The sequence below is a fragment of the Pseudoalteromonas sp. SG45-3 genome (assembly GCF_014164075.1).
GTDB lineage: Bacteria > Pseudomonadota > Gammaproteobacteria > Enterobacterales > Alteromonadaceae > Pseudoalteromonas > Pseudoalteromonas distincta.
Genome location: NZ_JACJEN010000013.1, coordinates 1 through 57671 on the forward strand (window position 1 = coordinate 1; position 57671 = coordinate 57671).

52 protein-coding genes (1 of these 52 running past the window's edge) are annotated in these 57671 nt (G+C 40.2%); 46 read left to right on the forward strand and 6 right to left on the reverse strand.

The window, feature by feature from the left end:
• Positions 1–24: 24 nt before the first annotated feature.
• Entirely contained in the window at positions 25–6042 is a 6018-nt protein-coding gene (locus H5126_RS14175; RefSeq protein WP_310736036.1) for an Ig-like domain-containing protein, read from the forward strand.
• A 147-nt stretch (positions 6043–6189) separates the two neighbouring features.
• Here the strand turns inward: H5126_RS14175 and flgN are convergent, their stop codons facing one another.
• The 3 genes from flgN to flgA all read right to left on the reverse strand — a co-directional run bounded on the left by flgN (position 6190) and on the right by flgA (position 7718).
• Entirely contained in the window at positions 6190–6621 is a 432-nt protein-coding gene (gene flgN / locus H5126_RS14180) for a flagellar protein FlgN (protein ID WP_182672290.1), read from the reverse strand.
• Positions 6614–6934, reverse strand: a complete 321-nt coding sequence (gene flgM, locus H5126_RS14185) for a flagellar biosynthesis anti-sigma factor FlgM (RefSeq protein ID WP_182721224.1) — start codon at positions 6932–6934, stop codon at positions 6614–6616. The genes flgN and flgM overlap by 8 nt, the downstream gene beginning before the upstream one ends.
• Positions 6935–7010: 76 nt before the next feature.
• Positions 7011–7718 (reverse strand): flagellar basal body P-ring formation chaperone FlgA, encoded by a 708-nt coding sequence (flgA, locus tag H5126_RS14190; protein ID WP_007581857.1) that lies wholly within the window; start codon positions 7716–7718, stop codon positions 7011–7013.
• A gap of 140 nt (positions 7719–7858) precedes the next feature.
• Between flgA and H5126_RS14195 the strand changes: the two genes are divergently transcribed.
• The 18 genes from H5126_RS14195 (at position 7859) to fliD (ending at position 27647) form a co-directional block, all read left to right on the forward strand.
• Positions 7859–8791, forward strand: coding sequence for a chemotaxis protein CheV (locus H5126_RS14195; RefSeq protein WP_002959434.1), 933 nt, complete (start codon positions 7859–7861; stop codon positions 8789–8791).
• 20 nt (positions 8792–8811) lie between these two features.
• Complete coding sequence (locus H5126_RS14200) at positions 8812–9642, forward strand: protein-glutamate O-methyltransferase CheR (protein WP_182721223.1); 831 nt, start codon at positions 8812–8814, stop codon at positions 9640–9642.
• Positions 9643–9787: 145 nt separating this feature from the next.
• Complete coding sequence (gene flgB, locus H5126_RS14205; RefSeq protein ID WP_182721222.1) at positions 9788–10195, forward strand: flagellar basal body rod protein FlgB; 408 nt, start codon at positions 9788–9790, stop codon at positions 10193–10195.
• A 5-nt stretch (positions 10196–10200) separates the two neighbouring features.
• Positions 10201–10632 (forward strand): flagellar basal body rod protein FlgC, encoded by a 432-nt coding sequence (flgC, locus tag H5126_RS14210; protein ID WP_002959429.1) that lies wholly within the window; start codon positions 10201–10203, stop codon positions 10630–10632.
• 13 nt (positions 10633–10645) lie between these two features.
• A complete protein-coding gene (locus H5126_RS14215; RefSeq protein WP_002959427.1) occupies positions 10646–11326 on the forward strand; it encodes a flagellar hook assembly protein FlgD in 681 nt (226 codons plus the stop codon).
• A gap of 60 nt (positions 11327–11386) precedes the next feature.
• Positions 11387–12757 carry a flagellar hook protein FlgE gene (flgE, locus tag H5126_RS14220; protein WP_182721221.1) on the forward strand — a complete coding sequence of 457 codons (1371 nt, stop codon included), beginning with the start codon at positions 11387–11389 and terminating at the stop codon, positions 12755–12757.
• 157 nt (positions 12758–12914) lie between these two features.
• Entirely contained in the window at positions 12915–13658 is a 744-nt protein-coding gene (locus H5126_RS14225) for a flagellar basal body rod protein FlgF (RefSeq protein WP_024589964.1), read from the forward strand.
• Between the two features lie 21 nt (positions 13659–13679).
• Positions 13680–14468 carry a flagellar basal-body rod protein FlgG gene (gene flgG, locus H5126_RS14230; RefSeq protein ID WP_002959420.1) on the forward strand — a complete coding sequence of 263 codons (789 nt, stop codon included), beginning with the start codon at positions 13680–13682 and terminating at the stop codon, positions 14466–14468.
• Positions 14469–14484: 16 nt separating this feature from the next.
• A complete protein-coding gene (gene flgH / locus H5126_RS14235; protein WP_002959418.1) occupies positions 14485–15168 on the forward strand; it encodes a flagellar basal body L-ring protein FlgH in 684 nt (227 codons plus the stop codon).
• 11 nt (positions 15169–15179) lie between these two features.
• Positions 15180–16274 (forward strand): flagellar basal body P-ring protein FlgI, encoded by a 1095-nt coding sequence (locus tag H5126_RS14240; protein WP_182721220.1) that lies wholly within the window; start codon positions 15180–15182, stop codon positions 16272–16274.
• Between the two features lie 166 nt (positions 16275–16440).
• On the forward strand, positions 16441–17457 hold the full coding sequence (gene flgJ / locus H5126_RS14245) for a flagellar assembly peptidoglycan hydrolase FlgJ (RefSeq protein WP_182758543.1): 1017 nt from the start codon (positions 16441–16443) through the stop codon (positions 17455–17457).
• 1 nt (position 17458) lies between these two features.
• Positions 17459–19462 (forward strand): flagellar hook-associated protein FlgK, encoded by a 2004-nt coding sequence (flgK, locus tag H5126_RS14250; RefSeq protein ID WP_182721219.1) that lies wholly within the window; start codon positions 17459–17461, stop codon positions 19460–19462.
• A 2-nt stretch (positions 19463–19464) separates the two neighbouring features.
• On the forward strand, positions 19465–20718 hold the full coding sequence (gene flgL, locus H5126_RS14255) for a flagellar hook-associated protein FlgL (RefSeq protein WP_182721218.1): 1254 nt from the start codon (positions 19465–19467) through the stop codon (positions 20716–20718).
• A 276-nt stretch (positions 20719–20994) separates the two neighbouring features.
• Positions 20995–22482 carry a flagellin gene (locus H5126_RS14260; RefSeq protein ID WP_182712647.1) on the forward strand — a complete coding sequence of 496 codons (1488 nt, stop codon included), beginning with the start codon at positions 20995–20997 and terminating at the stop codon, positions 22480–22482.
• 67 nt (positions 22483–22549) lie between these two features.
• Positions 22550–23986 carry a tetratricopeptide repeat protein gene (locus H5126_RS14265; protein WP_182758546.1) on the forward strand — a complete coding sequence of 479 codons (1437 nt, stop codon included), beginning with the start codon at positions 22550–22552 and terminating at the stop codon, positions 23984–23986.
• A 133-nt stretch (positions 23987–24119) separates the two neighbouring features.
• The gene (locus tag H5126_RS21665) at positions 24120–25604 is read left to right on the forward strand and encodes a flagellin (RefSeq protein WP_182712670.1); all 1485 of its coding nucleotides are present in this window, start codon (positions 24120–24122) and stop codon (positions 25602–25604) included.
• Positions 25605–25759: 155 nt separating this feature from the next.
• Positions 25760–26185 carry a flagellar protein FlaG gene (locus H5126_RS14275; protein WP_182712649.1) on the forward strand — a complete coding sequence of 142 codons (426 nt, stop codon included), beginning with the start codon at positions 25760–25762 and terminating at the stop codon, positions 26183–26185.
• A gap of 61 nt (positions 26186–26246) precedes the next feature.
• Positions 26247–27647, forward strand: a complete 1401-nt coding sequence (gene fliD, locus H5126_RS14280; protein WP_182721216.1) for a flagellar filament capping protein FliD — start codon at positions 26247–26249, stop codon at positions 27645–27647.
• Between the two features lie 96 nt (positions 27648–27743).
• Here fliD and H5126_RS14285 read toward each other — a convergent pair whose 3' ends face one another.
• Positions 27744–28058, reverse strand: coding sequence for a hypothetical protein (locus H5126_RS14285; RefSeq protein ID WP_182693698.1), 315 nt, complete (start codon positions 28056–28058; stop codon positions 27744–27746).
• A gap of 8 nt (positions 28059–28066) precedes the next feature.
• A complete protein-coding gene (fliS, locus tag H5126_RS14290; protein WP_182712652.1) occupies positions 28067–28468 on the reverse strand; it encodes a flagellar export chaperone FliS in 402 nt (133 codons plus the stop codon).
• A 432-nt stretch (positions 28469–28900) separates the two neighbouring features.
• Here fliS and H5126_RS14295 point away from each other — a divergent pair, with 432 nt between their 5' ends.
• On the forward strand, positions 28901–30337 hold the full coding sequence (locus H5126_RS14295; protein ID WP_182675115.1) for a sigma-54-dependent Fis family transcriptional regulator: 1437 nt from the start codon (positions 28901–28903) through the stop codon (positions 30335–30337).
• Positions 30338–30639: 302 nt separating this feature from the next.
• Here the strand turns inward: H5126_RS14295 and H5126_RS14300 are convergent, their stop codons facing one another.
• Positions 30640–31233, reverse strand: coding sequence for a DNA-3-methyladenine glycosylase I (locus H5126_RS14300; protein ID WP_182721181.1), 594 nt, complete (start codon positions 31231–31233; stop codon positions 30640–30642).
• Between the two features lie 132 nt (positions 31234–31365).
• On the opposite strand from H5126_RS14300, the gene H5126_RS14305 reads away from it, so the two are divergent.
• The 26 genes from H5126_RS14305 to H5126_RS14430 form a co-directional block, all read left to right on the forward strand.
• Positions 31366–32478 (forward strand): PAS domain-containing sensor histidine kinase, encoded by a 1113-nt coding sequence (locus H5126_RS14305; RefSeq protein ID WP_008168789.1) that lies wholly within the window; start codon positions 31366–31368, stop codon positions 32476–32478.
• Positions 32475–33941 (forward strand): sigma-54 dependent transcriptional regulator, encoded by a 1467-nt coding sequence (locus H5126_RS14310; protein WP_182695477.1) that lies wholly within the window; start codon positions 32475–32477, stop codon positions 33939–33941. The genes H5126_RS14305 and H5126_RS14310 overlap by 4 nt, the downstream gene beginning before the upstream one ends.
• 156 nt (positions 33942–34097) lie before the next feature.
• A complete protein-coding gene (gene fliE / locus H5126_RS14315; RefSeq protein ID WP_039484631.1) occupies positions 34098–34430 on the forward strand; it encodes a flagellar hook-basal body complex protein FliE in 333 nt (110 codons plus the stop codon).
• Positions 34431–34450: 20 nt separating this feature from the next.
• Positions 34451–36169, forward strand: a complete 1719-nt coding sequence (gene fliF, locus H5126_RS14320; protein ID WP_182721180.1) for a flagellar basal-body MS-ring/collar protein FliF — start codon at positions 34451–34453, stop codon at positions 36167–36169.
• A complete protein-coding gene (fliG, locus tag H5126_RS14325) occupies positions 36162–37202 on the forward strand; it encodes a flagellar motor switch protein FliG (RefSeq protein ID WP_007581881.1) in 1041 nt (346 codons plus the stop codon). Before fliF ends, fliG begins: the two co-directional genes overlap by 8 nt.
• A gap of 3 nt (positions 37203–37205) precedes the next feature.
• Entirely contained in the window at positions 37206–38012 is an 807-nt protein-coding gene (fliH, locus tag H5126_RS14330) for a flagellar assembly protein FliH (protein WP_182721179.1), read from the forward strand.
• Positions 38013–38030: 18 nt separating this feature from the next.
• Positions 38031–39365, forward strand: a complete 1335-nt coding sequence (gene fliI, locus H5126_RS14335) for a flagellar protein export ATPase FliI (RefSeq protein WP_002959338.1) — start codon at positions 38031–38033, stop codon at positions 39363–39365.
• Entirely contained in the window at positions 39365–39811 is a 447-nt protein-coding gene (gene fliJ, locus H5126_RS14340; RefSeq protein ID WP_002959337.1) for a flagellar export protein FliJ, read from the forward strand. Before fliI ends, fliJ begins: the two co-directional genes overlap by 1 nt.
• A gap of 89 nt (positions 39812–39900) precedes the next feature.
• Positions 39901–41922, forward strand: coding sequence for a flagellar hook-length control protein FliK (locus tag H5126_RS14345; protein WP_182721178.1), 2022 nt, complete (start codon positions 39901–39903; stop codon positions 41920–41922).
• A 57-nt stretch (positions 41923–41979) separates the two neighbouring features.
• Positions 41980–42510 (forward strand): flagellar basal body-associated protein FliL, encoded by a 531-nt coding sequence (gene fliL, locus H5126_RS14350; protein WP_002959335.1) that lies wholly within the window; start codon positions 41980–41982, stop codon positions 42508–42510.
• Between the two features lie 9 nt (positions 42511–42519).
• Positions 42520–43611, forward strand: a complete 1092-nt coding sequence (gene fliM, locus H5126_RS14355; protein WP_002959334.1) for a flagellar motor switch protein FliM — start codon at positions 42520–42522, stop codon at positions 43609–43611.
• A 20-nt stretch (positions 43612–43631) separates the two neighbouring features.
• Complete coding sequence (gene fliN / locus H5126_RS14360) at positions 43632–44030, forward strand: flagellar motor switch protein FliN (protein ID WP_002959332.1); 399 nt, start codon at positions 43632–43634, stop codon at positions 44028–44030.
• Entirely contained in the window at positions 44027–44410 is a 384-nt protein-coding gene (fliO, locus tag H5126_RS14365; RefSeq protein ID WP_002959331.1) for a flagellar biosynthetic protein FliO, read from the forward strand. The genes fliN and fliO overlap by 4 nt, the downstream gene beginning before the upstream one ends.
• 4 nt (positions 44411–44414) lie before the next feature.
• Positions 44415–45155 (forward strand): flagellar type III secretion system pore protein FliP, encoded by a 741-nt coding sequence (gene fliP / locus H5126_RS14370; RefSeq protein ID WP_002959327.1) that lies wholly within the window; start codon positions 44415–44417, stop codon positions 45153–45155.
• A gap of 40 nt (positions 45156–45195) precedes the next feature.
• Positions 45196–45465 (forward strand): flagellar biosynthesis protein FliQ, encoded by a 270-nt coding sequence (gene fliQ, locus H5126_RS14375; protein WP_002959325.1) that lies wholly within the window; start codon positions 45196–45198, stop codon positions 45463–45465.
• A 2-nt stretch (positions 45466–45467) separates the two neighbouring features.
• On the forward strand, positions 45468–46247 hold the full coding sequence (gene fliR / locus H5126_RS14380) for a flagellar biosynthetic protein FliR (RefSeq protein ID WP_024596364.1): 780 nt from the start codon (positions 45468–45470) through the stop codon (positions 46245–46247).
• Positions 46248–46256: 9 nt separating this feature from the next.
• Positions 46257–47387 carry a flagellar biosynthesis protein FlhB gene (flhB, locus tag H5126_RS14385; protein ID WP_024596365.1) on the forward strand — a complete coding sequence of 377 codons (1131 nt, stop codon included), beginning with the start codon at positions 46257–46259 and terminating at the stop codon, positions 47385–47387.
• Between the two features lie 72 nt (positions 47388–47459).
• Positions 47460–49571 (forward strand): flagellar biosynthesis protein FlhA, encoded by a 2112-nt coding sequence (gene flhA, locus H5126_RS14390; protein WP_039484610.1) that lies wholly within the window; start codon positions 47460–47462, stop codon positions 49569–49571.
• Positions 49572–49592: 21 nt separating this feature from the next.
• Positions 49593–51074, forward strand: coding sequence for a flagellar biosynthesis protein FlhF (gene flhF, locus H5126_RS14395; RefSeq protein WP_182692825.1), 1482 nt, complete (start codon positions 49593–49595; stop codon positions 51072–51074).
• Positions 51067–51927, forward strand: a complete 861-nt coding sequence (locus H5126_RS14400) for a MinD/ParA family protein (protein WP_002959312.1) — start codon at positions 51067–51069, stop codon at positions 51925–51927. Before flhF ends, H5126_RS14400 begins: the two co-directional genes overlap by 8 nt.
• A 26-nt stretch (positions 51928–51953) precedes the next feature.
• Positions 51954–52664 (forward strand): RNA polymerase sigma factor FliA, encoded by a 711-nt coding sequence (locus tag H5126_RS14405; protein WP_002959310.1) that lies wholly within the window; start codon positions 51954–51956, stop codon positions 52662–52664.
• Between the two features lie 40 nt (positions 52665–52704).
• Positions 52705–53088 (forward strand): chemotaxis response regulator CheY, encoded by a 384-nt coding sequence (gene cheY / locus H5126_RS14410; protein WP_008132609.1) that lies wholly within the window; start codon positions 52705–52707, stop codon positions 53086–53088.
• A 17-nt stretch (positions 53089–53105) separates the two neighbouring features.
• Positions 53106–53879 carry a protein phosphatase CheZ gene (locus tag H5126_RS14415; protein WP_182721177.1) on the forward strand — a complete coding sequence of 258 codons (774 nt, stop codon included), beginning with the start codon at positions 53106–53108 and terminating at the stop codon, positions 53877–53879.
• A gap of 15 nt (positions 53880–53894) precedes the next feature.
• Complete coding sequence (locus H5126_RS14420; RefSeq protein ID WP_182721176.1) at positions 53895–56114, forward strand: chemotaxis protein CheA; 2220 nt, start codon at positions 53895–53897, stop codon at positions 56112–56114.
• A gap of 58 nt (positions 56115–56172) precedes the next feature.
• A complete protein-coding gene (locus H5126_RS14425) occupies positions 56173–57336 on the forward strand; it encodes a chemotaxis response regulator protein-glutamate methylesterase (RefSeq protein WP_182721175.1) in 1164 nt (387 codons plus the stop codon).
• Positions 57329–57671, forward strand: the 5' end (the start) of a protein-coding gene (locus H5126_RS14430; protein ID WP_024595391.1) for a flagellar motor protein. Its footprint extends 422 nt past the window's final position; the window shows 343 of its 765 coding nt (coding positions 1–343); its start codon is at positions 57329–57331; its stop codon lies beyond the right edge, outside the window. The genes H5126_RS14425 and H5126_RS14430 overlap by 8 nt, the downstream gene beginning before the upstream one ends.

A 57671-nucleotide genomic window follows, 5' to 3' on the forward strand; every position in this document is an offset into this window, starting at 1 on the left:
AGCATCGAAGCAAGTATTAGCGATGTGGCAGGTAACAGCACCGATATTACCGGCAACGGCACCATTGATACCACAGCACCAAGTGTGAGTGTAGATGCGCCATTATTAACAAATGACAGCACGCCAACTGTGACAGGCACTAGTGATGCACCTAACAGCACCATCACGGTGACGTTTACAGATGCAGCAAATGCCACTCAAAGCATTGATGTACAAACCGATGTCAATGGTAACTGGAGTGCGACACCAACAGGCACATTAGCCGAAGGGAATTATAGCGTTAGCGCCAGCATCACCGATGCCGCAGGCAACACAGGTACCGGCACTGACAGTGGCGAAGTGGATGTAACTGCTCCTGAACTTGAAATTATTCCATCGTTTTTATTAGGTAATTTAGTTTCTCTTTCGGGGGATTCTGATTTACCGGGAGGCTCTGTAATCACTATTACAGAGTACCTAGTTGGTGGGTTAGTTGGCGCAACTTATACAGCAACGACAAATCCTGATGGTACCTGGGGGCTTGCAAACATAACAGTACCTTTACTAAACCTTGCCTATGTGACTGCCAGTGCAACGGATGCCGCTGGTAATGTCAGAACAATCAATACACTTGATTTTGATAACGTAGCACCAGAATTAACCGTTAGTGTTGATGCTTTATCTAATGACAGTACGCCAGTAATTAGCGGCACCACCGATATGGGGCAAGGCACTGTAATTAATATAACCGTGACTGATAGTGAAGGAGAAAGCCAAGCGTTTACTGCGACAGTTCAAGCCGGTGGCGACTGGTCTGTTGCTGTACCTGCAGAGCTAGCGCAAGGTCAATATACCGTTGTTGCAGAGGTTAGAGACAGTGTTGGTAATTTAACAACGCAGCAGGCTCAAGGTGAAATAGATAGCGTTGCTCCTACATTAATTGTGAACGAAGTTAACGCGACAATAGATACAACCCCTACAATTTCAGGCACGAGTAATGAGATTGGTGCTGATGTAACCATTCTTATCGGCGGTCAAACACTAACAGCAACAGTGGGTACTGATGGCAATTGGCAAGTAGATGTCCCCGTAGCACTTGTTGATGGTGATTATACGGCTCAAGTAAATGTTACCGATGACGCTAATAATACCAGCAGCACGACTATTGATTTAACAATTGATACCCAAGTACCTGTTATTGTACTTAATGACATAACTGTATTTAACACTGAGACACCAGTTATAAATGGTACTTCAACTGAACCACAGGATACGGTGGTCGATATTGTTATTACAGATAGCAACGGTGATATACATACTTTAACTGCAATAGTTGATGCTAACGGCGATTGGCAAGTTACGGCGCCAAGTTTGCCTGATGGTAATTATGATGTAGAGGTAAGTATTACCGATGATGCTAGCAATCAAGGAGTGGATACAGGCTCGAGCTTTATTGATACTCAAGCACCAAGTATTACTATAAACGCATTAGGTACAATTAATGACAGCACGCCAACTATTTCAGGCACATCCAATGAACCTGAAAACACTAGTATTACAGTAACTGTGACCGATGGAGATAGTACCGAGACTTACACAACTGTTGTTGGTGCAGGTGGTGCTTGGACTGTAGATATTACAGATGCACTGACTGATGGTGAAGTCGCAGTTTCTGCAAGTGTTACTGATGCCGCAGGGAATGAATCAGTTGCAAATAGTACCGCAATGTTAAATACCAATGCGCCTACAATTAATATTAATACAATTATTGATACAAACGATCAAACACCAGCAATATCAGGCACAAGTAGTGCGGCAGATAATACAGAAATCACGGTTGTTATAACTGACGTTAATAACGTTTCATATACTGTAACTACAACTGTGGTAGGTGGGATTTGGAGTGTTGATGCGACAGATATTCTACCTGAAGGTGAATTTACTGTTTCGGCAAGTGTTACTGAAGGAGGCTTAACGAGTAATACAACAGGTAGCGGTGTTATCGATTTAACTCCACCAGCCCTTAATATTACACCGCTTACAATTTCAAATGATACAACGCCAACAATTTCAGGCACAACTACAGCTCCACAAGGCGCCATAGTCGCTATTTTAATTACAGATAGCTTAGGTGTAGAGCAAACGGTTAATGCTACTGTTGGTGCAAATGGCACATGGTCAGTCGCTGCAAGTACAGAGTTGAGCGAGGGCACTTACACGGTTTTAGCTTCAACAACAGATACTGCAGGTAATCCTGTAAACACAAGTATTACAGGGGAAGTTGATATAACAGCACCTGTTGTGACTATTAACGATATTGTTGGAAGTACCGATCTAACTCCAAGTATTTCAGGGAGCGTGACAGGTGCCATGGTAGGTGATGCAGTCGCTGTGGTATTTACCGATGCACTCGGGAATAAGCATACTGTAAATACAACTGTTCAAACGGGTGGTATATGGTCTGTAGAGGCAAGTAATTCTCTTTCACAAGGAGATTATTCAGTTGAAGTATTTGTTACTGACAGCGCGGGTAATACCGGGGACGCAACAAATACAGCAACCATTGATACAATTGCTCCTGAAATTAGTATTAATCAAAGTTCACTAGTACTTACACAAGACAATACGCCTCTGATCTCGGGTACATCTAATGAGGCGAATACAAACGTTGTAGTTACCTTTACTGATTCTGCTGGAGTTTCCCATCAAATAACAGTTCAAACAGATGTGAATGGAGACTGGCAAGTTGCTGCCGATAATATTTTAGCTGACGGTGTTTACAGTGTTAGTGCAACTATTAGCGATGCTGCGGGCAATACTTCGGTCGACAATAAAACCGGTGGTGAGGTTGATACTGTGGGACCAGAGCTAACAATTGTGCCTTCCTTCTTATTAGGTCAGTTGGTTTCTTTATCTGGTACATCTGATTTGGGCGAAGGTAAAACCGTTACGGTTACTCTAGAGCTTGCAGGTGATTTACTCGATTTAACATACGATGTAACAACTGATGCCAATGGCGATTGGGTGTTATTAGGCCTAGCGGTTAATATTATTGGCTTATCGGTTGTTGAAGCCTCTGCAACTGATGATGCTGGTAATACAACCACTATAACTACGGCTGATGTAGACGCTTCAACCCCAGTACTGAATGCGGTGGTTGACTTTGTAACTGGAGAAGGCGATTTACCAATAATTAGTGGTACGACCGACCAAGCACCAGGCACTGAAGTGCTAGTTAGAGTGGTGGATAGCGAAAATGTAGTACAAGAGCTTACTGCAATAGTACAAGATGACAATACGTGGGTAGTACAGGTACCTCAATCATTGGCTGAAGGTACATTTAGCGTAACAGTTGACGTATTAAGTGAGGTCGGCATTACTACCACGCAACTACTTGACGGAGTTGTAGATACAATATCGCCAACACTTGGCTTACAGGTTATTGGTACAACATCGGATTCAACGCCAATTATCCAAGGTACCAGTGATTTAATTAATGGTGTTGTTGAAATACAACTTGATGGTGGTTCAGTTTTAACCACTACGGTTAATGCAGCTGGATTATTTTCACTCGAGGTAGATGTACTAACTGAAGGGCAACATGTGGCTAATGTAAGCATTACAGATGAAGCAGAAAACGTAGTTACCGATACTCTCGAGTTTGTAGTGGATACACTAGTACCAGTGGTTGATATTTTACCATTGACTATTAGCGATACCGATATATTAACTATATCAGGCAGTTCTGAAGAGCCTGAGGGTACAGACGTTGACGTAACAGTTATTGGTAGCAATGGTGATGAAACAGTATTTGATGCTGTAGTTGGTAGCGATGGCACGTGGTCATTAGTAACCACCAGCTTATCAGATGGTGTTTATGATGTGTATGCGAGTATTACTGATGCCGCAGGTAATACTGGGCAGTCAGTCATTGAACAAGTAACTATAGACACCATTCCGCCAACGTTAGAAATAGATGCGTTCGGAGTACTTAATACTCTAACACCAACAATTACTGGCTCTAGCGATGAGGAAGTAGGAAGTTTAATTACTGTAAATATCACTGACTCAACAGCCGCAGTACAAACAGTTACTACTACTGTTTTAGGAGATGGTACTTGGTCTGTCATTGCTCCTTTATTACCTGAAGGAGAAATTACAGTTGAGGCCATAAGTACCGATAGCGCTGGTAATACAACCACTGTAAATCAAATAGGTACTGTCAGTACAACCCTGCCAAGTTTGTTGATAAACCCAATAATTGATACAAGCGATACAACACCTACCATTAGCGGCACAACAGATGTATTAAATGGCAATGTAGAAGTCGTTATTACTGACAGTGACGGTACCGCTACCACTTATAATACAACGGCTATAGCAGGTATGTGGACTCTAATACCTACAACACCATTAGCTGAAGGCGCCTTTACTGTGAGTGCTACAGTTGAAGACTTAGGGCTTTCAAGCTCTACAAGTCTTGGTGGAATAATTGATTTAACACCACCAACAGTTGAAGTTGATCAATTACCTGTAACCAATAACCCGCTACCGACTATAACAGGTATAAGTGATGCACCAGCAGGTACAAATGTGAGTGTTGTTATTACTGATGCTAATAACGATTCACAAACGATTACCGCTCAAGTTGCAGGCAATGGCACATGGTCAGTAACAGCTACTACCGCACTGAGTGAAGGTAGTTTTAGTGCTACTGCGACAGTGAGTGATGCTGCAAGTAACTCATCAAGCGATACAATGGTGTCAAGCACAGACTACACTGCACCAACTATAGTGATAGACCCAATTACAGTAGGGCAAGATACAACGCCTACTGTTACGGGGTCAGTAACCGGAAGTTTTGCAGGTGCACCGGTTATAGTTACATTTACCGATTCTGCAGGCGCCACTCACAATGTTGAAACAACCGTTGGCACTGATGGAACTTGGAGTGTGACATCAACAGAAGTACTTCCTGAGGGCAACTACAGCGTTGATGTAAGCATTGTTGATGGTGCGGGCAATACTGGTGCGCAATCATCAAGTAGTGAAATTGATTCAGGTATTACAATTGACTCGGGGTTAGAGCTAACAGCAGAGCAAACACCTCTTGTTACGGGGACTGCGGGCGCTGGTGAAACTATATTAGTCACCTTTAGCGGCGCAACAGAGGTCACTAAAGAGGTAACTGCTAACGGATCAGGTGCATGGAGTGCCTCACCGGATACAGGTTTAGCTGATGGTGCTTATACTGTAACAGCTGTAGCGACCGATAGCTCTGGAAACGCAACATCAAGCGGTAGTTTATCTGGATTGGTAATTGATACTACACCGATCAACTTTACAGTAGAACCTGAGTACTTACTTAATTTATTGGGTATAGGGATATTGGTTGGCTACGAAGGGACATCTGATGGCGGTGAGGGAAGTAAGGTCTATATTCTCGACTCATTAGTTTTAGGCATTGATTTAGCATTAACTTCAGCGCCATATGCAGTTGTAGATGCTCAAGGTAATTGGGACTCTACCAACTTAGATCTGAATGCTTTAGATTTACTGGGTACAGGCCTTGAGAACACATATTTCTATACTGTGGACGAAGCTGGTAATTACCAAGTTAAAAATGGTAATGATGTGTTTATCGAGTCCGGCAATATTTACACCTCTGAATCAGGCTCAGCCTCTGGTGACACAATCCCTGCATCATTTAGTGAAGAATCTTCATTGGGAGATACAATTCCTAATGAGGTTTCAAGCAACAACATATTAAGCACTGAAACGATAGATTTAGGTAACTTGAGTGGTCTATCAACATCTGAGCAAACGGTGCAAATGAGTTCGGCTGAACCGCTTAATATTAATGACGTAATCATTGATGAAGATGCAGAGCAGCTTATAGCGCTAAATACACTGGTTGAGGATGAAGGCTCTGCAATTGCTTATACTCCAGCTCAAAGTGGAGGAAGCATTGATGCAGCAGCGCCTGCGGTTGATGTACAAAATCAATCGGAAGAGATGATTAAACACTTAATTGAAAGTAGTAATAATCAAACGGATATTTAATATCAATAAAGCCCTCTTAATTATTTTTTAAGGGGGCTTACATTATTAAGCAAATTAATATTATTTATAACGAAATTTAAGAACAAAGGACATTAAAAAAGCCTTATTGATAAATCAATAAGGCTTTTTTAATGTAAAATTTTGGGCTTACGCTTTTAAATTACGAACCAGTTTACTCTCGGTATTTACAGATTTACCGGCTTGGTCGTAGGTCATTGACGTTGGTGCGCCAATTAATATCTCTTTTAATTGTTTAACACTAAGCTGCGCTTGACGGGCAGCATGAGCATTAACATTATTTTGTTTTTGGCATTGCGCAAGTTGAGTTTTAACTTGGCTTATTAGCTCAGATATTTCAGGATTTTGTGTATCGTTACTGGCAATTAGCTTACTTAGCTCTTTATCGAGAGTGCTTAGCTTAGTTAAAAAAGACATTTTTTGTTGGGCAATTTCTTTTAAACCAGCACCACGTCGTGAGGCAATAGCAGTAAGCTCATCGTTTAATAGCGTGTGTAAAGAGTCTAAACAACTTACTTGTTGGTTTAGCTTTACGCTAATTAAACTATTATGATCAGCCATACACGTTAAACTCAAAATCAGCTAAGTTTTTAGCAAGCTTTTCACTGTCCACTTGGTATTTACCTTCAGTTATTGCTTTTTTTAGCTCAGCAACTTTATCGCTGTCAAAGCCAGGCGATTGCTGTGCTTTATCTTGAAGCGTTTTTAATTGCTGCGCTTGCGGCGTTAAACTTACAGAATCACTTGCAGCTTTAGGCGAAGGGTCCTGAGCAGCTTGTGTATTTGCGTTATCTTTTTTTAAATCAACTTGTTGCTGCTTTGCATTTGTTAACGCATTAGCTTGTTGATTACTGCCATTAACTTGATTAACCATAATAATAAACCCGTATATTACCCAACTTATGCCATGTTATCGGCATATACGTAGGATACTTTAGTATAAATCTAAATTAAATATTCACCTGAACAGACTCTACACCATCTACTCGCGCATTTAAAACTTTACCTGATTTTTTGTTTTTTATTTGTATCTGTTCGCCCAAAGTACCGTCTTCTAAAGCAATACCTGTGGTTTTAATTCTAAGGCCCCTCAGGTTTGCGTAAATATTAACAGAGTCACCTTTACACACCATGCAAATTTGGTTTAGTAATACTGGCATACCACTTCTAATATTTCGTTTACTTCTACTACCTATTAGCATTGTGGGATCATCTAAGTACTGTATTCGTACAAAGTGAGTTGGTTTCATTTCAATACTTAAATGCGATTTAGTTATTACTTCACCGCGGGTTAAATTAGCAGTGGCAACAACAACTGGGGCCATTTCAACAACTCTTACATGAACGTATTGAGCCCACGTTTGAGCATCATTACACTTGGCTTGTAAGGTTACTTGGCGGTTAAATGGTGGCTCATCGGATGTTGATAATTCAAGCTCTGTATTACAGACACGATCAGGAATGCGACTGTCTAAAGGCAGAGCACTTAATTGAGTATTAGTATTTTGTAATGTACCAATTTGCTTAGCTATGTAAGCAACGGCCATGTCTTGTAATAAATCTTTACTAAACACTTTAGCTTGCAAAGGGAATACAAAGCACAAGCTAGTAACAAAATAAAAAACACTGTATCTTCTGATTTTTTTTAACAAACTCATAATGTTTCGACTATGCTTATGGTTTCAAACAGGGTATAAATATTTTGCGTCAAAAAGTAGACGCACCCGCGATGTTATGTAGCTTTATAAATAGAAAGCAATTATCGTTCCGTATTATTTGTTTTCTTTAGGAGATTTGAATGGCAGGCATTTTAGACTCAGTAAACCAACGCACACAGTTGGTTGGGCAGAACCGCCTAGAATTACTTTTATTTAAGCTCAGAGGGCGTCAGCGTTTTGGTATTAATGTATTTAAAGTGAGAGAAGTGCTGCAATGCCCTCCACTAACAAGCATGCCAAAATCTAATCCGTATATTCGTGGTGTTGCACATATTCGTGGTCAAACCATTTCGGTTATTGATTTATCAATGGCTGTAGGTGGGCGCCCAATCGACAACATTAAAGACAGCTTTATAATCATTGCTGAATACAATCGCTCTGTGCAAGGGTTTTTAGTGGGCGGAGTTGAACGTATTGTAAATATGAATTGGGAAAAAATAATGCCACCGCCATCAGGCGCCGGACGTTATTCATATTTAACAGCAGTGACCGAAATCGAAAATGAATTAGTCGAGATTCTCGATGTAGAAAAAATTCTCAACGAAATTTGTCCAGTAAACACAGAAGTAAGTGCTGAAGTTGCACAAAGTGGCGATATTCAAAGAGATTTAGGCGAACGTATCGTATTTATTGCAGATGACTCTGCTGTTGCCCGTAATCAAGTTAAACGAGCCTTAGAGCCGCTAGGTGTTCAAACAGAGCTTGCTAAAAATGGTAAGGAAGCTTTAATTAGGCTTAAAGAAATAGCAGAGCTTGATTGTAAAAATGATATTACAGAGCGAGTAGCATTACTTATCTCAGACGTTGAAATGCCTGAAATGGACGGCTATACCTTAACAGCTGAAATAAAAGCAGATCCCAAACTTGCACCTTTGCATGTTATTTTGCATACCTCTTTGAGTGGTGTTTTTAACCAAGCGATGATTGAAAAAGTAGGGGCAGATGACTTTATTGCTAAATTTAACCCAGATGAATTAGCAACAGCGGTTAAAAAGTGGGTTCATTGTGATTAACAAAAATAGGTGCTACTAACTTGAATAATAAAGATTTGCAGCAAAGTGAATACGACCAGTTTCGTTCGTTTTTAGAGCAGCAATGCGGCATTGTTTTAGGTGAAAATAAACAGTATTTAGTTAAAAGCCGACTTGCTCCGTTAATGACTCGATTTAATGTGGGATCTTTATCGGAATTGGTTAGTAAAACTCTCGGGCCTCACGAGCGGCAATTAAGAGCCGCTGTTGTTGATGCAATGACCACCAACGAAACTTTGTGGTTTAGAGATCAATACCCATTTGATTTGCTCCAAAACAAGCTTTTCCCTGAATTTAAAGATTTAAGAAGACCTTTAAAAATTTGGTCTGCCGCCAGTTCGTCAGGCCAAGAACCTTATTCAATAGCTATGTCGGTTGCTGAATTTAGTGCTAAGCAACCAGGTATGCTTCGTATGGGGGCACAAATTATTGGTACCGACATATCTAATACCATGCTTGATATGTGTAAAAATGCAGAGTATGACGCGCTGGCACTCGCCAGAGGGTTATCTGCAGAGCGTCGTAAAAAGTTTTTTAAAGACAGCGGCAACGGTATGGCACAAGTAAACGATACAATAAAAAAACAAGTTAGTTTTAGGCATTTAAATCTGCTTGATTCTTACGCGTTAATGGGCAAGTTTGATATTATTTTTTGCCGAAATGTACTAATTTATTTTGCGCCTGAAATAAAAGCTAAAATTATTAACCAGTTTGCACAAGCGTTAAATCCAAACGGTTACCTATTTTTAGGCGCGTCAGAGTCCCTAACTGGCCTAAGTACTGAGTTTGATATGGTTAGGTGCAACCCTGGTATTATTTACCAAAAGAAGTAATTGAGCTAACTCCCTTCCCTAAAACGACGCACCTAGCGTCGTTTTTCTATTTAGATACATAGTCTTATAAAAATATAGCAAGCCCTAATATTAATGGCTTATTTTTTGCTTTATTAATGGGTAAGTCAATTTTTTGGAGAAGGTTATGGCTATCAGTTTTGATAAAGCATTAGGTGTGCATCCGCAAGCCATGTTGATCCGTTCACAGCGAGCAGAATTAATTGCAACTAATATAGCTAACGCTGATACGCCTGGCTATAAAGCAAAAGATATTGATTTTGCCTCTGCTTTAAAAGCGGCAAGGTCAACCCAGCAAAGCGGCAATACTATGGTAAGAACTAATGATAAACACATTGGTGGAGGTACTCATAGTATGGGCAGTTCAGAATCATTTCGTTTGCCAAATCAATCAGATACTGGTGATGGTAACTCGGTTGATATACAAGTGGAACGAAACTTGTATACACAGAATGCTATGGAGTATCAGGCCAGCTTGCAATTTTTAAGTGGCAATTTTAAAGGCCTGAATAAAGCTCTCGGTAGTCAAGGATAAAAATTATGAGTTTATATAATGTTTTCGATATTGCAGGTTCGGGTATGAGCGCACAAAACGTTCGCTTAAATACTACAGCTAGTAATATTTCTAATGCTAATACCATTAGTTCATCTCAAGACAAAACGTACCGAGCGCGCCAACCTGTATTTGCGGCTGAGCTAACAAAGGCTTCAGCATCAGTAAGTAACCAGCAGGGCTCCGCAGTTGGTGTTAAAGTTTTGGGCATTGTTGAAAGCGATGCACCATTACAAATTGAATATAACCCAAACCATCCAAGTGCGGATGAAAATGGCTATATCTATAAACCCAACGTTAATGTTGTAGAGGAGATGGCAAATATGATTTCTGCCTCTCGTTCTTACCAAACAAACGTGCAAGTTGCTGATGCAGCTAAGCAAATGCTAAGTAAAACACTGTTGCTAGGGCAGCGGTAACCGAGGGTAGGTTATGAGTAACGATATTAGTACATCTTCATCCTATTTAGACTCTATACGCTGGCAAGAGCAACAAGTTGCTACCAGTGATAATGAGAGTGATGCGTTAACACAAGAAGACTTTTTCTCTTTGTTAACTCAGCAATTATCGTATCAGGATCCCAGTAACCCTGCGGATAATGACCAAATGATTGCTCAAATGACCAGCTTTACGATGGCGCAAGGGATTACAGATTTAAATACTAACTTTGAATCTTTAGCCTCTTCAATGACATCTAATTCAGCACTGCAAGCATCTACACTTGTAGGCAAACAAGCTTTACTAGAGTCAAACACCCTGGATTTAAATGAAACAGGTGATGCCAGAGGCTCTGCAGTAGCAGAAGAAGCCGTTGATAACTTAAAAATTAAAGTTACTGATGCATCAGGTCAGCTAGTAAGAACTATTGATATGGGTTCTCAGCCAGCAGGTGCGGTACGTTTTGCGTGGGATGGCAAAAATGAAGCTGGTGAGCGTTTACCTGAAGGTGAATATTCAGTAACCGCCGAAGGAAGTACTGACGGTGAATTTTCAAGCTTACCCATTGCTACGTTCAAGAACATTGAAAGCGTTAATATTAATGGCTCAAGTGGCATTATTATTAACACTAAAGAAGGTGCGGTTAGGCTGACAGACGTCGCAGAAATCGCGTAATAAATTTTAATTATACTTCGCCTGTCAGCAGGCTAAATATTAACAGGTTAGAGGTGAATTATGAGCTTCAATATTGCATTAACTGGCTTAGCTGCCGCACAAAAAGATTTAGACGTAACTGCAAATAATATTGCAAACGTTAATACTACAGGTTTTAAAGAGTCACGCGCTGAGTTTGCCGATGTTTACGCATCGTCAGTATTTAGCTCTGGTAAGACTAAGAATGGTGACGGTGTGCAAACAACCATGGTTGCGCAGCAGTTTCATCAAGGCTCACTACAATTTACAAATAACTCACTTGATTTAGCAATCACTGGTGAAGGTTATTTTGCGATGACAGACGATTTATCTTCGCAAGATTTAACATATACACGTGCGGGTGCATTTAAGCTTAACCAAGATAACTTTATGGTTGACGCAAAAGGTAACTTTTTACAAGCATTCCCTGTTGACTCATCTACAGGTGATACAACGTCGGTAAGTTTGAGCACAACTGATCCAATTCAAATCCCTGATTCGTCTGGTTCACCTCGCGCAACAGAAAATGTATTTTTGTCGTTTAACTTAGATGCAACAGCAGATGCTCCGGGTATTGCTTTTGACCCAACATCTAGTGGTACTTATAACTCATCTACGTCAACAACGGTATATGATTCACTAGGTGAACCACACATTTTACAATACTTTTTTGCTAAAGAAGATGATGCCGCAGCAGGTGGTACAGATAACAGTTGGGAAGTATACGCAACACTCGATGGCAAAGTAGTTGATGCCACAACTGGTGGAGAACAAACAACGACACCTTATACACCACTGACCACCCTAGGTTTTGACTCAAGTGGTTTACCATCAACAACAGGTGGTGTGGCAAATACAAATACAACTACTTTTGATGAAATATTACTACCAGCGGGTTCTGGTGCTGGTTTATCAACATTACTAGACAATGGTGCAACTTTCCCAGGTACTGGTATTGAGCTTAACTGGCGCGATGAAAATAACACGGCAGGACGTATCCCAACTCAGTATTCAAGTGGTTTTGAAGTAAAAGCACTCGATCAAGATGGCTCAACAGTAGGTCGTTTAGCCGGAATTGATATAGGAACAGACGGTAAAATTGTCGCTTCTTACAGTAACGGTGACTCAACATTCCTAGGCCAAGTGGCTATGGTACGTTTTCCAAATTCACAAGGGTTATCACAAGTGGGTGATACAAGCTGGAAGCAAAGTATTGATTCAGGTGAACCTGTAGCGGGTGAAGCCGGTTCGGGTACGTTTGGTGGAATTAACTCATCAGCGCTTGAGCAATCAAATACTAACCTTACAAACGAGCTTGTAGACTTAATTACTGCACAGCGTAATTACCAAGCAAACTCACGTGCGCTTGAAGTTAACTCAACTATTCAGCAAAGTATTTTGCAGATTCGATAAGCTAAACCCTATTAAATATATGAGGCTGCATTTTTGCAGCCTTTTTTATAAGTCCTCTTTGCAAGCCCTTCTAAATACCTCTCAATGTTGCGTCAAATTTAATCTGGCACCTATTTTGCATTTGTAAGTTCAGAGATTTTTTATGTGAGTCGATACTATGGACAAAATGGTCTACATTGCGGCCTCTGGCGCTAAGCAAAGCCTACAAGGGCTTGCGCTTAAAGCCAATAATTTGGCGAATGCAAATACAACAGGATTTAAAGCTGACTTTGCCCAGGCGCGTTCTATGCAAGCGTTTGGCGAAGGTTTGCCTACACGTGTATTTTCAATGCAAGAGCGTCCGGGTTCAAACATGGTATCGGGTGGCATTGTTCAAACCGGGCGAGACTTAGATATCGCAATGAGCGATAACGCATGGCTTGCTGTGCAAGATGCCTCCGGTAATGAAGCTTACACAAAAGTGGGTACGTTAAACATTACAGCTCAAGGTATGCTCGTAACCAGCCATGGTCGTCAAGTTATTGGCGAAGGGGGACCTGTTATTTTACCCGTCCCAGTCGAAAAAATAGGGTTTAGCCAAGATGGCGCTATTCAAGTTCGACCACAAGGCGCTCCTGCTAACTTTTTAGAAGAAATCGACACGCTTAGAGTTGTTGAAGCAAATAGCTCACAGCTCGAAAAAGGTAACGACGGTTTATTTAGACCAAAAGCAAATGTAACAGTAGATACCTCTGCCAATGTAAAAGTTTTAAGTGGTTCGCTTGAAATGTCGAATGTGAATCCGGTTCACGAAATGGTCGACATGATAAGCCACCAGCGCCAATTTGAATTACAAGTGAAATTAATGAAAACAGCTGAAGAAATTGACGAGCGTCAAGATCAGTTATTACGCATAGTTTAACTTTAAAGTGAGGACACGATTATGAATCCAGCATTGTGGATCAGTAAAACGGGGCTAGACGCTCAACAAACCGATATATCGGTTATCTCAAATAATTTAGCGAATGCCAGTACCGTAGGTTACAAAAAAAGCCGCGCTATATTTGAAGATTTACTTTATCAAAATATTAATCAACCAGGTGGTCGTTCATCGCAAGATACCGAAATGCCGTCGGGCTTAATGTTAGGTGCGGGTGCTAAAGTTGTAGCTAACCAAAAAGAGTTTACGCAAGGCAACATGTTGACCACCGAAAACTCACTAGATTGGATGATTTCTGGCGAAGGTTTTTTTGAAGTACTGCAACCAGATGGCAATATTGCTTACTCGCGCAATGGTCAGTTTACTACTGATGGCGATGGACGAATTGTGACATCGGGCGCAGGTTATGTGATTCAGCCAGAAATGAATGTACCAGATGACGCGCAATCAATTACGGTTTCGCAAGACGGCGAAGTATCTGTACGTGTTGCAGGCCAAGCCGATAACGTTGTGATTGGTCAGCTGACTATTAGTGACTTTATTAATCCATCGGGTCTTGAGCCAATTGGTCAAAACCTTTATACCGAAACGGCTGTAAGTGGTGCGCCTGTACAAGGTAATCCTGGTGTTGAAGGGTTAGGTAGTATTATTCAAGGCTCACTCGAAACATCTAACGTAAATGTGACTGAAGAGCTGGTAAATCTAATAGAAACTCAGCGTATTTACGAAATGAACTCAAAAGTAATTTCGGCCGTTGACGAAATGATGAGTTATATCAATCAACAGCTTTAATAGAATAGGGGGAATTATGCGTAATATTATTTTATTTGCAGCGGGCACATTATTTTTAAGTGGCTGTATGTCTACGCAAAATAGTGAGGTAGTGCAGGACGACCCTTACTACGCACCTATGTACCCCGAGCCTATTTTAGAGCCGCTGGTAGCCACAGGTTCATTGTTTAATACTCATACATCAAACGACTTATATTCTGATAAAAAAGCGCTACGTACTGGCGATATAATTACGGTTAAATTGCAAGAGTCTACTCAAGCAACAAAGGCCGCTAAAACAGAAACAGACAAAGAAACTGACGCAAGCTTAGACCCAGTGATTGGCTTAGGTGGTCTACCTGTAAATATAGGTGGCGATAGTATTCAGTTTGGTATAGGTAGTGATTCGTCGTTTACGGGTGATTCAAAATCAAACCAGTCAAACAGCTTAGTGGGCGATATTTCGGTTAATGTAATGCGCGTTTTACCTAACGGTAATTTAGTTATACGCGGCGAAAAATGGCTAACGCTTAATACCGGTGAAGAGTTTATTCGTTTAGAAGGGCTAGTACGCCCTCAAGACGTAAGCGCCGATAATACGGTTGAATCAAATCGTATTGCTAATGCACGTATTCAATACTCAGGTAAAGGGCAAACGCAAGAGGCGCAAAGTCCTGGTTGGCTTACACGTTTCTTTAGCAGTTCGCTGTTTCCATTTTAGAGGGTAACAACATGAATAGCCTTAAAGCTTTATGTTTAGTTGTGTTATTAGGTTGGCAGTTTAGCGCCAGTGCTGAGCGCATAAAAGATGTGTCTATGGTTGAAGGCGTACGCTCTAACCAGCTAGTTGGTTATGGCTTAGTGGTTGGTTTACCGGGCACTGGCGAGCAAAACTCATACACACAACAAAGTTTTAGAGGCATGTTGAACAGCTTTGGTATTACGCTACCTTCAACTCAAAGTCCTAAAATTAAAAATGTTGCCGCTGTTGCTGTGCATGCTGAATTACCCGCATTTAGAAAACCCGGGCAAACAATAGATATAACGGTTTCTTCTATTGGTAGTGCAGGCAGCTTACGTGGAGGTACTTTACTACAAACTTTTTTAAAAGGTGTAGATGGTAACGTGTATGCAATTGCACAAGGTAGTTTAATTGTCGGTGGCTTAGGCGCACAAGGTCTTGATGGCAGTAAGGTTGTAATTAACACCCCTACAGTTGGCCGTATACCAAATGGCGCTACAGTTGAGCGCGCCGTGGAAAGCCCATTTATGCAAGGCGATTACATTACCTTCAACTTAAACCGCCCAGACTTTACAACGGCAAAACGCCTAGAAAAAACAATTAATGACTTAGTTGGCCCAAATAGCGCACAAGCAATAGATTCTGTTTCTATTCGTGTTATAGCACCACGCGATGCATCCCAGCGTGTATCGTATTTATCAACACTCGAAAACTTAGAATTTAAACCAGCTGACATGGCCGCTAAAATTATAGTTAACTCGCGCACCGGTACAATTGTCATTGGCAAGAACGTTAAGCTTCAGCCTGCGGCTATAACTCATGGTGGCTTAACAGTAACAATTGCAGAACAACAAAACGTGTCACAACCAAATCCGCTAGCAAACGGTGATACAGTTGTCACGCAGCAAAGTATTATTGATGTAAACCAAGATGACTCGCGCGCCTTTGTATTTAATCCAGGCGTAAGCCTTGACGATTTAGTTCGCGCAATTAACGAAGTAGGCGCAGCTCCTGGTGACTTAATGGCTATTTTAGAAGCACTAAAAGAAGCTGGCGCAATTAACGGACAGTTGGTTGTTATATAAATAACCCAAGCCAATAAATAACGTATTACTCAAGCCCTATATTTTTGAAATTAGGGCTTTTTATTTACAGCAACTTAAGTTTATTATTTTTATCTTCCTTGTTTTATCGGTAGTGGCTCAATTTTTGCATTTTTAACTGCATTATTCATTTTGTGTCAAAAAGCCGATGGAAACTAATCATCTCGATAAACAAAACTTTTTTGATTTAGGCAACTTAGATTCACTTCGTAAAGAAGCCTTAACGAGTGGCGATGCATCAACTGATGCTTCTAAAGCTGCGCTCAAAAAAGCGGCCGCACAATTTGAAGCTATTTTTACGCAAATGTTGCTCAAAGGAATGCGCAAAGCTAACGAAGCATTTGAAGACAAAGACAGCCCATTTAATTCAAGTGGCGTAAAGTTTTTTGAAGAAATGCACGACCAGCAACTTTCAACAGAGCTTTCTTCAAATGGCTCGTTAGGCCTTGCCGATTTAATTGTTCAGCAGTTATCGCCTGAGTCTAAAAACTTTATGCCAGGCTCGGTGCTTAGAACAACCAACGATATTTTCAGCGATACGCAAGTCGGATCCGCTCTTCCTCATGAGCAAAAAAATAAGCAACCCGATCTTATCGTTAAGAGTACTAAAGCCGATATTGCTGAGCCTAAAGTCGATACTGCAGAGACTAAAACCGATAGCCCAACATTTAAAAATGCAGAAGAGTTTGTAAGTTCAGTGTGGGAACACGCTAAAACTGCAGCGCAAAAAATTGGTTTAAATCCTGCGGTAATGGTTGCACAAGCGGCACTTGAAACCGGTTGGGGTAAGCACATTATTAACAAAAGTGACGGTGGCAGCTCAAATAACTTGTTTAATATTAAGTCAGATAAAAGCTGGGAAGGCGACAAAGCAAGCAAAGTAACGCTTGAGTTTGAGCAAGGTACACCCGTTAAAAAACAAGCCAGCTTTAGAGCCTACGATTCAATTAAAGATAGCGTGAACGACTTCGTTGATTTTTTAACGCAAAACCCACGCTACAAAGAAGCATTACAAAATACAGCAAAACCAAATGACTTTTTAGATTCATTACAAAAAGCAGGTTATGCAACCGATCCAAATTATGCCAGCAAAATAAAAAAAGTGCTCAATAGCAGCCAGCTAAAAGACATTGCGGCAAACGTGATCCGCCAAGGAGTAGAGTAACATGTCGTTTAATTTATTAAACATTGCCAGTTCTGGGGTTAGAGCAAGTTCGGAGCTACTGCAAACGACAAGTAAAAATATCGCCAATGTTAATACCGAAGGCTATGTGCGCGAGCGTACAGAGTTTACTACTATGGTTGACAACCAAGTAGGGCGAGGCGAAACATACCGATTACTAAACGAGTTTGCTCAGTCACAGCTAAATCGTGACACCTCTAATAAATCGTTTTTCGATCAGTTTATTACAGAGGCAAATCGAGTTGATACTATTTTTTCTGAAGAGTCGAATAATCTATCGACTGGCATTAACTCTTTATTTAATAACGTACAAGAAGCGCTTAATCAACCGTCATCTACCGTTGCTCGCTCATTAGTAATGACCGACGCGCAAAGCTTAATTGATCAAATGGATAGGCTTTCTGGCATCGTGCTTGATCAAAAAAGTGTAGTGAACGAGCAGCTTGAAATTTTTTCAGACGAAGCAAACTCACTCATTCAAAGTATTAGCACGCTAAATCAAAATATTGCAGCAGTTAATGGCACTAATAACGCCGCAGATGCCAGCTCTACCTATAACGAACGCGATAAAGCAATACGCGACTTGTCAGAGCTAATAGACATAGAAACGCTTGATGGTCCAAATGGCGAAAAACTCGTTTTTATGGGCACAGGCGAAGCGGTTGTTATGCAAAATGGCGCATTTAACTTATTTTCGATGACAGGGGATCCTGATCCTAACTTTAAAGAATTCACGCTTGACGTTAATGGTGGCAAAGCTGTGCCGCTTGAAGTTGATGTAAGCAAGCTTAAAGGCAAAATTGGCGGTTTACTTGCTTTTAGAGATGACATATTAGTCCCTGCGCAAAACCAAATTGGTCAAATGGGCTTAGCTATTGCTGATGCATTTAACGAACAAAACAAATTGGGTATGGATGCAACAGGTCAGCTAGGGGGTAATATTTTTAATATACCTACCGTTGGCGCATATGCGTATCAAGCTAACACGGGCACTGCTGGTATGACTGCAACGGTAGAGCCAGGTAAGGGCAGTGAACTTCCTGCCAGTGACTTTATTATTACCTATACAGGCAATGCCAACGAAGTAAGTATTCAGCCTATAGATAACAAAGGCGATCCGCTGGGGCAGCCTTCACTTGCTGATATATCGTCAGGTGTTATTGATTCATCGACTATAACCTCAGGCGAATCATTTGGTCTTCAAGTAAATGTATCTGGGGCTGGTGTTGAGGGGGATCAATTTCAAATAAAGCTTAATTCAGATGCTGCTTCAAGTATTACACTTGCAACAGGGCGCGCAGAAGATTTAGCACTAGCATCGCCAATCCGTACTGCTAACGATTTAAATAATATAGGTACCGCTACTATTTCAGCGGGAGAAGTAACAAGTGTTACCTCCGGTGGATTTACTTCAACACCAAGCTTAACAAACGGTGAAATAACGCTTGTTAAAACAGGTAATGCTAACGAATATCAAATTACAGATAATAGCGGAACGAGCACTTTTACTATTACGCCTCCTGCAAAAGGAATGTTATCGCAAGCGGGTGCTCCATTTGATACCTACGGATTCGATTTTGATATAGAAGGTACACCAGCAACAGGCGATACCTTTACACTTGAGTTTAACGAAGGCGGCTTTGACGATAACCGTAATGGTTTAAAATTAGCTGATTTACAAAATGGTGAGTTAGTCCGTTTAAATGTAGAAACAACAGCAACGGCCGACAACCATAAAACGTTCAACCAAGCTTATTCAGGATTAGTGAGTGATATAGGTGTTATAACTGGCCAAGCAATCACAAGTGGGGCTGCATTTGATGCTCTAGCACAGCAATCTGAGGCATGGTACGAGTCGTTATCGGGTGTAAACCTAGATGAAGAGGCCGCAAATTTACTGCGTTTTCAACAATCATATTCAGCATCAGCACAAGTTTTAGCAGCAGCTCAAGAAATTTTTGACACCTTATTAAATGCGGCGAGGTAATTATGCGTTTATCAAATAATTTAATGTACCAAAACAACATAAATAAAATACTCGACAACCAACAAGGTGTTGCAAATGCTCAAGAGCGAGTAACAACAGGTGAAAAGTATTTAACCACTTCAGAAGCGCCAGCTGCTATTTCGCAAGCTATGCTGTATTCAAATAAAATACAAACGAATGAGCAATACACTAAAAATATCGATCAGCTAAATGGCCGCCTAGAAACAGAAGAAAGCGTATTACAAAGTATAAATAGTAATATTCAACAAGCGCAAGAGCTCACTATTCAGGCTGGTAATGGTGTTTATACTAAGGACGATTTAAAGACGTTTGCATCAGAACTTAGTGGCATTCAACAAACGTTAGCTAACTTAATGAACACCCGATCAGAAGACGGTAAATTTATATTTTCAGGATATCAAGACAGCACGCAGCCGTATCAGTTTGATTCTGCGGCGGGTGAGTACACCTATAATGGCGACCAAGGCCAGCACCAAATAACTATAGCTGAAGGGGTATCAATTAAAGCGAGTGATAACGGCTTTGATACGTTTGAAAAAACTAACGCGCGATTAAATGTAGAATCTAACACGGCAAGTGTTTCAGGCTCTATTACAGCGGCAAGTGTATATGTTGACGGCCAAGCTGAGTTTGATAAGTTTCATCAAGCAAATTACAACGCAGACCCAACAGCTCTAGCAACTGCAAATACATATAGTGTATTAGTAAGCCCAGGTGCTACAGCAACAGATCCACAAACCTACGAAATATACCGAGACGGCGCAGCATTAACCCCCGCAGTAACAGGTGAAGTTACTGATGAGCCTATCGATTTTGCAGGTATGAAAATTGAATTTGAAGGCACTGCACCAGGCCAACTCGATTTTAGCCTTGAAAAACCAGGCAAAGAAAACGTACTCAATACACTACAAGCACTTATTACCGGCCTTAACGATGGCACACTTGAAGGTGATGACTTTCAGCAAGTACTTGCTGATGGCTTAGTGCAATTACAAAACGCCAGTGAGCAAGTCGTGTTTACCCAAGCAAGTTTAGGTGGGCGTATGAATGCACTTGAAAGAGTAAGTGATTCAAACTTAGCACTCGATATTCAAAATAAAAGTAATCGCTCTAACTTAGTTGAAGTTGATATGGCAGAAGCTATTAGCGAACTAACCAAACAAGAAACGGCACTGCAAGCATCGCAAGCTACTTTTGGCCGTTTAACTAACCTTTCATTATTCGATTACTTATAAGCAGAAATACCTTGCCGCTTTACCTACTTTAAAGCGGCAATACTTTGCGGCAAAAATTGGCTACAAAACCGCGGCAAAAAAATGTCACTCCCTTCTAAAACACTTCACTATTTATTTACAATTTAATAAGCGTCATATTTATCAATAAAAACAGCATCTTAAAAATAAATTAAAGTTGGCACAGTAAATGCTTTTCTTATTGTAAGAAATTATCGAACAGTGGTTCCTGTTAAATCGTGTTGAACCACACTCTGTTTAAACCTAGGAGATGGTAAAATGGCATTAACAGTAAATACTAATGTGTCGTCACTAAACGCACAACGTAACTTAACTAAATCTGGCGAAGGCTTAGCAACTTCGATGGAGCGTTTGTCATCAGGTATGCGTATTAATAGCGCAAAAGATGATGCCGCCGGCCTACAAATTTCAAACCGGTTGACTACTCAGATTAACGGTCTAGCGGTTGCGCAGCGTAATGCTAACGATGGTATTTCAATGGCACAAACTGCTGAAGGTGCTATGAATGAATCTACTAATATTCTCCAACGTATGCGAGAGTTAGCTCTTCAATCAGCGAATGGTTCAAACTCCGCTTCTGATCGAGAGGCATTACAAAAAGAGGTTTCGGCATTACAGACCGAATTAACTCGAATATCAGATACTACCTCTTTTGGTGGGCAACAGCTGCTTAATGGTGACTTTGGCACTAAGCAGTTTCAAGTAGGGGCTAATGCAAATGAAACTATTTCTTTGTCATTAAATAGTGTTGCGGCAAGTGATATTGGTATTCAGTCATTTGATTTAGCTGGGACTGCTGCTGGCTTAGGTGAAGCTGGAGTTGCGGCAGCTGATGCAAGCTCAGTAACGGCTAATGGTGTTACAGCCGGTGGTCTAACTTTAGTTGGTAAGGATGGTGCAAACACACCTGTTACAAATGCAGCCGGTGCAAGTGCAAATACTATTGCCGATTCTATAAATGCTAATCAAGAATCTACTGGTATTACCGCAGATGCGAGAACTCAAGTTGAACTTTCAGGGTTGAGCAATGCAGGAGCCTTATCGTTTAAAATAAATGGTAATGTTATTTCAGCAAACCCAACATCAACAACAGATATGACTGCTATAGCTAATGCAGTAAACGCTCGAGCCGGTGAAACAGGTGTTTCTGCAGCCGTTGCTGAGACAGGGAATTTAATTCTAACGGATGAATCTGGTGAGAATATAAAGATTGAAGACTTTTTAGATTCCACAGGAACAGGAACTATTGTAGCTAAAGGTGTCGAATATGATGGAACAATTGGTGCAACAGCAATAACTTTAACTGGTGGTGGTAATGACTCTACTTCAGTTGCCGGTACCATTAGACTATCCTCTACTCAGGCTTTTTCTGTTACTGCTGGGGATGTAACATTAGGTGCAGATACCGCCGCTAATGTATCTGAATTAGATACTGTTGGATCTATAGATATTCAAACCCAATCAGGTTCACAAAATGCGCTATCTATAATTGATGGTGCAATTGCTCAGATTGATAGTCAAAGAGCTGATTTGGGTGCTGTGCAAAATCGTTTTGGCCATACAATTAGTAACCTAGCAAATATATCTGAAAATGTTTCTGCATCACGAAGTCGTATTCAAGATACAGACTTTGCGACAGAGACAGCGCATATGACTAAAAACCAAATATTGCAACAAGCAGGGACTTCAATTCTTTCTCAAGCTAATCAAATACCTCAGGCGGCTATTAGCCTTCTTGGCGGTTAAGTTTAATCTTGTTTTTTAAATATTTAAAAAAGGCTAATATCATAGCCTTTTTTTATGGGGATAAATTATGGGAATTAAGGAAAAAATTAGCAGAGCTAGTGAGCTATACAAACAAAGGGAATTTGACCTACTATCTGTATTATTAGAGCAGATATTAAAAAAAAATTCGAATCTTTTTGACGCGCTTCATTTAAAAGCTCTCATGCAGCATCAGCTCGGCGAGTTAGATGAGTCTATAAATATTTTTAATCGGTTAATAAAAAAAACTCCCTACAGAGCTTCGCTTTTTAATAACCTAGGTAATGTTTTTGTTGATAAAAAAGAATTCAAATCAGCAGAAAATAGCTACCATAAAGCACTGCAGATTAAAAAAAATTACTGTGAAGCTTTAATTAACCTAGCAAATACTCAAAAAAGGTTGAGTAAACACATTGATGCCGAGAAAAACTTCCAAAAAGCTATTCAAAGTAATCCAATTGAAGCTAAGTATTTACTAGACTTTAGTATTTTCCTTACAGAGCAAGGACGTTTCCATGACGCACTTAACCTGCAATTAAAAATTTTAGAAATTGATTCAAAGCAATCAGAAGTTTACTTTCAGATATTCAGTAACTTTATGTTTCTACATCAATATGAAGATGCTCTTGAGTTTGCTGATATTGGCTTAATGAGCCACCGGCTTGATGACTTTCAATTATGTGAGTTATTAATAGGTAAAGCTATTTTATTTTGGCTTTTCGATAATGATATTGAAGGAATGCAGGCTATATTGTTAAGTGAAAAAATACATACTATTGAGTCTAAAAATTTAAACTTAAAAAATCATCGTATTTTCCACCACTACCTCAAGCAACTATTTATATATCGTCAATCGAATCAGTTTAGCTATACAGCAGAAATACAACCCAGCATTTACTTTATATCTGAAAGTAATGGTTTTGCACCTAATGGAATGACAGTAAAATATCAAAATAAGAAAAATACAGTAAAGTCTCTTTTTATTACTGGTACAAAAATATTTCACCTGATAGGTGATTACAACCAGTACAAATCCAGCCTAAAAGTTGTTTTTAGCGGTCTGCCTAAAAGTAGTACTATTATTCTAGGTTTTGGTGAAATTGATTGCAGGGTTAACGAAGGCATATTTAATTACAGTTTAAAGCATGGTAAAGATCCTTTGTTAGTGGTTGATTTCATGCTAGAAAAATATTTTAATATGCTAAAAAAAGAAAATAAAAATAGGCATACTTTTATTATATATGGTGTTCCTTCCCCGCACCCCCAAGCTATATTGAGTCTTGATGTTAACAAAAAAAATGAATTTAAGCTTTTAATTGCCTACTTTAACTCTAAACTTAAAAAACTTTGTAAAACTAATTCCATGCCTTTTTTAGATGTGTACAAATTAACTGACGACAATGGCGTAAGTAATCTTAAGTATCATATAGATGTTCATCATGTTAAACCGAATACTGTTTCTGAACTTTTCGAATTACAAAAATAAATAAAAATACAAAAAAGATTAAAGTTATTTTTTTTGCTGCCGTTAACCTAATCAGTAAGGAGCTTGAACATATAATTGTGATAGCTCTTGGTTAAACTTAAACAGCAACATTACGAAAGTAATCAGGAGTTTTATTATGATTTCAGTAAATACAAACGTATCTTCACTAAACGCTCAACGTAACCTTTCAGCTTCAGGTTCTGACCTTGCAACGTCAATGGAGCGTTTATCATCGGGTATGCGTATAAATAGCGCAAAAGATGATGCGGCAGGTCTGCAAATTTCAAACCGTTTAACTTCACAGGTAAATGGTTTAGCGGTTGCACAACGTAACGCTAACGACGGTATCTCAATGGCGCAAACGGCTGAAGGTGCAATGAATGAGTCTACCAACATACTACAACGTATGCGTGAACTTGCATTACAATCATCTAATGGTTCAAACTCAGCTACTGACCGTGAAGCATTACAAAAAGAAGTTTCAGCGTTACAAACAGAACTAACACGCATTTCAGATACGACTTCGTTTGGTGGGCAGCAATTGCTAGATGGTAGCTTTGGTACAAAACAATTCCAAGTTGGTGCTAATGCTAACGAAACAATTTCTGTATCTTTAAAGAATATTAGTGCGAGTAACATTGGTGTACAGTCATTCGATTTGGCTGGTACCGCTGCCGGCTTAGGTGAAGCAGGTACTGCTGGTGCAACTGCAGCAACAAACGGTAATGGTGTTACTAATGGTGGTCTTACGTTAGTAGGTAAAGATGGTGCTAATACTCCTATTACAAATGCTGCGGGAGCTAGCGCTTCTACCATTGCCGATTCTATAAATGCTAATCAAGCAGATACCGGTATAACAGCTGATGCTCGTACGCAAGTTGAACTTTCTGCGTTAAGTAACTCAGGAGCGTTATCTTTCAGCTTAAACGGAAGCGTTATTTCTGCTAATCCAACATCAACAACAGATATGGCTGCAATTGCCGATGCTGTTAACGAAAGAGCTGGCGAAACAGGGGTTTCGGCTCAGGTTGCAGAAACTGGTAACCTAATATTAACTGATGAGTCTGGTGATGATATTAATATTGAGGATTTCGTTGATTCTACAGGAGCAGGCACAATAGTAGCTAAAGGTGTAGAATATGATGGAACAGTTGGTGCAACAGCAATAACCTTAACTGCTGGCGGTACTGCGGACTCTACATCAGTTGCTGGGAGTATTCGATTATCATCTACTCAAGCGTTTTCTGTAACATCAGGTGATGTAACTTTAGGTGCAGATACTGCAGCGAATGTTTCTGCATTGGATACTATTGGTGATGTTGATTTATCTACAGCTTCAGGCTCTCAAAATGCGTTGGCTGTTATTGATGGTGCGATTGCTCAAATCGATAGTCAGCGAGCAGATTTAGGTGCGGTACAAAATCGATTGGATTTTACTATCAGTAACCTCTCTAATATCTCAGAAAACGTATCTGCATCACGCAGTCGTATTCAAGATACTGACTTTGCAACTGAAACTGCAGAGATGACGAAAAACCAAATCTTGCAACAAGCGGGTACATCAATCTTGTCGCAAGCGAATCAGTTGCCACAAACAGCACTTAGCTTATTAGGTTAATAAGTCAAAAGTAATAGCTTAATGGTTAGCTAACTAATACATAAAGTCAGTATTAGTATTCTAAAAAAGGAGGTGGCTTTAGCTACCTCCTTTTGTGGTTTAAGAATATAAACTAAGCTATTGTTGGTTTAATTAAGTACACATAGGAATCTGTTATGAATACAATTACTTCAAACGCAGAAATTACAACATTACCGACTCCCATTGCTGGTGATGATAAGCAAATAGGACAAGCTGCTCACTCTTTAACTGAGCGAGCAATTGATGATGTAAAGCAGACGGATGCACAAAATCAACAAAAATTACAGCAAAATCAATACAACAATAATAATCAAGATGAAAAAGCTCAGCCGTTAGAACGCGAACAGCTAGAACAAATGGCGCAACAATTGCAGGATTTTATGGGTGAAATGAACCGCAGCTTACAATTTAAAGTTGATGAAGATTCAGGCCGCGATGTGATTAAAGTGCTCGATAAAAACAGTGGCGAAGTTATTAAGCAATACCCTTCTGAGGAAGTATTAAGTTTAGTGTCTAAACTGTCTGAATCTGCAGGAATTTTAATTGACCAAACAGTTTAGTTGGTAGTTGTAATTACCAATATTAAGTTAATATATTTTTAAGTATTCAAAGAGGTGAAGTATGGCTATTTCGTTTACTGGTTTAGGTTCAGGGCTAGCGGTATCAGATATTGTTGATGCACTTGTTAATGCTGAACAAGCACCGGCTGAGTCTCGCTTAAATACTACAGAAGGTAAATTAACGACAGATATTTCTGCTGTTGGTGCACTTAAGTCAGCGCTTGAAAAAGTGCAAACCTCAATGGAAGCATTGGGTGATAGCGACAAATACCAACAACGTAGTACATCAGGTACTGATGACTTTATATCTATAAGTGCAGACGAAGATGCTCAACCAGGTGGTTATGATGTAAAAGTTAACAACTTAGCCACGGAGCATAAAATATTGTCGCAAGCATTCGATGCTGATACGGCGGTAGGTGAGGGAACAATGACCCTAACCTCTGGTGATAATAGCTTTGAAATTGAAGTCTCAGATACTGCGACACTTAGTGAAATTCGTGATGCGATAAACGATAGCAACGATAACGACAGTATTAATGCGACTATCATTACTGATGATAGTGGCCAGCATTTGGTTATGTCCGCTAAAAATAGCGGTGCAGAAAATGAAATTAAAATAGAGATTGCTGATACCGATGGTAATAACACTGATGTAAATGGTCTTTCCCGTTTGGCATTTGACACTGCTGGTGTGCAAAATGCGAGTGAAGTAATTGCAGCAATTGATGCATCAATTACCATTGATGGCTCGCTAACTGTAAGTAGTTCATCTAATGAATTTGCCGGAGTGATTGACGGTATAACAATAACAGCTAAAAAACCGCACGATATCGATGACGACATAAGCGACATATCAATTACCGAAAATAATAATAATATTAGAGCAGGCTTAAATAGCTTTATTGAAAGTTATAATGAGCTGTTAGAGCTGAGCAATAACCTAGGTGCCTCAAGTGAAGCGGGTGCAGGAGTCATGGCTGGAGATTCACTACTTCGAGGCGTTATGTCAAAGCTTCGTAGTGAAATAACTGAATCAGTTGATTTAGGTGACGGTAACTCGTTATCACTTTCGCGGCTAGGTGTAGAAACAGACCGTTATGGTGTTTTAACGCTAAATACAGAAACACTCGATGAGCAAATAGACGCAGATGTAAATTTAGTGCAGCAGTTTTTTGTAGGTAATGACGATGATGGCTTCGCACAGTCTTTTGATGAGCTAATGAGCTTTTATACAGATTCTGACGGCATTATCCAAAACCGAATTGATAGTAAAACAAATCAGCTAGACGATTTAGATGATCAGCGCTTGGACCTTGCCAGTAAAATGGAGTCGCTATCGTCTCGCTTATATGCTCAATATAATGCGATGGATTTATTAGTGGCGAGCCTTAATAACACCAGCAGTTATGTTCAAGCTCAATTAGAGAATATGCCAGGCGTAGTACGAGATAACTCTTAGTAGATAAGTATGATATTAAATTAATAACTAAATTAAGAAAGCACAAAAAAACCGTTATTTAAAACGGTTTTTTTGTGTTTTCTATTTAAGTAGATTTTAGCGACTTGCTTTATAAGCTTTAATCGCCTTACCTGATTTTTTATGTTTAATAATAGCTTTAGATGACTCGTTTTTTGCACTATTCGCTTTTACTAAAATAGTATTTATACGAAGCTGAACTAATTCTAATTGCTCTGCGCTTGGGCCGTCGCTGCTCTCGCACCATTGCTTTAGTTCAACATTTAAAGTGTCTAAAAGAGGCTGAGCTTCGTCTGCATTATCATCATTTACTAACACTTCAATTTTACTAAGCAAGTTTTGTATGAGCTCAGAGTAGTTAGTTAATGGCTCTGAAAATGTTGGCGAGTCCATAATTGAAATTAAACCGCAGGGCTTCGTTGATCTAGCGGAATATTATCCCAGCCTTCTTTAATTTCTTTAACAATACTTGATACTTCCACAATTGCTTCAATATCGTTGTTTATGTTCGCTTGCGTTAAACGGCGCTGGCAGTAATCGTAAAGTGCCAATAAATTGTTAGAAATACTAGGGTCTTGTTCTACTTCTAAATTAAGTGCGTCTTGCAGTGCACCAAATAATAAAACACAGGCTGAAATGTTTTCACCTTTTTTTTGTATTTCTTTGCGCTCAATAAACCCTTTTGTTGCTGCTAAGCGACCGATAATATTACTGAATATAAGGTTTATTTGTTCGTAAGGAGCCATTTCGGCAATACTACTGGCACGAACTTGACTGTATTTTTTTACTGAGACATGAGCCATGGGAAAATCCTAAAATTTAAAACGATAAAATTATGTGAAAGCTAATACAAAAAATTAATTAAGCTTTTATACTTTTATAAGAACAAAGCAATATTAATGCCAAGCATTTTCACTTATTTATGTATCGGCATTTGTAACTTCAACTTAAATTTATAATTGAGTTTATTTACTAACAATAGCATTTTTATTGCAGAGTAAATTAATTTTTAGGGCTAAGTTATAGTTAGGTAATAGTTAGGTAATAGTTAAGTAATGGCTAAGTTAAAACTATAACCCATACTTAATGATTAACTATTAAGTATGATTGACTTAACTAGCCCGCCTGTTTTTTGGCGTTTATGTCAAAAAACTGCCGCTATCACTTGCATCCATGCTGAACTGGCTTACAATTTAACTAATTATACAAATTAGTGAAAGTACGGCTCGCTAAATATGATCTTGATTTTAGATAATAATAACAACCGCGCAATAGGATTAAATGCTTCACTTGGCTTTATTGGTGAGGCTGCTCAACTATTAAGCGAAGACTGCTTTGAACAAGAATGCAAAAAATATCAGCAGCAAGAATGCATGATTATTTTAGGAGCGTTGCAATCACTTGACCACGAAAGCTTAATTAAACGCTATCCAACATTACCCTTTTTGTTAATTGGCGAAACGCTAAAACCACTATTAAGTATAGCTAATGTAGTGGGGCTTATTTGCGAGCCGTTTAATCACGAAGTAACAACTCAGTTACTTCACGACTGCCAGCAGTATCAGCGTATGCTGCCTAATGAGCATAAGCATTCTAAACCACATAAAACTTTTGATGGACTTGTTGGTGAAACAGAGGCAGTCAAAGATGTTCGCTTTTTAATTGAACAAGTGGCAAAAACTGATGCTAATGTTTTAATTTTGGGCGAATCAGGCACAGGTAAAGAAGTGGTTGCCCGTAATGTACACTTGCTTTCAAAGCGCATTAATGGACCGTTTGTACCTGTAAACTGTGGTGCTATTCCGGCAGAGCTGCTCGAAAGTGAACTATTTGGCCACGAAAAAGGCGCGTTTACTGGTGCTATATCGGCTCGTAAAGGGCGCTTTGAACTAGCTCAAGGCGGGACGCTATTTTTAGATGAAATAGGCGATATGCCACTGCAAATGCAAGTTAAGTTGCTGCGAGTATTGCAAGAACGCAGCTACGAACGTGTTGGTGGTACAAAGGCAATCCAAGCTGATGTACGCGTTATTGCGGCCACGCATCGTAATCTTGAAACAATGATTGAAGAGGGTAGTTTTAGGGAAGATTTATATTACCGTTTAAATGTATTCCCTATCGAAAACCCATCGCTGAGTGAACGAGCTGATGATATTCCGCTGCTTTTAAAAGAGTTAATGCGCCGTGTTAACGACCAGACTGGTTCTACCGCTAAGTTTACAGAGCGCGCAGTTGAGAGCTTAAAAGAACATGCTTGGCCTGGTAATATTCGTGAGCTTGCTAATTTGGTGGAGCGTATGGTTATTATGTTCCCTGACAAAGTGGTCGATATTCCTGATTTACCTAACAAATATCGTTACATTGAAGTTGAAGCCTACGAGCCAGAATACCCTGAAGAGTTAATGGAAAAAGACGCCTTTAACGACATATTTAGTACAGGCTTTAGTGATTACGAAAGTGAGCCAGACGCTGAGTTTAGCCAAACGGGTAGTGGGCTATTACCTGATGATGGTATTGAACTTAAAGATTATTTAGCAGAGCTTGAAATTAGCTTAATTACCCAAGCGTTAGAGCGCTATGATTACGTTGTAGCTCGCGCTGCAGAGATATTAGGGGTTCGCAGAACAACACTCGTTGAGAAAATGAAAAAGTATAATCTTTCACGAGATTAGAAGTACGAAAATGGTGAAATACTTTTCGTTATTTATTATTCATTTGTGATCAATCACTTTACGGGCTTTGCCCGTCACGCAAGCATGGCGTCTACAAGATAACCCAAACTTAAACCTTGGCGGTAGACGCTGAGTTTGCTCGCGTGAAAAGCGTAGCTTTTAATCATTTAAATAAAACGTTATTTCACAAAGAGAAAAACGAAGGTAAATGAGAAACCATAGTCAATTTACGCTTTACTTTTCTAAAGCGCAGCGTCTCTTAACCTCTTTGTGAACTAATCACTTTTATGGTTATAAATCACTTACTCACTAAAAGTCTTAATAATTTCTTCTTTCCTAAAACAATCATTACTGTGATCGTTAACCATACCGCAGGCCTGCATATGCGCATATACCGTTGTTGGGCCTAAAAACTTAAAACCCCGTTTTTTTAAATCTTTAGCAAATGCAGTTGATGCCTCTGTAATTGCTGGGTAGTCCTCAGCGTTATTTAAATTACTTATAATCGGTTTATTATCGACAAACTGCCATTGGTAGTTACTAAAACTTCCAAATTCTTTTTGTATTTCTATAAAGCACTTTGCGTTGTTAACAGTTGCCGCAATTTTTAATCGGTTGCGCACAATCCCTTCATCAAGCATTAGTCTCTCAACGTCATCTTGTGTGAATTGTGCCACTTTATCTACATCAAAATTAGCAAATGCTTTTTTGTAACCGCTACGCTTTTTTAAAATTGTGTACCAGCTTAAGCCGGCTTGCGCTGATTCAAGAGTGATAAATTCAAACAGCTTTGTATCATCATAAAGAGGGACGCCCCATTCTTCATCATGGTAAATAACGTAGTCGGGTTTAGTGGTGTCGAGCCACGGGCAACGGCACTTTTTTTGCTCACTCATTATTATTCCTTTTTGTGTGCGTCATTTTTATGTCGCTCAAATTATTGATGTAACTTAATGATAAGTATGTAAATAAATTTTGGTATAAATCGTGCATTTAGACATGTATCTACATCAATTCGAGATTTGATTATGGCCCTTGCTAGCGTGCTAAAACCACAGTTTTTTTCTGCAAATCAGTATAACCCATGTTTACTTCAAGAGGAGTACATTGGTGAATTAAGCGATCTGCGCAAGCAAGCAAGTTGGCTTTCGCATTTGGTTGATACCATGCCAGCAGGCGTGGTTGTACTTGATGGCAAAGGGTTGATTGCAAAAGCGAATCAAATAGCGATTGATATGCTTGGCGAGCCACTTGAAGGCGAACGCTGGTTTAATGTTATTCAGCGCTCTTTTAGGCCACATCAAGATGATGGCCATGAAGTGTCTTTAAAAGACGGACGCCTAATAAAACTTGATATTACTGCTTTAGCACCAGAGCCTGGGCAACTTATTTTAATGACGGATTTAACCGAAACTCGCCGCTTACAAAAACGTGTTGCACATATGCAGCGATTAAGCGCGCTGGGCAAAATGGTTGCATCATTAGCGCATCAAGTCCGTACGCCGCTCTCAGCCGCTATGCTTTATGCTGCTAATTTAGGGTCAAAGCGCTTACCCGAAGCATCTCGCGATAATTTTCAAACAAAGTTAATGTCGCGTTTAAAAGATTTAGAAACTCAAGTAAACGACATGCTGTTATTTGCTAAAAGTGGCGATCAGCAAGTTGTTGAGCAAGTTTCAATGCAGCAGCTTTTAACCGAAGTTAAAGCAGGTGCTGATGCGATGGTCGCACTTAATGAAAGTGAGCTAGATGTAAGCTTACCAGAACCCGATATACAAATAGTTGGTAATAAAACGGCATTGGCCAGTGCTATTCAAAATCTAGTGCACAATAGTATTCAAGTTATTGGCGGTGGCGCAAAAGTAAAAATTAGCGCACAAAGAGATTTAAAAGATTTAGATATGGTTCGTATTAGTGTGAGCGACAACGGCCCAGGTGTTGATTTAAGCCAAAGCGATAAAATTTTTGAACCATTTTTTACTACAAAAAGTCAGGGCACAGGTTTAGGGCTTGCTGTAGTGAGTTCGGTGGCTAGTGCGCACCAAGGCCGTGTTGATGTGACTAATAATACGCATGGTGGTGCCTGCTTTAGCTTGTTACTGCCTATTAAGGCAACATCTAAATTAGAGGGGTCATTATGAGTAACACTATTTTAGTTGTCGAAGATGACGCAGGGCTTCGTGAAGCCTTAATAGATACCCTTGAAATGTCGGGTATTGAATGTGTTGCAGCGAGCAGTGCTGAGCAAGCAATGTTACTGCTTAAAAAAGATCAATTTTCGCTTGTTGTAAGCGACGTGCAAATGGGCGCAATGAGTGGACTTGATTTACTACGCAGTATTAAATTAAACCACCCTGATTTACCTGTATTGATGATGACGGCGTATGCCACAATTGACGATGCGGTAGAGGCCATGCGCCTAGGTGCAATTGACTACATGGCAAAACCATTTGCACCTGAAGTGCTGTTAAATATGGTGAGCCGTTATTTGCCTGAAAAAGCAAAAGAAACCGACGGCCCCGTTGTTGCTGATCCAACTAGTATTCAATTATTGGAGCTTGCAAGTAAAGTAGCACGCTCTGATGCAAGTGTAATGGTACTTGGCCCAAGTGGTTCGGGTAAGGAAGTACTTGCGCGTTATATTCATGATAAGTCGAGCCGATGTAATGAGCCATTTGTAGCGATTAACTGCGCGGCTATTCCTGAAAATATGCTCGAAGCCACGTTATTTGGTTACGAAAAAGGGGCTTTTACGGGGGCGATTCAAGCATGTCCGGGTAAGTTTGAGCAAGCACAAGGCGGTACTATTTTACTTGATGAAATTACTGAAATGGACTTAGGACTACAAGCTAAACTTTTACGCGTACTGCAAGAACGTGAAGTAGAGCGTTTAGGGGGGCGTAAAACAATTCAGCTCGATGTACGTATTTTGGCAACCAGTAATCGTGATTTAAAAGAAGCCGTGTCTGAAAATCAGTTTAGGGAAGATTTATATTACAGGCTTAATGTTTTTCCACTTATGTGGCGTCCATTGTGCCAACGCCCTGGCGATATTATTGTATTGGCTAAGCATTTAATTGAGCGCCATATAAGTAAAAGCAAGGAGCCTATGGCGTATTTAGATAAAGCTGCCGAGCAAAAGTTACTGGCTCACGCGTGGCCTGGTAATGTGCGCGAACTTGATAACGTTATACAGCGTGCACTTATACTGCGAAGTGGCGATACAATAAACGAGCATGCTATTTTTATCGAAAACTTAGTATCTAATAACTTTGTTATGGAGCCTTCATTGGCACCGGCGCAAACCGTATCGCCAACAGAATTAGCTCATGCAGATAAAGGTGTTGATAAAAGCACGTTAAGCTCTGCATATTATGATGAAAAATTGCATGCTGAGGATGAGCCTAATCAAGGTTTGCTAGCGGCAGATACCGGTAGCTATAAAGATGAGCTTAAAGACAAAGAGCATCGTATTATTTTAGAAACCCTTGCACGTTGCCAAGGTAAGCGTAAAGACGTTGCTGAAACGTTGGGTATAAGCCCACGAACTTTACGTTATAAACTAGCGCAAATGCGCGATTTAGGTATTTCACTTCCTGCATAACCTCCTATAAACCCTAAGTTTGCGCTGCGAGCTTAGGGTTGTCAAAACTCTGACTCACACAAATTAAAGTTAACCTACTGTATTTTAATGATTAATTATTTGGCATGCTTTGTGCTTTATTACTTGTAAGAGTTCACTGCGTGTCAGAGATAAATTATGAAAATTCAAAACAGTGCTGTATTTCAAGAAATGCAATCAATGGCTTTAGAAGCCGGCCGTAATAATCAAACTAATAAACTGCCAACTCAGGTGCAGTCTACTTCTACAGCACAATTTGGCGATATGCTAAGTGATGCAATAAATTCAGTGCACGGGTTACAACAAGATGCCGCGCAAAAAGTAACAGCAGTTGAGATGGGGGATCGAAGTGTATCTCTTGCTGAGGCGATGATTGCTTCTCAAAAATCGTCAGTTGCTTTTGAGGCTACAGTACAGGTTCGTAATAAACTTGTTGAAGCTTATAAAGAAATCATGAACATGCCTGTTTAATTAGGTAGTGGAGAATTATTGTGGCGCAATCTAACCAATCTACAGACCTAGCACTTGCTGGTGGCGGTATTGACCAAAGTGGTGGTGGTGATGATCAACAAGAACAAAAGTCAGGCTACTTAAGTGCTTTAAATGGTGTTGATGTATTGCGCCAAGTAACATTGGTTATAGCATTGGCTATTTGTTTAGCTATCGCGATTTTTATTATTATTTGGGCTCGTCAGCCAGATATGCGCCCGTTAGGCAAAATGCAAACAGAAGAGCTTATTCAAACATTAGACTTTTTAGATGCGCAAAAAATTGAATATCAACTTGATGGCAATGTTGTATCGGTTGATGAAAGCGAATACCAAAACATTAAATTGCTAATGACCCGCGAAGGGTTAGAGCAAGGCCCTGCATCTGGCTCTGACATAATTATGCAAGATATGGGCTTTGGTGTAAGCCAACGCTTAGAGCGCGAACGCCTTAAACATGGCCGCGAGCAACAACTTGCCCGCACCATTGAAGAGCTAAATAACATTACTCGCGCCAAAGTATTGTTAGCCATCCCTAAAGAAAACGTATTTGCCCGCAGAGAGAAAAAACCATCCGCTACTGTTGTATTAACACTTAAGCGTGGCCGCTCACTTGACCGTGAAGAAGTAGACTCTGTTGTTGATATGATTGCTTCAGCAGTACAAGGCTTAGAGCCTGCACGTGTTACAGTTACTGACCAAAATGGTCGATTATTAAATTCAGGTTCGCAAAGCTCATTAGCAGCACGCTCTCGTAAAGAATACGATTTAGAACGCAAGCGCGAACAAGAGTATCTTGAAAAAATAGACAGTATTTTAATACCGGTTGTTGGGCTTGCAAACTATACAGCTCAAGTTGATTTGAGCATGGACTTTAGCTCAGTTGAGGAAACTCAAAAGCGTTATAACCCAGACCTACCAGCGGTTAGAAGCGAAACCACATTTGAAGAAAATAACATTGGTGGTTTAGCTGTTGGTATTCCTGGTGCGCTTACAAATCAGCCACCGCTAAACTCAAACATCCCTGAAGTTGCAGGACAAGGCGGCGCAGGCACAGCTACGTCACCAACACGTAGCCACAAAGAAGCAACACGTAATTATGAACTCGATACAACTATTTCTCACAAGCGCCAGCAAAGTGGTGTAATACGCAGAATAAGTGTGTCAGTTGCTGTTGACTATGTCCCTAAAGTGGGAGAAAACGGCGAAACAACTATGGCCCCGCGCTCGGTAGAGGCATTGTCAAATATTCGTCGCTTATTACAAGGTGGTGTAGGTTTTGATATGCAACGTGGTGATGCACTTGAAGTAGTAACAGTGCCGTTTGTACGTGAAGCAACAAATTTAGCAATAGAAGTGCCACTGTGGGAACAAGACTGGTTTATGAAAATAGCCCGCCTTGTACTAGGCGCCTTAGTTATCATTGTATTGATAATGGCAGTAGTAAAACCAATGCTTAAGCGCTTAATTTACCCAGACGATACACTAGAAGAATACGACGAAGATGCATTAAGTTCAGGCGTAGATATTGGCGACAATACACTTGATATGCTAAATAAAGACTTTGATTCTGCTTCGGTTGGTTTCTCAAGTGATGGTACACTGCAGTTACCGGATTTACATGGCGACGAAGATTTACTTAAAGCAATTCGTGCCCTTGTAGCTAACGAACCAGAACTATCATCACAAGTAGTGAAAGCGTGGTTAACAGAAGATGACTGATCAAGAACAAAAACAACTCCCGCCAGCCTTTGATGTTGATAAGCTAGATGGGGTAGATAAAGCCGCTATATTACTTTTGAGTTTATCAGAAGAAGATGCCGCGCAAATCCTTAAACACTTAGAACCTAAACAGGTGCAAAAAGTGGGTATGGCAATGGCTGGGCTACAGGATTTATCTCAAGCTAAAATTAGCGCTGTACACAACTTGTTTATAGAACAAATTCAAAGCTTTAGTACCATTGGTTTTCAGTCAGAAGACTTTATTAAAAAAGCGCTTACAGCAGCACTTGGTGAAGACAAAGCCGCTAGCCTTATTGACCAAATTGTTATGGGCTCAGGTGCTAAAGGCTTGGATTCATTAAAATGGATGGACTCTAAGCAGGTAGCAAACATTATTCGTAATGAGCATCCGCAAATTCAAACCATTGTATTATCGTATTTAGAGCCAGAACAGTCAGCTGAGATTATTGCTCAGTTCCCTGAAAAAGTGCGTTTAGATTTAACAATGCGTATTGCAAACCTTGAAGAAGTTCAGCCAGCAGCACTGCAAGAGCTAAACGAAATTATGGAAAAACAATTTGCCGGCCAAGCAGGTGCACAAGCCGCTAAAATGGGTGGCTTAAAAGCAGCTGCAGATATAATGAACTACCTAGATACCAATGTAGAAGGGCAGTTAATGGACTCTATTCGTGAGCATGACGAAGAGATGTCGCAGCAAATTCAAGACTTAATGTTTGTGTTTGAAAACTTAATGGATGTTGAAGACCGTGGTATTCAAGCAATCCTTCGAGAAGTACAACAAGACGTATTAATGAAAGCAATTAAAGGCACCGACGATGCCCTTAAAGATAAGATACTGGGCAATATGTCTAAGCGTGCAGCCGAAATGCTTGCTGATGATTTAGAAGCTATGGCACCTGTTCGTATAAGTGAAGTAGAAGCGGCGCAAAAAGAGATTTTATCAACAGCGCGTCGTTTATCTGACTCAGGTGAAATTCAGCTGGGCGGCGGCGGTGGCGAGGAGTTCTTGTAAACCATGAGCAAACTCAAAGGGCGCACACTTCGGGCTGATGAAGCAGATGAATTATTAAAAAACTGGGCTATTCCAGATGTAGCACCAGATGAGAGCAGCTTTGGCAATCGCTCTACAGCTTACGGTACACCGCTTAGTGATCTGTATAAAAAAGAATTAGCTGAAGAAATGCCAATTGATGAGCCACAAGAACCAGAATTGCCTGCGCTTACTATGATTGAGCTTGAACGCATTAGGCAAGACGCCTACGAAGAAGGCCTCAAGCAAGGTCATGAGCAAGGCTACATAGACGGTTTTGAAAAAGGCGTTGGCGAAGGTAAAGAAGCAGGTTACAAAGAAGGGTTAGGGCAAGGTAAAACACAAGGCCTTGAAGATGTAAAACCATTAATTGAAGAGCAGTTAACAAGTTTAAAAGCCATTTTAGAGGGACTTACTGCACCGCTAGATAAAGTGGACGAACAAGCCGAGAAGCAATTAGTACAACTTGCTAGCATGTTGGCGGAAGCTGTTATTTATCAAGAAGTAAAAACATCGCCAGGTGTGATTTTACACACGTTAAAGCAAAGTATTAATTCACTTAATGCGGAGCAAGAAAAAGTACGAATCCATTTAAACCCCGAAGACTTAGAACTCATAAAAGAGAGCTACGGCGAACAAACCATTATTGATAATAACTGGCAACTAATGGCAGAACCCACTCTTGAACGCGGTGGCTGTGAAGTTAAAACAGCGCAATCGTCACTCGATATGACTCTAAAAACACGTGTCAAAGAAACGTTGGATAGTTTTTTGCATAATAGTGGTATCTAACTATTTTATTGGCGTGTTATGTCAACTCAACGTGCACCTTTAAGCGAACGCTTATCTCAATATCAACAACATATTAAAACCCCAGCGCCTGCTGTGGCAGGTATTTTAACGCGTGTTGTTGGCCTTACCCTTGAGGCTAGAGGTTTACGTGCACCCGTTGGTAGCCAATGTAAAATAGAAACCATGAACGGCTTTGTAGACGCCGAAATAGTCGGTTTTAACGACCAAACTTTGTACTTAATGCCTAACGATCATATCTCTGGTGTACTACCTGGTGCGCGTGTTATTCCTCAAGTTAATAACTTAGGTTTGCCTGTAGGGATGAGTTTATTAGGCCGCGTTGTAGATGGTTTAGGCCGGCCGCTAGATGGCCTTGGTAAAATTAATGCTGAGCATCATTTAAAGTTTGCACAAAATACTATAAACCCGCTTTCTAGAAGACCAATCACTAAGCCTATGGATGTAGGTGTGCGAGCTATTAACTCGGTAATTACAGTAGGGCAAGGCCAACGTATGGGGTTGTTTGCAGGCTCCGGTGTGGGTAAATCTGTACTTCTCGGTATGATGACCCGAGGTAGCGAAGCCGATGTTATTGTTGTTGGCTTGGTGGGGGAGCGTGGCCGCGAAGTAAAAGAATTTATTGAAGAAATACTCGGTGTAGAAGGACGCAAACGCTCAGTTGTTGTCGCAGCACCCGCTGATTCATCACCACTTATGCGTTTAAAAGGCTGCGAGAGCGCCGTAACTATTGCAGAGTATTTTAGAGATCAGGGTTTAAATGTATTATTGTTACTCGATTCGGTAACGCGTTACGCAATGGCACAACGTGAAATTGCACTTGCTGTAGGCGAACCGCCGGCAACCAAAGGTTATCCGCCTTCGGTGTTTGCTAAATTACCTGCGCTGGTGGAACGTGCTGGTAATGGCGGTGAAGGGCAAGGTTCAATTACCGCCTTTTTTACGGTGTTGAGTGAAGGCGATGATATGCAAGACCCTATTGCTGATGCAGCGCGAGCTATTTTAGATGGCCACATTGTATTATCGCGTGATTTAGCCGACAGCGGGCACTATCCCGCTATAGATATAGAAAAATCGATTTCGCGTGTTATGCCTCAAGTCGTTTCTGAACCACACATGCAACAAGCCCGTGTACTTAAGCAAGTTTATTCAATGTATCAACAAAACAAAGATATGATTACTTTAGGTGCTTATCAAAAAGGGACCGATCAAATGCTCGACCAAGCCATAAATATGATGCCAAGAGTGAATGCATTTTTACAACAAGGTATGCGGGATGTCATTAGTTACGATGATGGTCTGCAAGGTCTTGCTCAGTTACTAGGACAAGCATAATGGCTAAAAATAAACTCGATTTATTGCTCAAAATTGAAAATGATAAAGAAGAAAATTTGCGCATGAGTTACTTACAAGCCAATCAAAATTTGCAAGCAAATCAACAAAAGCTGCAAGGCTTAAATAACTTTAGACTTGAATATTCTCAACAGTTACACCTAAAAGGTAAGTCGGGTTTATCTAGTGCAGGGTTTGGTCAGTACCATGCTTTTATAGCTAAAATTGAAGAGGCAATTCGCCAACAAGCAAGTACAGTAAATACCGCTAAGCAAGTTGTTACTCAACGTAAAACGCTATGGCTTAAGCAGCAAATTAAAGCTAAAGCAGTTGCCAAATTAATCGAGAATCAAAAACTCAAAGCAAATGCATTAATGGCTAAAAACGAGCAAAAAATGTTAGATGAGTTTTCAGCTAATCAGTTTTTTCAACGTCGGAAAGCTTTGTAATTCAGGCACGTTAATTGCTTTGTTACTTAGTGGTATTTAACTTTTGGCGGTATGCGGTGGCATATTGCCGTAATGGTATTAGGTGATTTATGGCGATGAATAACATTTCGTTTTTAGTTTCTTCTGAAAAAGATTCACTGTTAGCTTTTAAAGACAATAGCTTAGCTAATGGCGAAGGAAATTTAGGCGAGGAATTTTTAAGCCAGCTAAACGAAGCGCATAACTCTATGGGGCCTTTGCTTAAGGGCAATAAAAATCCCGATGCCGAAAACTCGATTGCCATACCTAAGCATAAACAGCCAGAAGAAAATGAAAATCTGAGCGTAAAGCTAGATGAAATAACAACAGACGAAGTTACTTTTTTATCTGTTGAGATGCTTGATCAAATTAATTCAGCACAAGCAATGAGCACCTCGATTAATAAGCCGTTCGATGCAACTAAAAGTATAGAATCAGAAGATGCAGAGTTAGAAACCACCTCAGTAATTTTATCTGCTAATACAAGTGATGAAGTAACGACTGAAGAAGCGAATACAGCGAGTGTAGTGCAAAATCCAATTGCCACTAATGTAGACTCTAAAACGGCTAAATTAATTGATTCAAAAAGCGATAACTTAAGCTCACTACCTTTGAGCTCTTTACCATTAAATGAAGGCAAGCATCGGAAAAGTGGTGTTGCTGAAGCTATTGAAGGGCCATTAAATTCTATAAATAAAAAGCCAGATGACAGCCCTGGCTCTACAGTAGAAAAACCTGAATTTGCATTAATGAGTTCTAAAGAGCAGCTAGGACAAAATAAGTCTGCTGATAAAAATAATATAGTTTTGCCAACACCCACCGACAAAGCGGGTGTTACTCAGTCTCCTTTAGCCACAACTGAAGCTGATAATAATGCAGCAATAGATACGTTAATGACTAAAGATGCGAGCTTAATTAAAGCTAATAGCGTTATTGCTAGTTTAACGCCTGAGCAGCGCTCACAACTTAACGCGCAAGTTAAGGTATTAGAGAACGCTGATTCAACAAATAGCGCAACAAGTAACACTTCAAATCTTAAGCAAATGCTTGCACAATTTATTACTGATAACGAAAAAGCGCAAAGCACGGTAACAAAACACTCTTTTAGCGCAGAAATAAATTCACTTAATACAACTGAAAAACAAAGTTTATTAACGCAATTAAACGCATATATTAAAACAGAGCAGCCTAAAGGCGAGCAGTTGTCAGTGCTTAAGCAAACAGTTAATGAGTTAAAAGCTTCTATTGAAATTGGGCTTGCTGATACCGCTAAATCAGACTCAAAAACGTTTGTGGCCTCAGAGACTCCTAATACAGTATATGATCCACAAAAGTTAAGCTTAAAGGCATCTACAAACGAAGGCGCGGATATTAATAAAGCCGTAGCAACCTCAGCTAAGCGTGATGATTTATTAAAATCATTTGAAGAGTTACAAAAAGATGGGCTTAGAAAAATAACGGCAGAACAAACTCCTGGACGCGTAGCACAAGTATTTACGCAAATTACAGCCGCTTTAAATACTCAGCAAACGAGCACATTAAGCCAATACGACTCATTAAGTTACGAGCAGAGCTTACTTGATACCCAAATAATTCAAACTCAACAATTACAAAGTACATCACAAGTTAAGCAAGTAAGTATTGATCCAGGTGTAATGCAGGCAATTAATATTGTTAAAAGTGATGCAGCTAAATTACTGCAAGAGCGCGTTAGCTCAATGTTGAGCATTAATAATAAAGAAGCAGAAATTCGCCTCGATCCTCCAGAAATGGGCAGCATGCAAATACGTATTCGTAGCGATGCAGAACAAGCACATATAAACTTTGTTGTACAAAACCAGCAAGCCAAAGAAGCGCTTGAACAATCAATGCCGCGCTTACGTGAAATGTTAGCGCAACAAGGGCTAGAGCTTGGTGAAAGCACTATTTCTTATGGGCAATCAGGTGGTGAAACAGCTGAGCAAAGTGAGAGTGGAGCCCAAGGTAATTTGGCTAATAATAAGTCAGTTAATGATGAAAATGACGAGCAAGCAAATAACACTGCACAAAGTTCTCGACAACAAACTTCATCATCAATAGATTACTATGCCTAAGTACTGCTATTATAATAGTTAAAACAAGCAAGTACCTTTGCGATTAAAGGAATCATGATGGCTGAAGAAGCAAGTTTAGAAATCGAAGAAACCGGTAAAAGTAAAAAGAAACTAATAATAATCATAGTAGCTGTACTACTTATTGCAGGTGGTGCTGCGGGTTACTTTTTTATGTCAGGTTCGGATGCGCCAGTTGAAACCTTAGATGAAGAGACTGCGATGTCGACTGATGCTGCTCCTGCAGCTTCTGGTTCATCAGCAGAAGTTGGTAGTGCTTTATATGTTGCTATGCCACGCCCATTTGTATTTAACGTGCCTGGCTCAAGTCGCGATAGAATTGTACAAATTAAAGTACAATTATTAGTACGTGGCGAAGTAAATGAAGAAACAGCCAAAAAACATATTCCACTAATAGAAGGGACGCTATTAAGCGTGTTTTCTACTACAACAGCTGATGAATTAAGTACGAGCTCTGGTAAAGAAACACTTCGTTTTTCTGCACTTGAAAAGGTACAAAAAGCCTTAATGGATGTTGAAGGCAGTAAAGTAATTGAGCGGGTATTGTTTACCGGCTTTGTGATGCAATAAGGGGTTAGCGTGAGCGATTTATTATCCCAAGACGAAATTGATGCGCTATTACATGGCGTTGATGACGTTGAAGAGGAAGATATACACGAAGGTGAAGATGGCGGGGGAAGTACGCTTCAGTACGATTTTTCTTCGCAAGATCGGATCGTACGTGGTCGTATGCCGACGCTGGAAATTGTTAACGAACGCTTTGCTCGTCATATGCGAATTAGCCTATTTAATATGATGCGTCGCACCGCAGAGGTGTCTATTAACGGCGTGCAAATGATTAAGTTTGGCGAGTATATTCATACTTTATTTGTTCCAACCAGTTTAAATATGGTCCGTTTTAGGCCTTTAAAAGGCACTGGCCTGATTACCATGGAAGCACGACTTGTGTTTATTTTGGTAGATAACTTTTTTGGTGGTGACGGGCGTTATCATGCGAAAATAGAGGGCCGAGAATTTACCCCAACAGAGCGCCGGATTGTACAAATGCTCCTTAAAATAATCTTTGAAGATTATAAAGAAGCATGGGCACCGGTTATGGATGTATCGTTTGAATATCTCGATTCAGAAGTAAACCCAGCTATGGCGAATATTGTAAGTCCAACAGAGGTTGTGGTTATTAGCTCTTTTCATATTGAGCTTGATGGCGGTGGCGGCGATTTTCATATTGCACTTCCGTATTCGATGCTTGAGCCAATCCGAGAGCTTTTAGATGCGGGTGTTCAATCTGATACAGAGGATACCGACTTACGTTGGAGCAAAGCACTTCGCGATGAAATAATGGATGTTGAGGTTGATATGTCGACTCAGTTACTTGAAGTTGATTTGACCTTAAAGCAAATTATGGAATTAAAAGCAGGTGATATTATTCCGGTTGAAATGCCTGAGCATATAACCGTATTTGTTGAGGAACTCCCTACATTTAGAGCCAAGATGGGTCGCTCTCGCGATAATGTTGCGCTTCAAATTAGTGAAAAAATTAAACGACCTGATTCAGTTAAATCTGAGCTGCATGTATTTACCAAAGGCGGCAAGAAAATTGACTCAGATGCAGAATTAGCAGAACTAGAAGATGATTTACACCTCTCTGACGGTGTAGACTTAGACTGGTAATTGATTAAAAGGTTAAAAGTATGAGCGATGATCAAGACACAATGGATGAATGGGCAGCAGCATTAGCAGAAGCCGAAGGCCCAGATGATAGTGGCGAAGCACATGTTGCAGAGCTTGATGAGTTAAGTGATTCAAAACATGAAATGAGTGGTGATGAAAAACGAAAACTCGACACTATTTTAGATATCCCCGTTACTATTTCAATGGAAGTAGGGCGCTCTAAAATCAACATTCGTAACTTACTGCAACTTAATCAAGGCTCTGTTGTTGAGCTTGACCGTGTTGCGGGTGAGCCGCTAGACGTGCTAGTTAATGGTACTTTAATCGCTCATGGCGAAGTAGTTGTAGTAAACGACAAATTTGGTATTCGCTTAACTGACGTGATAAGCCAAGTAGAGCGGATCAAAAAATTACGATGAGCTTATTAGTTGCTTTAACGACTACCGTTTTTTCAAAAGCAGATGTGGCAACACCCACTGGGGATATACTCTCTATGGTGCTGTCGCTTGTAATGGTGCTAGTACTGATTATTGTACTGGCATTTTTTGTTAAAAAGCTTAACCCTAATTTAGCAAATAGTGATGAGTTTAAAGTAGTTAGAAGTCTACCTTTAGGTTCTCGCGAGCGTTTAATGGTTGTTGAGATAGATAATGCTCAGCATTTACTTGGTGTAACTCCCCACAGTATTAATTATTTACACAAGTTAGAAACCCCATTAAGTGAAAAAGAACTGCCTGAACTCGCTAAACGATTTGGTAAACTTTTAAACCCGCAATCAAACCAAAATAAAAAGAATTAAACCTATGACAAAGTGGCTGCTTATTATTTTTGCCATGGTGTTTGTACCAAATGTAAGTGCAGAAGGAATTGATGCCCTTACCATTACAACAAACGCTGATGGCACACAAGATTACTCAGTAACGTTACAAGTTTTAGCAATTATGACGGCGCTGAGTTTTATACCGGCCGCCATAATTATGATGACCTCTTTTACACGAATTATTGTTGTACTCGCCATTTTGCGCCAAGCAATTGGCTTACAGCAAACACCGTCAAACCAAGTGTTATTAGGTATGTCACTTTTTTTAAGTATTTTTATAATGGCGCCTATTTATCAGCAGGTAAACGAGCGAGCTATAGAGCCTTACTTAAATGAGCAGGTTACATCAGTAGAGGCTTTAGAGCTTGCTAAAGAGCCAATGAAAGCATTTATGCTTTCACAGGTGCGTTTAAAAGATTTAGAAACGTTCGCTAAAATTGCTGGTTACGATCAGCTAAATTCGCCACAAGATACGCCATTAATAGTGTTAATACCGGCCTTTGTAACCAGCGAACTGCAAACGGCATTTATAATTGGGTTTATGTTTTTTATCCCATTTTTAATTGTTGATTTAGTGGTCGCTTCGGTATTAATGGCGATGGGTATGATGATGCTTTCCCCCATGATAGTGTCCTTACCGTTTAAAATTATGCTGTTTGTACTTGTTGATGGTTGGAGCTTAGTGATGGGGACTCTAGCTAAAAGCTTTGGTTTAGGGACTTAGTATGCAAAGCATTAACATGACCCAACAATAGGAGTACAACATGGAACCGGAAATTTTTGTTGATATTCTAAGTGACGCGCTGTTTTTAGTTATTAAATTGGTGTCTGCAATCGTTGTCCCAGGCCTAATTATTGGTTTAGTGGTTGCTGTGTTTCAGGCGGCAACATCAATCAATGAACAAACGTTGAGCTTTTTACCTCGTTTATTAATTACCATTAGTGCGCTAATTGTAGGTGGGCACTGGCTTACTCAAGAACTGATGGATTTTTTTACTCGCCTAGTATTACTTATTCCTGAAATTGCAGGTTAAACGTGGAATACCCCTTTGCTGTCGTTATTCAATGGTTGAGCGATTTTTTGCTGCCCCTAGTACGCATTAGCTCAATGATTATGATTATGGCTGGTTTAGGGGCTAAAAATGTCCCTACGCGTATAAAAATGGGGTTATCAGTTGTTGTAACTTTTCTTGTCGTTCCTGTTCTGCCGCCCGCTACATTCACTAATTTATTTTCGTTTGAGATGATTTTAGTCGTTATTCAACAAATGCTGATTGGTGTTGCTATTGGTTTTGCATCTATACTTTTATTAAATACCTTTGTTTTAGCAGGGCAAATACTTGCGATGCAAACCGGTTTAGGTTTTGCTTCGGTTATTGACCCCTCTAATGGCGCGAGTGTGCCTGCTGTGGGTCAGTTTTTCCTTATTTTGGCCACTCTGTTATTTTTTGCTTTTAACGGTCATTTAATGATGATTCAAATGGTGGTGCATAGTTTTCAAGTGCTACCCATTGATGGCACATGGTGGTCTGTAGATCATTACTGGGACATAGTGACTTGGGGCGGCTGGATGTTTACTACAGCACTGGTACTCTCACTTGCACCACTTACCGCAATGCTCGTTATTAATATGTCGTTTGGGATTATGACGCGTGCAGCGCCGCAATTAAATATTTTCTCTATTGGTTTTCCGTTTACCTTGGTAGCTGGGCTTATTATTATTTGGGCAACACTAGGTAACTTTGTTACTCAGTTTGAGTTTCAATGGTTAAAAATGGTTGAGCTAATGTGTACTTTAGTTGGTTGCTCACCTTAGGAGAAAGTCATGTCTGAAGACTCAGGACAAGAAAAAACAGAAGAACCCACATCCAAAAAGCTTGAAGAATCTAAAAAGAAAGGCCAAATAGCACGCTCAAAAGAGTTAGGTACCATGTTTGTACTTATTTTTTCGGCTATATCGCTTTTGATGTATGGTCCTGAAATTGGTAAAGGTTTATACAATGTAATGGGCCGAACCCTTAGCTTAAACCGCAACGAAGCCTTTGATACCACTAAAATGTTTGCCGTGTGGGGAGAGGTTGCAGACGCGTTGATGTTTCCTATGGCTATGTTTGTGTTAATTATCGTTTTGGCTGCATTTATTGGTAATACATTACTCGGTGGTTTTAACTTTAGCTGGGAAGCTGCTGCACCTAAAGCAAGTAAAATGTCGCCAATGAAGGGCTTTAAGCGGATGTTTGGCCCACAAGCGGCTATTGAGCTTGTAAAGTCACTTTTAAAATTTGGTTTAGTAGCAAGTTTTGCAGTGTTTTTAATTAATACTTATTTTGATGAAATACTGCATTTAAGTTTAGAAAGTGCGCCGGGTAATATTATTCATGCCTTAGAGATTTTAGGGTGGATGTTTTTAGGCCTTTCGTGCACTTTAATTGTTATTGCCGCCATTGATGCACCATTTCAAAGTTACAACCATAACAAACAACTTAAAATGACAATGCAAGAAATTAAAGATGAGTATAAAAACTCTGAAGGTGACCCACAAATAAAAGCGCGCATTAGGCAAACACAAAGGCAAATGTCGCAAAACCGCATGATGCAAGATGTTCCTGACGCTGATGTTATTGTTACGAACCCAACTCACTACTCTGTAGCATTAAAATACGACACGGAGCGCGCAGGTGCGCCTATAGTGCTTGCTAAAGGCATTGATGAAATGGCGATGCAAATTCGAAAAGTAGCAATAGGGAATGAAGTACCTATATTAGAATCCCCCATGTTGACCCGAGCGCTTTATCATACGGCTGAAGTAGGAGAGCAAATACCCGATCAGCTATTTACCGCAGTAGCGCAAGTTTTAGCGTATGTATTTCAGCTTAAGCGCTTTAATAAAGGGCGCGGTAAACGTCCAACTAAGCTCAATAAAAAGCTGCCAATCCCCGATGCCTACAAGTATTAAACCGTTAACTGAGTAACTTGGAATAGTTATTGCAAATTCTACGTAGTGTCAATTTTTTGAAATTGTAGAATTATGAGTTTTAAAGCGGTATTACAACAACTTAACAGAGACAAAAAAGACTATGCCAAAGGGGTAGGTACACCTTTGCTTGTGCTTGCTGCCTTGGGAATGGTGATTTTACCACTACCGCCATTTTTACTCGATATCCTTTTCTCGTTTAATATTGCTCTCGCGTTAGTGGTTTTACTTGTAACTGTTTACACGATGAAGCCAGTTGAATTTGGTATTTTCCCCTCTGTATTACTAATCGCTACAATTATGCGCTTAGCACTTAACGTTGCCAGTACTCGAGTTGTGTTACTTGAAGGCCATAATGGTGGTGACTCTGCCGGTAAAGTAATTGAAGCGTTTGGCTCAGTTGTTATTGGTGGTAACTACGCTGTTGGTTTGGTTGTGTTTTTAATCCTGATCATTATTAACTTTGTAGTAATTACTAAAGGTGCTGGTCGTATTTCTGAGGTATCTGCGCGTTTCACCCTTGATGCAATGCCGGGTAAACAAATGGCAATTGACGCCGATTTGAACGCAGGCTTTATCAGCGCAGAACAAGCGCGTGACCGCCGCGAGGAAGTAACTCGCGAAGCTGATTTTTACGGCTCAATGGATGGTGCGAGTAAATTTGTAAAAGGTGATGCGATTGCAGGTATTGTTATACTAATCATCAATATTGTTGGTGGTTTATTTGTCGGTATGATCCAGCACAATTTGAGTTTTGGCAATGCAATGGAAGTATATACATTACTTACCATCGGCGATGGCTTAGTTGCTCAACTCCCTTCTTTACTGCTTTCAATTGGTACCGCGATTGTTGTAACACGCCAAAATGAGTCGCTCAATATGGGGGACCAATTTAAGAAACAACTAGGCAACGAAAAGTCACTCTTTATTGCATCTGGTATTTTGATCATCATGGGCTTAGTGCCTGGTATGCCGCATATTGCTTTTTTAAGTTTAGGTGCGTTACTGGGTTACTTAGCTTACTACACACAGCAAAGTAAATTAAAAGCTGCTGCGGCAGAAGCTGAAGAGGCCGCTAATGGCGGAAGTGTTGCAACGGGGGTTGCTAATAAACAAGAACAAAAAGAACTAGGCTGGGATGACGTTCAGCAGGTTGATGTAATTGGCTTAGAAGTCGGTTATAGATTAATTCCGTTAGTGGACCAATCACAAGGTGGTGAGCTACTTAATCGTATTAAGGGGGTGCGTAAAAAGCTTTCTCAAGAGCTTGGTTTTTTAGTGCCGCCGGTACATATACGCGACAACTTAGAGCTTGACCCTAATGCTTACAGAATAACGCTAATGGGGGTTTCAACCGGTGAAAGCGAGCTTAAGCATGGCGACGAGCTAGCGATTAACCCAGGACAAGTATTTGGTCCAATTAAAGGGGTTGAAACAAAAGATCCTGCGTTTGGCCTTGATGCCGTATGGATCAAGCCTGATCAAAAAGATGAAGCACAATCACTAGGTTATACCGTTGTAGATTCAGCCACGGTAGTTGCCACTCATATTAGCCAGTTATTAACTAACAGTGCAGCGTTATTACTAGGGCATGAAGAAGTTCAAAACCTACTTGATATGCTTGCTAAAAGCCATCCTCGCTTAGTGGAAGGACTAGTACCTGATGTATTGCCATTAACTGCTATTGTAAAAGTACTACAAAATTTATTAAATGAAGGCGTGGCTATTCGCGATATGCGCTCAATTGTTCAAACCCTTGTTGAGTATGGCCCACGTAGTCAAGACCCTGATGTATTAACGGCTGCAGTGCGTATTTCACTGCGTAGATTAATTGTTCAAGATGCGGTGGGAATGTCATCAGAAATCCCTGTCATAACCTTGGCGCCTGAGTTGGAACAGATGTTGCATCAGTCATTACAAAATGCAGGCGATGAAGGTGCCGGTATTGAGCCAGGACTTGCAGAGCGACTTCAAGTGTCATTGACACAAGCGCATCAAAATCAAGAAATGGCCGGCGAACCTTCTATATTGCTAACGTCAGGAATGTTACGCACTGTGTTATCTCGTTTTGTTAAGTACACCATTCCAGGATTGAGAGTGATGTCTTATCAAGAGGTACCAGACGAAAGACAGATCAAAATTGTAAGCTCGGTAGGCCAACAATAAGATTTTAACAGGGGTTGAATCATGAAAATTAAACGTTTTTTTGCTAAAGATATGCGCACAGCACTTAAAGAAGTTAAAGATGAGTTAGGTGTTGATGCGGTTATTATGTCAAATAAAAAACTGGCTAACGGTGTAGAAATTGTAGCGGCAGTTGATTATGACAAAGCAGCCCCTAAAGTAGCAGCGCAACCACAACGCCCTGCAGAGCCGCGTACTCAGGCGCCACAACAAAGCATGCATAACTTTGTAAAACCAGAGCCACAGCGTGCCAAGCCTGAGCCTCAAGCAAAAGTTGCTGACAGCCTACAAGCATTATTAGAGCGTCAATCACCGCGTCCTCGTTCTCCTGAGCTTGCATCGATGTTTTCACAATCGGGTATTGATACTACTGATAACTATCAAGAACCTGATATGGGGCAGCGTACTAAAAATATGTTTGCTCCTGAAGCTGCTGCGCCAGTTCGTCCACAAACTCAAGCGGATAGCTTAGGCTTTGATGATTTAGACCGCGACTTTGATGATTTAGATAGCCCAGTAACCACTCGCCAACAAGCACCTAATAATGAAAGCGAAGAAATGACAACAATGCGTGAAGAAATGAACGCAATTCGTCAATTACTTGAGCACCAAGTATCAGGCTTGATGCAGCAAGATATGGCGCGTCGCGATCCAACACGCGCTTGTATGGTTGACCGTTTAGTCGGTATGGGCATTGATAAAGAAGTAGCACAGCAAATGGCATGTTTTGTACCTGATGATGTGTCTCGTAAGCAAGGTTGGAAAGCATTGTTAACTATGGTCGAAGATCAAATGCAAACAACCAATAATGAAATACTTCGCCAAGGTGGTGTATATGCGTTAGTGGGTCCAACAGGTGTGGGTAAAACAACGACTGTTGCTAAGCTTGCAGCTCTAGGCGCACAAAAATATGGTGCCGATAAAGTGGCGTTAATAACCACTGATACATACAGAATTGGTGCTTATGAACAACTTGCAACATATGGTCGTATTATTGGTTGTGGTGTTAAGCAAGTTAAAGATGCTAATGAATTAGCTGAAGTTTTATATCATTTACGAAATAAACGTCTAGTATTAATTGACACAGCAGGTATGAGCCAGCGAGATTTACGTTTAACTGAGCAATTAAACACGTTAATGCGTAACCAACGTGTAGATATTCGCAGCTACTTAGTACTTAGCGCGACAGCACAAATTAATGTATTGCAAGAAACTGTACGTCACTTTAAAAAAGTACAGTTAAGTGGCTGTATTTTCACTAAGTTAGACGAATCATTAAGTTTGGGTGAGATTATTAGTATTGCGATTCAAAATCGCCTTCCAATAGGGTATCTTACTAATGGTCAACGAGTACCAGAGGATATTCGTGTTGCAAATGCTGAGAAACTAGTTAAAAAGGCTGAGCAATTATATTTAAAAAGAACAAAAGAACAACATTCAAGGCACCAAGCAGTGGCGCCAAGCACAGTAGGGATGTATGATTAACACAGTATTAGATCAAGCAAGCGGCCTGCGCAAAATGAGTCAAAACAATAACAACGGCGTAAAAGTTATCGCTGTAACCGGTGGTAAAGGTGGAGTAGGGAAAACAAATGTTTCTCTAAATACAGCTATTGCACTTGGGCAGCAAGGTAATCGAGTATTAGTGCTGGATGCTGACTTGGGTTTAGCAAACTGTGATGTGATGCTTGGTTTACGTGTAGAGCGTAACTTGTCACATGTCTTGTCTGGTGAATGTGAGCTTGATGAAATTTTAGTTGAAGGCCCTGCAGGAATTAAAATTGTACCCGCTACATCGGGTTCGCAAAGTATGGTTGAATTATCACCATCTGAGCATGCTGGGCTAATTCGTGCGTTTAGCGAATTGAATACCGAATTTGATATTTTAATTGTAGATACAGCTGCTGGTATTTCAGACATGGTACTGAGCTTCTCGCGTGCAGCGCAAGATGTAATGGTTGTTGTATGCGATGAGCCGACATCAATCACCGACGCTTACGCACTTATTAAAGTATTAAGTCGTGAGCACGGCGTTTATAAATTTAAAATTGTTGCCAATATGGTGCGCAGTATGCGTGAAGGCACTGAATTGTTTGCAAAGCTATCTAAAGTTACCGACCGCTTTTTAGATGTATCAATGGAGCTAGTAGCAACGGTTCCTTATGATGAAAATATGCGCAAAGCAACACGTCGTCAAAAAGTAATAGTAGAGCTCTTTCCAAATTCGCCAGCCGCTCTTGCGTTTAAAACGCTGGCAACAAAAGCAGTTAAATGGCCAATACCCAACCAACCATCTGGGCATTTAGAGTTTTTCATTGAGAAACTAGTAAACGGTTAATTATGACAACACTGGTGAATAGAGCTATGGGATATCAATCAACACAAAATTTAAATGTGATTGTTGAGAAGCATGCATCACTTGTTAAAAAAGTGGCATGTCATCTAATTGCTCGATTACCACCTAGCGTTCAACTTGATGATTTAATTCAATCAGGAATGATAGGCTTAATAGAGGCTTCGAAAAACTTTGATGCAACAAAAGGCGCAAGCTTTGAAACTTTTGCAGGTATTCGTATTCGCGGTGCTATGCTTGATGAAATGCGCCGTGGTGATTGGGCTCCTCGTTCAGTTCACCGTAAAAACAGGCAAGTTGCAGAAGCAATTACTGAGCTAGAAAGTAGTCTGAACCGCGAACCAACGGACATAGAAGTTGCTGAAAAACTTGAAATTTCGCTCAATGAGTACCATCATATTTTAAATGATGCGAATACGAGTAAAATATTAGGCATTGAAGACCTTGGTGTAGATGAGGATGTTATTACTCCTGTAGGCCAAGATTTAGCACAAGATAAACCTTTTAATAATGTTAAAAATGATAGGTTTAATGAGTCTTTGCTAAGTGCAATTAAGTCATTACCAGAGCGTGATGCAATGGTGCTTTCTTTGTACTACAACGATGAAATGAATTTAAAAGAAATAGGACATATACTCGATGTAAGTGAATCGCGTGTAAGTCAGATACATGGTCAGGCGATGATTAAGCTTAAAGCTAAAATCAATGACTGGATAAATTAGTAGTAAGTAAACAAAGGTTAATACCTCACTGGGGGATGTTTTGGATAAAAACATGAAAATTCTTGTAGTTGATGATTTTTCAACAATGAGACGCATTATAAAAAACCTGTTACGTGACTTAGGTTTCACTAACGTTCAAGAAGCTGATGATGGGTCTACAGCTTTGCCTATGTTGCAAAATCAAGTGTTTGATTTTGTAGTTACGGATTGGAATATGCCTGGAATGCAGGGTATTGATCTTTTAAGAGCAATACGTGCAGACGATAAGTTAAAACATATCCCTGTATTAATGGTAACGGCAGAGGCTAAAAAAGAACAAATAATAGCTGCAGCGCAAGCTGGTGTTAATGGTTATATTGTTAAGCCATTTACGGCTGGAACATTAAAAACTAAATTAGAAAAAGTATTTGAACGCTTAGGCTAATGATGGGGGAGAGGCTTATGCCAGCACCAGCTGCGCCTCAAATAACGTTAGAACAAGCTCGTCAGCTCGTTGTTTTTTTAGAAAATGATGAGCAAGACAAAGCAAATCAGTTGATTTTAGAGGCTGCATCTAAAGAGCAGTCTGAATTATTTGCTGAAGTTGGAAAGTTGACTCGTCAACTGCACGAAGCCCTTAAAAGTTTTGAGCTTGATACTCGCTTAACTGATATAACGACAGATGCGATTCCAGATGCTAAAAAGCGGCTTAATTATGTTATAGAAATGACAGAAAATGCGGCTAATAAAACAATGGATGCAGTGGAGGCCAGTTTACCTATAGCCCAACAGTTAGCGGACGAAATATCTCATATCAAACCGACATGGGATCGTTTAATGAGCCGCGAAATTGAGCTTGGTGAGTTTAAGCAACTTTGCCATAGCATCGATAAGTTTATGAACAACTCTCATCATAAGACTGATGAGCTTCAAAGCTTAATGACAAATGTACTGATGGCTCAAGACTATCAAGACTTAACAGGTCAAGTTATTCGCCGTGTTATTGAACTTGTTAGGGAAGTAGAAGAAAGTTTACTTCATCTTTTAACTGCGTTTGCTGAACAAGACGACACTGACAGCACCGCGAATAAAGTAGAACAACAAAAAATAAAAGAACCAGTTGCCACACAAACTTTAGCAGGTCCTGAAGGCCCTATTATTGATAAAGAATCGCGTAATGATGTTGTATCTGATCAAGATGAAGTTGATGATCTTTTATCAAGTTTGGGCTTCTAAGAGGAGAGTAACTGCATGTTTGAAGTCGATGAAGATATTTTACAAGACTTTCTTGTAGAGGCTGGAGAAATCCTAGAGCTTTTATCTGAACAGTTAGTTGAGCTGGAAAATAATCCAGAAGATACCGAGTTACTAAACGCTATATTTAGAGGTTTTCACACTGTAAAAGGTGGTGCAGGCTTTTTAGCTATGACAGAACTTGTTGATGCTTGTCACGGTGCTGAAAACGTATTTGATTTACTACGTCAAGGCGTGCGAACAGTCAACTCAGAGTTAATGGATGTTATTTTACAAGCACTAGACACCATTAATGAGATGTTTGCGACTATCCAAAACAGAGACAAGCCTGAACCTGCAGATCCTGAATTACTTCATACTCTTCATATCTTAGGTCTACCTCCAACAGAAGCCGAAGCCACTGAAGCCTTTTCACAAACAGAGGTTGAACAACCTCATAATGAAGTGGTGGATACACCGGTAGCTGATGATGAAGATCCGTTTGCATTTGATGAACTATTTAGCGGAGCGCCTTCGGTTAGCGATGCTGAAATAGATGAAATCACTGAAGACGAATTTGAAAGCTTACTTGATGAGCTGCACGGTAAAGGACAAGGTCCTGCAGTTGAAAAACCAGTAGCAAGTAGTAGTGATTTTAGTGGTGATATTACTGATGATGAATTTGACAGCTTATTAGACGAGTTACATGGTGTTGGCAGTTTTGGTGAAGTTACGAGCAAACCTGAACAAAATGATGCCAATAAAACACCTGTAGAATCTGCTATACCAGCTGTAAATACAGTTAATTCATCAGATGATGAAATTAGTGATGACGAATTTGAAGCGCTTCTTGATGAACTTCATGGTAAAGGCACTGCTCCTAAATCGATAGAAAGTGCGCCAGCTGCAAAACAACCTGAACCTGTTTCACCGCCAGCTAAACAAGTGAGTGAACCAGTAAAAAAAGCTGAGCCAGCTAAAGCTCCTACTCCAAAACCAGTTGAAAAAGCGCCAGAGAAGCCAGTAGCTAAAGTACCACCAGCAGCAGCTCCAAAAAAATCAGCGCCACCAGCAGCAGAGACCACTGTTCGCGTAGATACAAAACGACTCGATCAAATTATGAATATGGTTGGTGAGTTAGTTCTTGTACGAAATCGTTTGGTTAGTTTAGCGACTAACTCAGACAGTGAAGCGATGGGTAAAGCAATCTCTAACTTAGATGTGGTGACTGCGGATATTCAAGGTGCGGTTATGCAAACGCGAATGCAACCAATTAAGAAAGTATTTGGTCGCTTCCCTCGCGTTGTACGCGATTTAGCACGTAGCTTGAATAAAGATATTGATTTAAAGCTTATTGGTGAAGAAACCGATCTAGATAAAAACTTAGTTGAAGCACTTGCCGATCCGCTTGTGCATTTAGTTAGAAACTCAGTTGACCATGGTATTGAAATGCCCGCTGTTCGTGAAGCTGCAGGTAAGTCTAGAACAGGTAATGTTACTTTATCAGCGTCTCAAGAGGGCGACCATATTTTGCTAACCATCAAAGATGATGGTGCAGGTATGGATGCTGAAAAACTGAAAAAAATTGCAATTAGTAAAGGCGTACTCGATCATGACCAAGCGAGTCGACTTTCTGACACCGAAGCATATAACCTGATTTTTGCACCTGGCTTTTCTACAAAAGAAGAAATATCTGATATTTCAGGCCGTGGTGTAGGAATGGACGTAGTTAAAACTAAGATCACGCAACTTAATGGCTCAGTAAGCATTCAGTCTGAACTTGGTGTTGGTACTATTTTAGAAATAAAAGTACCACTTACCTTGGCTATATTACCGACATTAATGGTCGTTGTTGGCGCACAAACATTTGCGTTACCACTGGCTGGTGTTAGTGAGATATTCAATTTAGATTTAACGAAGACGAATGTAGTTGATGGGCAATTAACAATTATTGTGCGTAAAAAGGCGATACCGTTATTTTACCTTGAGCATTGGTTAGTAAAAGGCTCAGATCGTTCTCAGCGAAAATCTAAAGGTCACGTCGTTATTGTACAAATTGGTACGCAACAAATAGGCTTCGTTGTTGACTCATTAATTGGCCAAGAAGAAGTAGTGATTAAGCCGCTTGATGCGTTACTTCAAGGAACGCCAGGTATGGCAGGGGCTACAATAACTTCAGATGGCGGCATTGCACTGATTTTAGACGTTCCAAACATGTTAAAACATTACGCAGGCTAATAATAAAGTAGGTATATATTTAATATATACCTACGCATAAATTTAATAAGAGAGCTAAATGGCCGTTAAAGTTTTAGTTGTTGATGATTCAAGCTTTTTTCGCCGTAGAGTAAGCGAAATCCTTGAGCAAGATAGCGATATACAAGTTATAGGCTTTGCTGTTAATGGCAGAGAGGCTGTTGAGAAAGCAGCTCAATTGCGTCCTGACATGATCACCATGGATGTCGAAATGCCTGTGCTTGATGGTATTAGCGCAGTTAAAGAGATAATGGCGAGTAACCCAACTCCTATCTTAATGTTTTCATCACTTACACGTGATGGTGCAACAGCAACGTTTGATGCGTTAGATGCTGGCGCAATGGATTTTTTACCGAAAAAATTTGAAGATATTGCGCGCAATAATGAAGATGCAATTAAGCTTTTGCAAAGTAAAGTAAAAGATATAGGACGAAGACGTTTACCGCGAACATTTAGAGCGGCAACACCAGCTAAACCAGCCATTTCAACTAAACCAACAAGTTCACTTTCGCAAAGAACAAGCACATCAACAACTCAAATCAAGCAGCCTGATAGAAGCTTTCAAAGAGCTGCGTCTGTTGCATCGACAAGTTCAAATGTTGCCTCAATGCGAGCAAGTGGAAAACAATATCAACTTTTAGCTATAGGTACTTCTACAGGTGGTCCTGTTGCTCTGCAAACTATATTGACTCAATTGCCTGCTAGTTTTTCTCTCCCTATTTTACTTATTCAGCACATGCCCGCTGCATTTACACCTGCGTTTGCAGCGCGCTTAAACGGTTTGTGCCAAATAAAAGTGAAAGAAGCACAACAAGGCGATCGCTTACAACCAGGAACTGCTTATTTAGCGCCTGGCGGGCAGCAGATGATGGTAGAGGGGCGTGGAGCAAATAGAACGCTGCGCGTATTTGAAGATCATAGCGAGAGAATAAGTTATAAACCAAGCGTAGATGTAACGTTTGCTAGTGCAGCTAAAACGTATCAAGGCGATGTACTTGCTATTGTTTTAACAGGTATGGGCGCTGATGGTCGTGATGGTGCAAGAATGTTAAAACAAACGGGGGCAACTATTTGGGCACAGGATGAGAAAAGCTGTGTCGTTTATGGAATGCCCCAAGCAATTGCTAATGCGGGGCTTTCAAGTGAAAGCTTAGCATTGAGCGATGTTGCAGCACGTATAATGAGAGAGGTAGGTTGTGGATAAACTCTCAATATTTGGACTATTGGTAGCACTTGGTGCAATAGGTTTAGGCTATTCTTTAGAAGGCGGTGTTGTTTCAGCTTTATTTAATGGCCCTGCGCTTATTATTGTACTTGGTGGCACGCTTGGCGCTGTTATGTTGCAAACCTCTGCTAGCACATTCAAAAAAATGCTAAATATGAGCTCGTGGGTTTTTGTTGCACCACAATACGATATTGAAGACGCAATAGAGCAAGTTAAACGATGGTCTCATAAGGCACGTCAAGAAGGTTACTTAGCGCTTGAGAATGAAGCCTTAGCTCACCCAGATGCGTATGCAGCAAAAGGTTTAAGCTTAC

What these genes read in the sequence shown, in the direction of transcription:
- flgN (WP_182672290.1), bottom strand. Translation starts at nt 6,621, where the DNA reads ATGGCTGATCATAATAGTTTAATTAGCGTAAAGCTAAACCAACAAGTA.
- flgM (WP_182721224.1), bottom strand. Translation starts at nt 6,934, where the DNA reads ATGGTTAATCAAGTTAATGGCAGTAATCAACAAGCTAATGCGTTAACA.
- flgA (WP_007581857.1), bottom strand. Translation starts at nt 7,718, where the DNA reads ATGAGTTTGTTAAAAAAAATCAGAAGATACAGTGTTTTTTATTTTGTT.
- H5126_RS14195 (WP_002959434.1), top strand. Translation starts at nt 7,859, where the DNA reads ATGGCAGGCATTTTAGACTCAGTAAACCAACGCACACAGTTGGTTGGG.
- flgB (WP_182721222.1), top strand. Translation starts at nt 9,788, where the DNA reads ATGGCTATCAGTTTTGATAAAGCATTAGGTGTGCATCCGCAAGCCATG.
- flgC (WP_002959429.1), top strand. Translation starts at nt 10,201, where the DNA reads ATGAGTTTATATAATGTTTTCGATATTGCAGGTTCGGGTATGAGCGCA.
- H5126_RS14215 (WP_002959427.1), top strand. Translation starts at nt 10,646, where the DNA reads ATGAGTAACGATATTAGTACATCTTCATCCTATTTAGACTCTATACGC.
- flgE (WP_182721221.1), top strand. Translation starts at nt 11,387, where the DNA reads ATGAGCTTCAATATTGCATTAACTGGCTTAGCTGCCGCACAAAAAGAT.
- H5126_RS14225 (WP_024589964.1), top strand. Translation starts at nt 12,915, where the DNA reads ATGGACAAAATGGTCTACATTGCGGCCTCTGGCGCTAAGCAAAGCCTA.
- flgG (WP_002959420.1), top strand. Translation starts at nt 13,680, where the DNA reads ATGAATCCAGCATTGTGGATCAGTAAAACGGGGCTAGACGCTCAACAA.
- flgH (WP_002959418.1), top strand. Translation starts at nt 14,485, where the DNA reads ATGCGTAATATTATTTTATTTGCAGCGGGCACATTATTTTTAAGTGGC.
- H5126_RS14240 (WP_182721220.1), top strand. Translation starts at nt 15,180, where the DNA reads ATGAATAGCCTTAAAGCTTTATGTTTAGTTGTGTTATTAGGTTGGCAG.
- flgJ (WP_182758543.1), top strand. Translation starts at nt 16,441, where the DNA reads ATGGAAACTAATCATCTCGATAAACAAAACTTTTTTGATTTAGGCAAC.
- flgK (WP_182721219.1), top strand. Translation starts at nt 17,459, where the DNA reads ATGTCGTTTAATTTATTAAACATTGCCAGTTCTGGGGTTAGAGCAAGT.
- flgL (WP_182721218.1), top strand. Translation starts at nt 19,465, where the DNA reads ATGCGTTTATCAAATAATTTAATGTACCAAAACAACATAAATAAAATA.
- H5126_RS14260 (WP_182712647.1), top strand. Translation starts at nt 20,995, where the DNA reads ATGGCATTAACAGTAAATACTAATGTGTCGTCACTAAACGCACAACGT.
- H5126_RS14265 (WP_182758546.1), top strand. Translation starts at nt 22,550, where the DNA reads ATGGGAATTAAGGAAAAAATTAGCAGAGCTAGTGAGCTATACAAACAA.
- H5126_RS14275 (WP_182712649.1), top strand. Translation starts at nt 25,760, where the DNA reads ATGAATACAATTACTTCAAACGCAGAAATTACAACATTACCGACTCCC.
- fliD (WP_182721216.1), top strand. Translation starts at nt 26,247, where the DNA reads ATGGCTATTTCGTTTACTGGTTTAGGTTCAGGGCTAGCGGTATCAGAT.
- H5126_RS14285 (WP_182693698.1), bottom strand. Translation starts at nt 28,058, where the DNA reads ATGGACTCGCCAACATTTTCAGAGCCATTAACTAACTACTCTGAGCTC.
- fliS (WP_182712652.1), bottom strand. Translation starts at nt 28,468, where the DNA reads ATGGCTCATGTCTCAGTAAAAAAATACAGTCAAGTTCGTGCCAGTAGT.
- H5126_RS14295 (WP_182675115.1), top strand. Translation starts at nt 28,901, where the DNA reads ATGATCTTGATTTTAGATAATAATAACAACCGCGCAATAGGATTAAAT.
- H5126_RS14300 (WP_182721181.1), bottom strand. Translation starts at nt 31,233, where the DNA reads ATGAGTGAGCAAAAAAAGTGCCGTTGCCCGTGGCTCGACACCACTAAA.
- H5126_RS14305 (WP_008168789.1), top strand. Translation starts at nt 31,366, where the DNA reads ATGGCCCTTGCTAGCGTGCTAAAACCACAGTTTTTTTCTGCAAATCAG.
- H5126_RS14310 (WP_182695477.1), top strand. Translation starts at nt 32,475, where the DNA reads ATGAGTAACACTATTTTAGTTGTCGAAGATGACGCAGGGCTTCGTGAA.
- fliE (WP_039484631.1), top strand. Translation starts at nt 34,098, where the DNA reads ATGAAAATTCAAAACAGTGCTGTATTTCAAGAAATGCAATCAATGGCT.
- fliG (WP_007581881.1), top strand. Translation starts at nt 36,162, where the DNA reads ATGACTGATCAAGAACAAAAACAACTCCCGCCAGCCTTTGATGTTGAT.
- fliH (WP_182721179.1), top strand. Translation starts at nt 37,206, where the DNA reads ATGAGCAAACTCAAAGGGCGCACACTTCGGGCTGATGAAGCAGATGAA.
- fliI (WP_002959338.1), top strand. Translation starts at nt 38,031, where the DNA reads ATGTCAACTCAACGTGCACCTTTAAGCGAACGCTTATCTCAATATCAA.
- fliJ (WP_002959337.1), top strand. Translation starts at nt 39,365, where the DNA reads ATGGCTAAAAATAAACTCGATTTATTGCTCAAAATTGAAAATGATAAA.
- H5126_RS14345 (WP_182721178.1), top strand. Translation starts at nt 39,901, where the DNA reads ATGGCGATGAATAACATTTCGTTTTTAGTTTCTTCTGAAAAAGATTCA.
- fliL (WP_002959335.1), top strand. Translation starts at nt 41,980, where the DNA reads ATGGCTGAAGAAGCAAGTTTAGAAATCGAAGAAACCGGTAAAAGTAAA.
- fliN (WP_002959332.1), top strand. Translation starts at nt 43,632, where the DNA reads ATGAGCGATGATCAAGACACAATGGATGAATGGGCAGCAGCATTAGCA.
- fliO (WP_002959331.1), top strand. Translation starts at nt 44,027, where the DNA reads ATGAGCTTATTAGTTGCTTTAACGACTACCGTTTTTTCAAAAGCAGAT.
- fliP (WP_002959327.1), top strand. Translation starts at nt 44,415, where the DNA reads ATGACAAAGTGGCTGCTTATTATTTTTGCCATGGTGTTTGTACCAAAT.
- fliQ (WP_002959325.1), top strand. Translation starts at nt 45,196, where the DNA reads ATGGAACCGGAAATTTTTGTTGATATTCTAAGTGACGCGCTGTTTTTA.
- flhB (WP_024596365.1), top strand. Translation starts at nt 46,257, where the DNA reads ATGTCTGAAGACTCAGGACAAGAAAAAACAGAAGAACCCACATCCAAA.
- flhA (WP_039484610.1), top strand. Translation starts at nt 47,460, where the DNA reads ATGAGTTTTAAAGCGGTATTACAACAACTTAACAGAGACAAAAAAGAC.
- flhF (WP_182692825.1), top strand. Translation starts at nt 49,593, where the DNA reads ATGAAAATTAAACGTTTTTTTGCTAAAGATATGCGCACAGCACTTAAA.
- H5126_RS14400 (WP_002959312.1), top strand. Translation starts at nt 51,067, where the DNA reads ATGATTAACACAGTATTAGATCAAGCAAGCGGCCTGCGCAAAATGAGT.
- H5126_RS14405 (WP_002959310.1), top strand. Translation starts at nt 51,954, where the DNA reads ATGGGATATCAATCAACACAAAATTTAAATGTGATTGTTGAGAAGCAT.
- H5126_RS14415 (WP_182721177.1), top strand. Translation starts at nt 53,106, where the DNA reads ATGCCAGCACCAGCTGCGCCTCAAATAACGTTAGAACAAGCTCGTCAG.
- H5126_RS14420 (WP_182721176.1), top strand. Translation starts at nt 53,895, where the DNA reads ATGTTTGAAGTCGATGAAGATATTTTACAAGACTTTCTTGTAGAGGCT.
- H5126_RS14425 (WP_182721175.1), top strand. Translation starts at nt 56,173, where the DNA reads ATGGCCGTTAAAGTTTTAGTTGTTGATGATTCAAGCTTTTTTCGCCGT.